General features: G+C 41.0%; 45 protein-coding genes, 1 pseudogene and 1 other annotated feature (2 of these 47 running past the window's edge). Of the genes and pseudogenes, 6 read left to right on the forward strand and 40 right to left on the reverse strand.

Features of this window, described 5'->3' with window-relative positions:
- The 12 genes from O3617_RS03080 to O3617_RS03135 form a co-directional block, all read right to left on the reverse strand.
- A protein-coding gene (locus O3617_RS03080) for a hypothetical protein (protein WP_371442209.1) crosses the window boundary here: on the reverse strand, positions 1 to 63 show its start. Its footprint begins 354 nt before the window's first position; only the first 63 of its 417 coding nucleotides appear in the window; its start codon is at positions 61 to 63; the stop codon falls past the left edge of the window.
- A gap of 541 nt (positions 64 to 604) precedes the next feature.
- Complete coding sequence (locus O3617_RS03085) at positions 605 to 1,402, reverse strand: hypothetical protein (protein ID WP_371442208.1); 798 nt, start codon at positions 1,400 to 1,402, stop codon at positions 605 to 607.
- Between the two features lie 350 nt (positions 1,403 to 1,752).
- Positions 1,753 to 3,819, reverse strand: a complete 2,067-nt coding sequence (gene brxL, locus O3617_RS03090) for a protease Lon-related BREX system protein BrxL (RefSeq protein WP_371442207.1) — start codon at positions 3,817 to 3,819, stop codon at positions 1,753 to 1,755.
- A 23-nt stretch (positions 3,820 to 3,842) separates the two neighbouring features.
- Complete coding sequence (pglZ, locus tag O3617_RS03095) at positions 3,843 to 6,449, reverse strand: BREX-1 system phosphatase PglZ type A (RefSeq protein ID WP_371442206.1); 2,607 nt, start codon at positions 6,447 to 6,449, stop codon at positions 3,843 to 3,845.
- A 12-nt stretch (positions 6,450 to 6,461) separates the two neighbouring features.
- Entirely contained in the window at positions 6,462 to 9,968 is a 3,507-nt protein-coding gene (gene pglX, locus O3617_RS03100) for a BREX-1 system adenine-specific DNA-methyltransferase PglX (protein WP_371442205.1), read from the reverse strand.
- Positions 9,969 to 9,978: 10 nt separating this feature from the next.
- Positions 9,979 to 13,533, reverse strand: coding sequence for a BREX system P-loop protein BrxC (gene brxC / locus O3617_RS03105; RefSeq protein WP_371442204.1), 3,555 nt, complete (start codon positions 13,531 to 13,533; stop codon positions 9,979 to 9,981).
- 12 nt (positions 13,534 to 13,545) lie between these two features.
- Positions 13,546 to 14,103 (reverse strand): DUF1788 domain-containing protein, encoded by a 558-nt coding sequence (locus O3617_RS03110; RefSeq protein ID WP_371442203.1) that lies wholly within the window; start codon positions 14,101 to 14,103, stop codon positions 13,546 to 13,548.
- 14 nt (positions 14,104 to 14,117) lie between these two features.
- Positions 14,118 to 14,747, reverse strand: coding sequence for a DUF1819 family protein (locus O3617_RS03115; protein ID WP_371442202.1), 630 nt, complete (start codon positions 14,745 to 14,747; stop codon positions 14,118 to 14,120).
- 20 nt (positions 14,748 to 14,767) lie between these two features.
- Complete coding sequence (locus O3617_RS03120; RefSeq protein ID WP_156717823.1) at positions 14,768 to 14,995, reverse strand: helix-turn-helix transcriptional regulator; 228 nt, start codon at positions 14,993 to 14,995, stop codon at positions 14,768 to 14,770.
- Positions 14,996 to 15,610: 615 nt separating this feature from the next.
- Positions 15,611 to 17,146: a glutamine-hydrolyzing GMP synthase gene (gene guaA, locus O3617_RS03125; protein WP_164733443.1), complete on the reverse strand. Its 1,536-nt coding sequence runs from the start codon at positions 17,144 to 17,146 to the stop codon at positions 15,611 to 15,613.
- Positions 17,147 to 17,321: 175 nt separating this feature from the next.
- Entirely contained in the window at positions 17,322 to 17,513 is a 192-nt protein-coding gene (locus O3617_RS03130; protein ID WP_371448601.1) for a 4Fe-4S binding protein, read from the reverse strand.
- A gap of 60 nt (positions 17,514 to 17,573) precedes the next feature.
- The gene (locus tag O3617_RS03135) at positions 17,574 to 18,518 is read right to left on the reverse strand and encodes a Cof-type HAD-IIB family hydrolase (RefSeq protein ID WP_371448602.1); all 945 of its coding nucleotides are present in this window, start codon (positions 18,516 to 18,518) and stop codon (positions 17,574 to 17,576) included.
- A 94-nt stretch (positions 18,519 to 18,612) separates the two neighbouring features.
- Here O3617_RS03135 and O3617_RS03140 point away from each other — a divergent pair, with 94 nt between their 5' ends.
- Positions 18,613 to 18,957 carry a hypothetical protein gene (locus tag O3617_RS03140; RefSeq protein ID WP_371448603.1) on the forward strand — a complete coding sequence of 115 codons (345 nt, stop codon included), beginning with the start codon at positions 18,613 to 18,615 and terminating at the stop codon, positions 18,955 to 18,957.
- A 2-nt stretch (positions 18,958 to 18,959) separates the two neighbouring features.
- On the opposite strand, the gene O3617_RS03145 is transcribed toward O3617_RS03140, so the two are convergent.
- Entirely contained in the window at positions 18,960 to 20,141 is a 1,182-nt protein-coding gene (locus O3617_RS03145; protein WP_371448604.1) for an amidohydrolase, read from the reverse strand.
- A 171-nt stretch (positions 20,142 to 20,312) separates the two neighbouring features.
- On the opposite strand from O3617_RS03145, the gene O3617_RS03150 reads away from it, so the two are divergent.
- Together O3617_RS03150 and O3617_RS03155 are read left to right on the forward strand one after the other, a co-directional pair.
- On the forward strand, positions 20,313 to 21,095 hold the full coding sequence (locus tag O3617_RS03150) for a basic amino acid ABC transporter substrate-binding protein (protein ID WP_371448605.1): 783 nt from the start codon (positions 20,313 to 20,315) through the stop codon (positions 21,093 to 21,095).
- Positions 21,096 to 21,897: 802 nt separating this feature from the next.
- The gene (locus tag O3617_RS03155; protein ID WP_371448606.1) at positions 21,898 to 24,267 is read left to right on the forward strand and encodes a tetratricopeptide repeat protein; all 2,370 of its coding nucleotides are present in this window, start codon (positions 21,898 to 21,900) and stop codon (positions 24,265 to 24,267) included.
- 72 nt (positions 24,268 to 24,339) lie between these two features.
- Here O3617_RS03155 and O3617_RS03160 read toward each other — a convergent pair whose 3' ends face one another.
- The 6 genes from O3617_RS03160 to ileS all read right to left on the reverse strand — a co-directional run bounded on the left by O3617_RS03160 (position 24,340) and on the right by ileS (position 34,026).
- Positions 24,340 to 25,458, reverse strand: a complete 1,119-nt coding sequence (locus O3617_RS03160) for an inverse autotransporter beta domain-containing protein (protein WP_371448607.1) — start codon at positions 25,456 to 25,458, stop codon at positions 24,340 to 24,342.
- A gap of 82 nt (positions 25,459 to 25,540) precedes the next feature.
- Positions 25,541 to 26,791: an inverse autotransporter beta domain-containing protein gene (locus tag O3617_RS03165; RefSeq protein WP_371448608.1), complete on the reverse strand. Its 1,251-nt coding sequence runs from the start codon at positions 26,789 to 26,791 to the stop codon at positions 25,541 to 25,543.
- Positions 26,792 to 26,840: 49 nt separating this feature from the next.
- Entirely contained in the window at positions 26,841 to 28,076 is a 1,236-nt protein-coding gene (locus O3617_RS03170) for an inverse autotransporter beta domain-containing protein (protein WP_371448609.1), read from the reverse strand.
- Positions 28,077 to 28,119: 43 nt separating this feature from the next.
- Positions 28,120 to 29,250, reverse strand: a complete 1,131-nt coding sequence (locus O3617_RS03175; RefSeq protein WP_371448610.1) for an inverse autotransporter beta domain-containing protein — start codon at positions 29,248 to 29,250, stop codon at positions 28,120 to 28,122.
- A gap of 510 nt (positions 29,251 to 29,760) precedes the next feature.
- Entirely contained in the window at positions 29,761 to 30,903 is a 1,143-nt protein-coding gene (locus tag O3617_RS03180) for a protein kinase (protein ID WP_371448611.1), read from the reverse strand.
- Positions 30,904 to 31,191: 288 nt separating this feature from the next.
- Positions 31,192 to 34,026, reverse strand: coding sequence for an isoleucine--tRNA ligase (gene ileS / locus O3617_RS03185; protein ID WP_371448612.1), 2,835 nt, complete (start codon positions 34,024 to 34,026; stop codon positions 31,192 to 31,194).
- Positions 34,027 to 34,600: 574 nt separating this feature from the next.
- Here ileS and O3617_RS03190 point away from each other — a divergent pair.
- Together O3617_RS03190 and O3617_RS03195 are read left to right on the forward strand one after the other, a co-directional pair.
- Positions 34,601 to 34,675, forward strand: a complete 75-nt coding sequence (locus O3617_RS03190) for a hypothetical protein (RefSeq protein WP_369075466.1) — start codon at positions 34,601 to 34,603, stop codon at positions 34,673 to 34,675.
- A gap of 1,308 nt (positions 34,676 to 35,983) precedes the next feature.
- Entirely contained in the window at positions 35,984 to 36,979 is a 996-nt protein-coding gene (locus O3617_RS03195) for an STAS-like domain-containing protein (RefSeq protein ID WP_287504023.1), read from the forward strand.
- Positions 36,980 to 37,062: 83 nt separating this feature from the next.
- On the opposite strand, the gene O3617_RS03200 is transcribed toward O3617_RS03195, so the two are convergent.
- The 9 genes and pseudogenes from O3617_RS03200 to O3617_RS03240 all read right to left on the reverse strand — a co-directional run bounded on the left by O3617_RS03200 (position 37,063) and on the right by O3617_RS03240 (position 46,400).
- A complete protein-coding gene (locus O3617_RS03200; RefSeq protein WP_371448614.1) occupies positions 37,063 to 38,250 on the reverse strand; it encodes an MBL fold metallo-hydrolase in 1,188 nt (395 codons plus the stop codon).
- A 322-nt stretch (positions 38,251 to 38,572) separates the two neighbouring features.
- Positions 38,573 to 39,115 (reverse strand): annotated as a pseudogene (locus O3617_RS03205) (hypothetical protein).
- A 94-nt stretch (positions 39,116 to 39,209) separates the two neighbouring features.
- Complete coding sequence (locus tag O3617_RS03210; protein ID WP_129823518.1) at positions 39,210 to 39,539, reverse strand: multidrug efflux SMR transporter; 330 nt, start codon at positions 39,537 to 39,539, stop codon at positions 39,210 to 39,212.
- A gap of 73 nt (positions 39,540 to 39,612) precedes the next feature.
- A complete protein-coding gene (leuB, locus tag O3617_RS03215; RefSeq protein WP_227068783.1) occupies positions 39,613 to 40,683 on the reverse strand; it encodes a 3-isopropylmalate dehydrogenase in 1,071 nt (356 codons plus the stop codon).
- Between the two features lie 331 nt (positions 40,684 to 41,014).
- Positions 41,015 to 41,506 (reverse strand): 3-isopropylmalate dehydratase small subunit, encoded by a 492-nt coding sequence (locus tag O3617_RS03220; RefSeq protein WP_371448616.1) that lies wholly within the window; start codon positions 41,504 to 41,506, stop codon positions 41,015 to 41,017.
- A 1-nt stretch (position 41,507) separates the two neighbouring features.
- Entirely contained in the window at positions 41,508 to 42,767 is a 1,260-nt protein-coding gene (leuC, locus tag O3617_RS03225) for a 3-isopropylmalate dehydratase large subunit (protein ID WP_371448618.1), read from the reverse strand.
- Between the two features lie 4 nt (positions 42,768 to 42,771).
- Positions 42,772 to 44,310 carry a 2-isopropylmalate synthase gene (locus tag O3617_RS03230; protein WP_371448619.1) on the reverse strand — a complete coding sequence of 513 codons (1,539 nt, stop codon included), beginning with the start codon at positions 44,308 to 44,310 and terminating at the stop codon, positions 42,772 to 42,774.
- Between the two features lie 283 nt (positions 44,311 to 44,593).
- Positions 44,594 to 44,797: a binding site (T-box leader), on the reverse strand.
- Between the two features lie 216 nt (positions 44,798 to 45,013).
- Positions 45,014 to 45,421 carry a hypothetical protein gene (locus tag O3617_RS03235; RefSeq protein WP_371448620.1) on the reverse strand — a complete coding sequence of 136 codons (408 nt, stop codon included), beginning with the start codon at positions 45,419 to 45,421 and terminating at the stop codon, positions 45,014 to 45,016.
- A gap of 346 nt (positions 45,422 to 45,767) precedes the next feature.
- Entirely contained in the window at positions 45,768 to 46,400 is a 633-nt protein-coding gene (locus O3617_RS03240) for a hypothetical protein (protein WP_371448622.1), read from the reverse strand.
- A gap of 233 nt (positions 46,401 to 46,633) precedes the next feature.
- Here O3617_RS03240 and O3617_RS03245 point away from each other — a divergent pair, with 233 nt between their 5' ends.
- Positions 46,634 to 46,981, forward strand: a complete 348-nt coding sequence (locus O3617_RS03245; protein WP_371448624.1) for a hypothetical protein — start codon at positions 46,634 to 46,636, stop codon at positions 46,979 to 46,981.
- Positions 46,982 to 47,128: 147 nt separating this feature from the next.
- On the opposite strand, the gene O3617_RS03250 is transcribed toward O3617_RS03245, so the two are convergent.
- The 12 genes from O3617_RS03250 to O3617_RS03305 all read right to left on the reverse strand — a co-directional run.
- Positions 47,129 to 47,869, reverse strand: coding sequence for an ABC transporter ATP-binding protein (locus O3617_RS03250; protein WP_371448625.1), 741 nt, complete (start codon positions 47,867 to 47,869; stop codon positions 47,129 to 47,131).
- Between the two features lies 1 nt (position 47,870).
- Positions 47,871 to 48,638 carry an ABC transporter ATP-binding protein gene (locus O3617_RS03255; RefSeq protein WP_371448626.1) on the reverse strand — a complete coding sequence of 256 codons (768 nt, stop codon included), beginning with the start codon at positions 48,636 to 48,638 and terminating at the stop codon, positions 47,871 to 47,873.
- The gene (locus O3617_RS03260) at positions 48,631 to 50,145 is read right to left on the reverse strand and encodes an ABC transporter substrate-binding protein (RefSeq protein WP_371448628.1); all 1,515 of its coding nucleotides are present in this window, start codon (positions 50,143 to 50,145) and stop codon (positions 48,631 to 48,633) included. Before O3617_RS03260 ends, O3617_RS03255 begins: the two co-directional genes overlap by 8 nt.
- A 65-nt stretch (positions 50,146 to 50,210) precedes the next feature.
- Entirely contained in the window at positions 50,211 to 51,020 is an 810-nt protein-coding gene (locus tag O3617_RS03265) for an ABC transporter permease (protein ID WP_371448630.1), read from the reverse strand.
- Positions 51,013 to 51,963, reverse strand: a complete 951-nt coding sequence (locus O3617_RS03270; RefSeq protein WP_371448631.1) for an ABC transporter permease — start codon at positions 51,961 to 51,963, stop codon at positions 51,013 to 51,015. The genes O3617_RS03265 and O3617_RS03270 overlap by 8 nt, the downstream gene beginning before the upstream one ends.
- Positions 51,964 to 52,141: 178 nt before the next feature.
- Positions 52,142 to 52,726 carry a hypothetical protein gene (locus O3617_RS03275; RefSeq protein ID WP_371448633.1) on the reverse strand — a complete coding sequence of 195 codons (585 nt, stop codon included), beginning with the start codon at positions 52,724 to 52,726 and terminating at the stop codon, positions 52,142 to 52,144.
- A 46-nt stretch (positions 52,727 to 52,772) separates the two neighbouring features.
- Positions 52,773 to 53,372, reverse strand: coding sequence for a hypothetical protein (locus O3617_RS03280; RefSeq protein WP_371448635.1), 600 nt, complete (start codon positions 53,370 to 53,372; stop codon positions 52,773 to 52,775).
- A 136-nt stretch (positions 53,373 to 53,508) separates the two neighbouring features.
- Positions 53,509 to 54,267 (reverse strand): SDR family NAD(P)-dependent oxidoreductase, encoded by a 759-nt coding sequence (locus tag O3617_RS03285; RefSeq protein ID WP_371448636.1) that lies wholly within the window; start codon positions 54,265 to 54,267, stop codon positions 53,509 to 53,511.
- A gap of 197 nt (positions 54,268 to 54,464) precedes the next feature.
- Complete coding sequence (locus O3617_RS03290) at positions 54,465 to 55,241, reverse strand: Fic family protein (RefSeq protein WP_371448638.1); 777 nt, start codon at positions 55,239 to 55,241, stop codon at positions 54,465 to 54,467.
- A gap of 370 nt (positions 55,242 to 55,611) precedes the next feature.
- Complete coding sequence (locus tag O3617_RS03295; RefSeq protein ID WP_371448640.1) at positions 55,612 to 56,607, reverse strand: electron transfer flavoprotein subunit alpha/FixB family protein; 996 nt, start codon at positions 56,605 to 56,607, stop codon at positions 55,612 to 55,614.
- Positions 56,607 to 57,611 carry an electron transfer flavoprotein subunit beta/FixA family protein gene (locus tag O3617_RS03300; protein ID WP_371448641.1) on the reverse strand — a complete coding sequence of 335 codons (1,005 nt, stop codon included), beginning with the start codon at positions 57,609 to 57,611 and terminating at the stop codon, positions 56,607 to 56,609. The genes O3617_RS03295 and O3617_RS03300 overlap by 1 nt, the downstream gene beginning before the upstream one ends.
- Positions 57,612 to 57,615: 4 nt before the next feature.
- On the reverse strand, positions 57,616 to 57,671 hold the final stretch of the coding sequence (locus tag O3617_RS03305) for a ferredoxin family protein (RefSeq protein ID WP_118354208.1). Its footprint extends 223 nt past the window's final position; the window shows 56 of its 279 coding nt (coding positions 224-279); its start codon lies beyond the right edge, outside the window — the gene reads right to left on this strand; it ends in the stop codon at positions 57,616 to 57,618.

Here is a 57,671-nt window from a genome sequence, read left to right on the forward strand (position 1 = left end):
CTGTACCCTTGCATCGTGGAGAGAATATTTGGGATACTCGCCAAAAGACCTTATTATATTCATAGCCCTCTATTTTCAAACAACTGTTTAAACAAAAATCTATAACTTAAAATCAGTATACCAATTTTTGTACAAAATACAAAAGCCTCCCATCAAAAGATAGGAGGCCTATTTAGGTTAGAAATAACTAAAGTTATTTGTTATTCTTATTCCCTCTCAATATTGATGTCTACCAATAACTCACCATTGGGTGCCATATATTTTTCAGCTACATCTGCTAATTCCTTATCTTAATCCTGAAAGAATAAATCTCGACCAAGCTATTACGTATACACTTGAATTAATGATTTTACCTAATCTAAATACGTTTTTCCATCAACAATAGTAATCATAACCCCTCCGTATTAATTACTATTTAAGTGCTTTGAACCTCTCATTCACAAAGTACATTTTACCTTTGTAAGTAGGACAAATTTCATGAGTATTAAACAACTCATAATTGGTACCCTCTAGCAAAGAGGAGCTACAATTGATACATATAATTTATAGCCCATAATTAGTCTTCAATCTTTAAATAATCATTTAAAGATTGAACAAATTTTGACTAAGACTCAAGGTAAACTTTATCTACAAATACACTTTTATTGAATTTGGAAACTAAATCCTCATTATTACCGCCTAATTCATTTAGAGTCTTTACTATTTGATCAAAAAGCTTTTGAATTTCTTGCTTATTTCTTTCATTTCTGACAGCAAAGTTCAATGTATTAAAGTAATGTGGTAAATAATTAGAGTCTACCGCCATTCTGATAAACTTTTTAAGATTATCATCGTTAAATAAAAAGTCTATATCAATATATTTAAACCAATAATATTCTTTATTTTTCTGTTTTAAACTAGATATATTAGACAGTAAAATTAAATCTATATTAATACTTTTATCATGACTCTTATTATGCTTAAAAAGATCTTCTTTTACATCCTTAGAAATAGTAACCCCTATTGCTTTTACAAAACCCTCTTGATTCAAAGCATTAACATATGCATCACCAACAATTAATCCTTTTTCTAGATTGTTAAGTTCACTTGCTGGCACTTTATCAAAATGACCTTTAGTTAGTCCTCCCCTAATTAAAATGTTTTCTTTAAACGCAGCTCTACATATATTATTAATTAAACTGATTAAGCTCATTAAAGATTCAAATTCACTATTCGTTGAATATAAAATCACTGAATCACTAACAATATATCCCTTTATACTATTCGTTTCTTTTAACTTTTTAAATTCCTTATATACAATACTAGAAAATTTGCTAATATAATTTATCGCCTGATTGTGTGTTTTAAATGTATTCAGTTTCTTCTTAAATCCTAATATATCTAAAAAAGCAACATATTTCATTCTAACCTCTATTTCAAATGAGCCAAAAAAATCTACAGTTTCATATTATAGATACCATAACTCCTTTAAAGTATATATTCATCGCATTATAAACTGGCTTTCCCTCAATTAATAACAGAACTTGTAATACAATATGACAACTCCTTTTGTAATACTTCCATTATTAACCACTCAATTAACTTATATATATTTTTCTTAGAATACATCAAGCTCAAATTAAATCAAACTCAAATCGTCTATTTCTTTCGAATTGGAAATCATAATATCCCGATACAGAAACAAATTATTAGCCTTTGTTTATATATCACATATCATTTTTCTTTATTAAACAAACGTATTTCTATAGTACTTTACTCTACACCAAGTGCTTTAAAAACAGCATCCTCAGCACTATTATAGAAAATCAAATTAAAGCTTCCAATCAGATCTGACGGTACTGCACCCAACTCTACTGCCGATGTAATAGGTAAGAGCACTCTCTTTGCTCCACTATCCAAACATACCTGCAGAGAATTTGCCAACTCGTCCACCTTCATCATGGTTCCACTTATGCTGATTTCACCAAGTACAGCAAGACTACTAAGTGTTGGTTTCCCGAGGGCAATAGAGCATATCGCAATCAATGTAGGAAGGGCCAATTTTCCAGTCATGCCTATTCCCTGTAAATCCTGGTAATTAATAATATAATCTTTTGTTGTGGTACTGATAAAAGAGCTAATACGCTTTCCATTTGCCTTTAGGAAGTTAAAAGCAATGTTTGTGGATTCCTTAGCATCACGGTCACTACCAATACCTGTTCTCTCAAACTTTCCGTTACCCGGAAGCATCTGACTCTCCAAGCGGAATACACCAAGCATGCCACTTTTCCCCTGGGAGACAGTATAAATCTGTCCCGGATTGCACATTCCTTCTGGAATGAGTTTACCGCCACCTTGCTCAGGCACAGAAACATAATACTCCTCAAACGTCTCGTTATCTATGTAAGAGAAATTAACATCATAGAACTCCATACCTCCCAGCTTCTTCAACTGCTCCTTAACACGGCGGCGCATCTCCAAAGAAATCTGAAGAACTTCTTCTACTTCTTCTTTTGTAAAACTGCCATCCGGGTACAGCAACTTCAAATATCCATCCGCCATTCTACGCACGGCGATGGTATCTCTCTGATTGAGATTCTTGCCAAGACGGAAATAATGATCTATGGTATCCCCATACTGTTCCTTACGAAGCTCACGAATAAACTCTGCAAGGTAGTCGCTGATAAATCCATAGTCATTTGTAAAATGCTCCGGACGAAACTTTGGAATCTCCCAACCAGGCAAATAACAATGAATACGGTCAAGGAATGCTGTATCAGTTCCCATTTCAGGAGGGAATGGATCAAACAGACTTGATGTCTTCAGAAGAACATCCACACTCTGATTAATATTACCTACAAATACCATAGATGCAGATGCAGCTTTTTCTTCTTTGCCTCGTGCGAAGGAGCCGGATGCCATGAAGTCCTTCATAATCTGCACGCCATCTTTATCCTTGAATTTGATACCTGCTACTTCATCAAAGGCAACACAATCCCATAATCCAACAAGGCCGACTGTCTTGCGTCCCATGTTGTAAAAAAGGTTTGCTACCGTCGTCTGTCCACCAGACACAAGGATACTATTCGGAGAAATCTCCTTGTAAAGATGAGATTTACCGGTGCTTCGAGGACCAAGTTCACAGAAATTGAAATTGTTCTCTACCAACGGAATCATACGGGTCAGAAGAAGCCACTTCTCACGATAGGATAATTCATCTGGCTCCATGCCAATCGAGCGCAGCATAACATCCAGCCACTCTTCCTTGGTAAAAGCCTGACGGCCCTGTTTCAAATCTTCTATGTCTATACGTGGCATCTGAATCGGAGTCAACTTTGTAATTCGAATCGGTGTGCCATTCTTTTTTTCTTCTTCAATGTACTCATAACTCAGCTGAACAATACACCAAATACCACCACAAAGCAGGCGATCATATTTTTCAGGATATTCGTCAGCGATAGGTATTCCTCTGATGCCCAGATTAGAGAAGTCAGCCTGATAGATATTGTCCCTCATATTGAGATTAACCGTTATCATATCAATGACTGTGTGGCTGCCACGGCTACGAAGCCTTGACAAAATCTTCTGCGCTTCATCTGGTCTTACAAAGTTATCAGCAAGGATACGCTTTACATTCTGCACACCCTGCTCGATAACTTCATCATCGTCGGAACTGCAATATTGGCCCAACAGAAACTCAAGAACATAAACAGGTACATTAGCGCCTTCCTTGATTTTCTTGGTCAGGTCTTTACGGACAATCTTGCCATCAAAGTGCTGGCGGAGTTTGTCTTTTATGATTTCACGGGAGCTTTCGCCCGTTTCAAATACATTGTCCATTTGCAATCCTCCCATTGGCGGCATCAACTAAAGAAGTCAAATTCATCTACCGCAAATGCAATGTCAATCTGGAACTCTTCTTTTTGCGGCATCTGCAGACCTGTTTCATCTGCGATGACTAAATAGTAGCTTGCTCTATTATCATATTTCAGTGATTTCAGATTAAAGCTACAACGGAATGTTCGCTCCTGTCCGTTATCACTGGTCTTATCTGCGATAATCTTTGCTGTATCACTTATCTGTTTTCCATTAGAATCGACAAAATACAACAAATAGTTTACTGCGCTGCGGTTATCGCCAACCGCATCCTTCTGATAGAAGTTCAGTGAGAATATCATGTTACTGATTTTACGGCTTGCAGAAAGAAGTCCTACTTCTACCGGCTTCGTATCGTACTTAGCCTTGTTGCGCTGGTAAGCCTTGGAATCGTTACGAAGATAATGATATTCGATAACCGGAACCACCATCTCCTGAAGGCTGATGCCACCATGTACGAAATTGAGTCCGCCACCTTTTTTCTTAATACGGACACTTTCTCTCGGTGCGAAGGCATCGTAACCATCATCCATAAACTTCACCGGAAGCAAATAATTCGGATTTGCTCCCTTACGAGTAATCAAATAACGACGGTCAATCTCCACATCCTGCTCACTCGGTGTCGTCTTGTCCACCTTAAAATCCTCAGACAGCGGACTGTATGTGTAAAGGAATCCGTGGTCGGCAGTAATATACACACGAGTACCTCTGAACTCATTTCGGATGATTCTCACAATATTTTTGATTTCTTCGATTGCATCATCGCATGCCGGGAATACCATGCTATCAGAAGTATGGCTTGCTTCATCCACCTTATCGTGATAGATGTAAACAACATCCATGCCCTTAACTAACGTACTTCTTTCTGCACGTTTCATCGGTGCAATATCTTTATATTTCAGTGCTACGCTATTGCTGTTTGCAGCCTTGAGAACTTTATCTCGATTGCCTGCATCCGTAGACATTCCGTCTGCCAGAATCTGCAGGTCACCGTTACTGCGCTCATTAATGGATAACTGCTTATGCGGAAGCAATGCGGCCATACCAAACTTTGTAACGGTTGGGAAAATACCCTCGCAAGAACCTAACGCAACCTTACTCTGTGTCTCACGGCGGAGCCGCTCTGCCAAAGATGCCGCCACCTCATAGCGGAGTGCATCAGAGATAATGACAAATACACGATTGTCCTCGCCCTTCACCTTCTGATTATAGAAGTCTTCCTGCTGAGGAACTTCTATGATGCGTCCATATTTCTCCAACTCTTCTGCGCATGCATCAGACCAATTGTTACCCAGTTCACCGAGGAACCAGTGTGTATAAAGACCTTCCACCTTATCAGTTACCTGCTTGAAAAGGTCATCCAGATGGTCGTTGCCCACTGTCAGGCTCTTTCCGAATGCCAAGTGATACTGGCGATAATAGGTATCCATATGATAGTAATCTTCTGTGTACTCTTTCCAGACATTTCTTGCCTCTACGGTATGGAAACCTGTAGAGTGCTCCAAGAAGAATGCCTGCATCTTCGCCACCTGAAGAATACCCTCGTAGTAGCATTCCACATCCTCATACCATGCCAAAGTTCGACGTTTTTCGACCGTATTCGTAATCACATCAACATTGATAATATGATTACTGATTTCAGTCATGAGCTGTGTCAGGATGCATTCGTTAACGCACGGGAACACCTCGGTGCCTACCAAGTCATCCAATGGTACCTGTTTGAATCTTTTTCTGAGAACAAGCTCTTCTTCCACATTTCGCAGAATTTCGATAAGTTCCTGTCTATTATCTCCTGCAATCCACTCAGATACGAAATCATAGCACCACGCCTGATGTGGTGTGGAAATAAAGCTATCGAGTCCTGACAGATATTCCATACGGAGCGTTCTGGTCGTTGCTGTAAGAAGGATGTGCGTCACCAATTTCTCGATGGTAGAATCTTCTCCTTCAAAGTATCCGGTCGCCTGTTTTACAAGTGCCCAGAAAGGTGCCTCGGCCTCATAGTTCACAAGGCTCCGGAATACCTCGTTGAACTCCATATCGATTCCACCTGCGATGACAGCTTTTACAATGCTATTAGGCTGAGCATCATCGGTTCCACAGATAGCAGCCATAACGGTAAGATGCATCTGTGATGGTGTACTGATTCCTTTATTGAGCTTTGCGAACGCTGCTCTTCTGGTCTGTGCCCCGAAGAACTTCTTATAGACCTTTACCAGTCTACGGAAGTCCGGAGTGGCCGGAAGGTCAATATCATTCATCCAGATAGAAACCAAGTCGGCCCTGAACTCTTCACTGTAAATTTCAATATTCAAAAGCCAGTTGTCTTCCTGTGATTCATAGGATATTGGGCTATAAACCAGATAATTGCTGGTGGTATCATCTACATTTAACAGCTTCTTAGCTGTAAAGTTGTTAGTACCAGTAAGCACCAGTAGCTTTGCATTATCCACCTGAATATCATCCAGCTTCTCCTCAAACTCTCTATCCTCGTCATACCAGAAGATGATACGACGTTTATAAAACTCCGGCAGCGGTGCAGCAAACCGCTTATTCAAATCTCGGATTATTGTATCTAAATCCATACTGGCCATGCTGCCACCTCCTTATTTAATCTTTGCCAAGACATCCTTGAATATCTCGTAATTCTTCTTCACACCATCATCAAGATCGATGGAAATCATCTGGTCCGCCAAGTGGTGGATTTTCTCTTCATACGCATGAATTTCAGTCGCTTGATCATTCAGTGTTTTGAGTTGTTTGTTCAACTTCACTCGCTCACTGGTTGATGAGTTTGCAATACGTGTCTCCAAGTCAGCAATCGCTGTACGGTAACGAGCCTGCTGCTCATGAACATAATCAGTACGAATACGTGCAATGGTATCCGGCTGATAACGATGCATGTAAATCAGGCATTTGAAGCCATTCTTTTTGCCTGAATCGAACAGCCAGTAAATTGGACGCTTCTGATACATCTTGCAATGGTCTGCATAGAAGTCGTTCATAAAGTAGTTTCTGATAACTTCCTTCGGCTGTCCTTTACCACCAAGCACATCAGCAATGAATTTCAAATTCTCTTGCAGTGTATCTTTACCGTATACTACTTCCACGAACTTCACAAAGCGACCAACAATATCATCTTCAAAATACTCATCGTCGCTGATAGGAATAATGTTATCCTTATCTGCTGCAAACGAAGAATACTTGGAAGCATCCCATTCTCCACCTGCATATACAAGTCCATCGACATCAAGAGAATATCGACCAAACATACAACCAACCACATAAGAAATGAAGGACTTAATATCTCTTTCCAAATTAGCCTTACGAACGGTAACATCCTTATCCTCAATTTCTGGTATAAGCTCATGATGAAGCCCATAAATATCAATAAAGATTCGATTGAGTTCTTCTTCATTCTCTTTTAGTAACTCGAATTGAGCTGTCGCATTGCTTTCCCATGTCTGGTATGCATCAGCAATTCGATACTGCCACTTATCCATAGGAACATCAGCATATCCTGATCCGCTGCGATATGTAATCAGCGGATGGGTAACAAAATCCCATGATATTTCGAACGAATCCCAGTCTTTCTTGCAAAGTTCAATATTTGCCCTTGCTATTTTCATAACGCTTTCTTTTTTTTCTGGGTTTTGAATAATCGGTATCTTTTTCAAATACCCCGACTCAAACCCTAATGTTGGTGAAAGAATATTAAGTAAATACTCTGTCACCTTAGAATTAAGTATTCCGATAATATACTCCAATTCTTCATCACTATCGGGTACAACACACTGCCCACCGTTGCTAAATAAGAATCCATTTCCATACCACCTAAATGATGGATATGAGCAAATAACACTCCATGTAATACCGGGTTTGAAGTAGTATGCTATGTTAGTAATAGTACGTGTGATGCTGTTATACTTCCTGATAGCATTGGCTTTCATTTCAGCGCCATCATTATACCAATTCACGACAGTATAATTGTTGCCGTAATACTTGCGGTATTCTCCTCCGTGATTAATAGGAAACCATTTACATCCTGTCGATTTTGCTTGCTCAGCATCTATTGCAGTAAACATAATCTTATCAAGAGAAACTTCATGCCAAAAATGTATGTAGTAATTATTATCAAGTGTCTTCATTCCCTGTCGAGGATTTGCCACTTGTTCAAGCGATTTCCCCTGAATAAACACTTTCGGATTACCTAGCCAGTACGCAAATGCCTGTCCTGGAATGTTCTCAAACTGTGTTTGACCCACATCATATCTAGGCGCTTCTCCATTTACATACATCTTCTCCTTCTCGTTCTGACTGTCATAACTTACTAATCTAACATAAGAGCCCTTTAGTCCTTTTACATGTGATTTTCTTGATACCCAAGTTGTTGTCTGAACAACCTCTCCACTTATTTCCTCAAAAGCTCTTGGCCCTAAGTGACACATGTTTATAAGGTTTGTATTAAGAAAATCTTTTCTGAGCGCTTCAAAACTTGATAAAAACATCCATGAATGTTGAGTTATCATACCTGTATAGCCCTTATTTTTAGTCATCATGCTGGTCTTTAAAATAAATGCAGAGAACAAATCAGATTTTCCAGACGGAAATTCCTTAACAATCTTATTAAGGAGTTTTCCATTCATATTTCGTCCTCCCATGTAAGGAGGATTAGTAATAACTACCCAATAACGATTAGACAGAACTTCTGCAACTCTAACAATCTCACGCAATTTTAATGCCGCATCCGAGTAGATAGACATCACACTTTCATTCTGAATTTCATCAAAACGAGCATATAGTGCATCCCAATCCTGATTGCTAACAGTAATGATCGAGCCATACTCCTTAGCATCATGAAGTTCTGCAATAATAGTATCCATTGCATCTTTCAGCTTAGCATCCCCATTACAGAAGTATTCACCTACATATTTGTCAACATGATTACTTTCCACAATGGCGTATACATGCGGCTGTACCTTACGGCGAAGGAATCTCTTGTCATACTGGCAGGCCTTCATCATAACGGAAAAGTATGCCAGCTGCGCTGCACGGTCATCGATATCTAAACCATAGATGTTGTTTTCTACGATACTTGCAACTGCCGTTCTGGTATCGACACCATAAGCCTCATAAATCTGAACGAGCACGTCAAACATATAGGCCAGAATGTGCCCGCTGCCGGAGCAAGGGTCGATGCACAGAATGTCTTCTGGCTTCAGGGCTTTATACTCTTCACGAATAGACGCAAGCTGAGCCTTCACCTCTGGTTCTTGCTTTGCCTCTTCCAGATAGTACTTCCACTGAGATTTCAGTTCATCATTCGGATGACCTTCTACCCACAAACGGCCCAAGGAGTTCTCAACCATGTAGCGGACAATCCAGTCCGGTGTGAACAGCTGAGTTGCTGCCGGAATATTTTCCTTCGTGATTTTTACATTCTTCTTGAGGGCGGCAAATACGTCGTCCTTCTTCTCACTGTTATAGTACTGATACAACCATCCAATAATCTGAACGGCATCCTTCCAATCATCCTCATCAATCAGCTCAATCATCTGCTGAACGACGCTGCCTTCACGAAGAAGGTTGTCCGGGAACAGAAGCTCTGTGTAATCAGCAATCTTCTGGAACATACCCGGAAGTACGCTATTCAGTGCATTACACTGGGTAATCAGAAGATACTTATACAGTTCATCATTATCGTTGGCATCCTTATAAGCATAGACTTTCTCCATATCGAGGCCGTCCAGCTCCATGTGGATTGCCTCTGTCAGAATCTGAGGCTTGAAGGCATTGTTCTCATCAGTGAAAACACGCACTCTAGTAGGGAGGTAGCCATTAACTTCCATGAAACGTAGCGCAGAGAAACGGTTAAACCATGTGTAGGCAACTTCTTCTATAACCTGCTCGTATCCTTTTTCTTTAATCTGCCCAATCAGAGCAGCTCTTTGCTTCTTCTCAGTAGAAGAAAGCAGGTGCCCATTGACGCTATCGTCATTTGGATTTCCGACCGCTTTATCGGAAATACCATATTTCAACGCCCTCTGGCCCACACGAGAGATTAACGCCCTACGAGCTTCAATGGCGAATTTTTTTATCGCATTCTTGTTCATAACGGTCTCCTTAGCTTAATTTGATTCCGTCGCAATCCTTAATCATCGCCATTAGGGATGCTCTCATTCTTTCAACGTAGACATCGATATCCTCCTGACTCTCTAAAGTCTTAGAAGGGAATACTACCTGACGGTATACATTCTTAATGACTTTTTTCGGAGCCGGAGGAGTCTCAACTCCACCTTCTTTCTCTTTGACCTGAGGTGCAACTGGAGTCTTCAAATGAATGATTCTATCGATTTTATCGACCATCTCATCCTTATATACACACAGCTGCGGTACCAGACCATCAAGAAGTTGCAAACTTTTGAACTCTGCTACTCTTACTTTCTGCTGCTCAAAGAACTTATCAGCACGCTCAGAGAGTATTCTAGCTTCATAGACATCACCAGCAAGAGTATGAATCTCAGCCAAACATTGACGAATAATTTCAAGAATCTCAACACGCTTTGCTTCGAGAAGTCTTCCGTGGCCCTCACAAACTGTTTCCATCAATTCGTTCAGTTCAGGAATTCTCTTATAAACACTACTTTGTCCAGCTTCTACTACAGTTATCTTATGAATCTGATTCAGGGCCTGATTTGCTTCCTCTTCCTTCTGAAGATAAGAGAGGTCGTTTCTCAGCTCTACTTCCATGCGAACAGCTGCATCAAATACCTGTACCTGATTCTTAAAGAATCCCTCTACGCTCTGCATGTCATCCTTATTATCGAGAAGGTTGTCTTCCTCTTTCAGAAGTCTGTCAATCAGAGCTGTATTATCCTTGCGCTGAGAAAGCACGCTTTCCATTAGGCTGAGAGCTTTCATCACAAGATGGTGATCTGGATATTTGTGACCATCGTAGCGTTCATTCAGCTTCTCATAATGAGACTTTTGCTCTTCAAACTTCTCAACAATATATCTAACGAGTCCGTCTTCATCATCCGGAACATCCATTACATCGAAGTATTCACGAAGCAGGTCCTTGACCGCACGCATCTTAGCCGGCGTAATAACCTGACGCTTAGAAATGCTTGTCTTTCCGATTTCACTCTTTTTACGGAGCATATCCGGCAGTTTCGGATTACCCGGCTGGATAGTTTCTCCACCATATTTGATGGTAACCTTCTGGTCATAAATCAGCATCGCAGCGATGGCTGCAATATCGATTTCTTTCCAGCCATACGGAATTGCCTGATAACGGTTCTGTACATCTGCCATCGAAGTAGGAAGTTTCTTGGCATCCTGCATTTCAAGATACTCTTCCATTTTCACAGCTGCATCATGGTTTTCTTCAAGATCAGCCATGACACCATTCAAATGTTCACCCTGCAGAACTGCAAGGACATCTGCATCCGTATCGGCATTCTTGGTAATGAGGCCAAGTTCGCTATAAACATGCGTTACCAGATACTCCAGCGCTTGGTCCAACTTGCTCTTGGCATCGCCGCCCTTAATCTCGATATGCTCGCCGTCCACATAAAACTCAGCACCGATGATAGCCTTCTTCAAATCTTCTTCTGCAGAGGACTCATACTTGGTAGCCTCATCCTGATGATTGCGGATGATGTCCTGTACGGATTTCGGAAGCTGCGCCACGTTACGCTGCTTCACATATTTACGCACCTTCATTGCTCTTTCCAGAGACTCGTAGTAAGGAGTTTCGGAAAGCACAACGATTGCCTGATTCTTAGACTCTGTCATAAGACGAAGTTCGCTCTTTTCGACAGTGTCCGTTGCTACCGTCATGATGCGAAGTCTCATACCTCCGGTTATGGCACCAATGCTAGTGGTGTCTACCATCTGGTCAAATGGGAAGTCGTACTTTCCGTGACGGTATTTCTTTGTTGTATAAATATCAGCAAAAATCATCTGACCGATACGCTCCACGATTGCAGATGTATCAACCTGAGTATTTTTGTAAATATCTCTTTGAATATCCTGCTCTTCATCAGTCAGGAAATTATAAGTGTCACCGGTTCTTCCGATATAGTTCTGGCTAAGCAGCCGGTCCAGACTGCCTCGTACCTTTTCACGCATTGTAATCTTATCCAAACGGATATCATCCGCCATAAGGATAACAATGTTATCGAGGTTTGCCGGAATATCATCGACATAACGGATAAGATACAGGAGCTTTAAAACGTCCACATCCTGCTGCTCAATGCCATTTCCGTTATCTGCTGCCCTCTGGCAACGCTCAATAACACGACGAATAGAGCTGTCAAGGAATGTATGTACGGTATCGTAGAACAGATAGAACGGTGCTAATGCATACTCGTCCTTATCCTGAATCTTCTGTGCTGCCTCTTGGAAGCCAGAAAGCATCGAACGTTCACCACCGGAAAGGTGCTTACCGGAGTTACCATGCTTACGAATTTCAGCAAATACCTTCTGCATGATAATGAACTGGTAAGGTACAAACGGGAAGTTTCTGGTAAAGTCCTGCGGACCGGTGTATCCCTTAATATCCAGCATGGCATCGGTAAAGCTGAACAGGTTACGGAGAACGGAATCGTTCTGGTTATATACCTGCGTGAGTGCCGGTTCCACTTCAGTCTTTTTCTTCAAAATACGTTTCTGGATAACTTCGTCTGCGGAAGAAGAAGTCAGAGAAAGTCTAGTCTTGAAACGGGCCTGAATACGAGAGAACTCATTTTCACGCGCCTTGATGATTTCATCGATAGCTTCCTGACCGGTACAAACAACCCAAATCTTACCGCCGCACTCACTGCCGATTTTCTCAACAAGAGACTGCAGGTTGATAAGAAGGTCTGTGTCGCCACCTACATACTGGCCAACCTCATCGATCATAAATAGCAAACGGAAGTCATCCGGTTGATTATCCACATAGTCTTTCATCTCAGAAACAAGCTGTGCGATGCTGGTCTCTACGGTCTCGGTTCCATTGAACCAGTTTCGTGCAGCATCCTCGCTCATACCGAGGACTTCTTTCAATGTATCAACAACATCGTCTTCAAAGAAAGCGAAGGCATCTCTAGACTCAAGCCAAGGACCACCATTTTTTTCCTCAAATACACGACGGAACTCTGCGGTCTTTCCACGCTTTTCGATGAACTGCTCCAGCTTTGCCACCTTAAGATTCTCTCCATAGAAACCAAGATAGTTATAGAACATCTTTGCAAAAACACGAAGAACAGCAGTCTTGTCCTTATTGATAGAACCTTCGATATCGATATTGAAAAGAATGGTGTCTGTATGGCCCTTGGTAACAGAATCAATCAGCATGAATGTTGCCGGGTCATCCTCAAACTTTTTACGGAATCTTTCTACGGTACGAATGCCCTGAACCTCCTGATTGGCAAGCAGGTATGAGAGCATTTTCAGGAAGTGGGATTTACCACTTCCAAAGAAACCGGAAATCCAAACTCCGATATCTGCAGTGCCTTCTCGGAAGGACTCACCATAATTATTAAAGAAGGTAATGAAATGCTTCTTCAAATCTCTGGTAATGACATACTCGTCCAATTCCTGAACAAGAACATCTGTGGCATCTTGGTCTACTTTAACGACGCCATTAATTTTACGATTAATATCATCTTGGAATAATTGTCCAATAACCATTGCTGTTCCTCCTTAGATCACATTGAAAGCTCGGTAGTAAGGATTTTTCTTCAGGCGATTAAATAGCTGTACATCACGTCCATCATAATTGCCCGGATAGAGCACCAGAATCGGAACATCTGGAAATTCTGGTTGCATCGCATTTAACAGGTCATGGACTCTGATAAACGGAAATGCATCTCCCACTCCTGTGATGACGAGTACGTCACCAGCTTCATGCGGTTCGTATTTCATCTTATTTACAAACGCCGTATTATTGGCCATACGGCTCATTTGGTCTCGAATAAATTCTTTACCTTTTTTCTCTTCCATTGCAGATATTGTTTTTGCGATACGCTTATCTTCACAGATGGAAAGGAACACTTCATATAAATTGTGTTCTATTAGATGACAGCTCATTGAGTGATCTGTCATAATCTGTTCGATAAAGTGTCTGACCATCATCTCATTGGATGGGTCATAACAGAAGATTCGTATATTTACCTCATTACTCAATCCTTTACCTTCAAGAAACTCTGGCTCCTGCATTAAGGCTCTAAGGTTATCTAGTCTTTCTTTTAATTCGCTCACCGGGACCTACCTCCTTACGAAAAGCAATTGAATGCAGGAAGTGCAATCTCATCACCATTTTCACGGATTGCATTCTCAAGTATTGGCTGAAGCCATACCGGATTGAGCTTTGTGAACTTGATATTATCGATGTATTCATTTTCAACTAACATCTTTATGATTACCTGTTTCAGCTTAGAAACCGTGGAATCGCTCCATGTTGCCACCCAGTCATCTTGCTCCTGCAAACGCAGAAAATAGCTATTCAAATCTATCTTACCAAAAGTAGTATCCGATAATCTGTACTTCTCACCGATGACGGTAATCATAAAATCCCAAACCAATCGGTACTGTTTCATCATAGCATACAGACATATCTGCTTTGCTACATTAGATGGCTGTGTTGCGATTGCCATCACTAAAGAATTATCACCAAGTGCCCCCAGTCTTCTCAGGCAGGCAAGTGCTATCCTGCGCACTGATTTTTCTGTCGGGTACTGAAATAAATTATCTGAAATAATACGCTCTACTACTTCTTCTAAGCTGCATCCTTCGTGCAGTAACTTTGCGGTAGTTCTTACCTCATAAAATAAAAATTGTTCTCTTGTTATAGCAGCATTATATGGGCTCGCTGCCTGCAGAGTCACTTTTGTTGTATCTGACATATTCATCCTCCACCGGAGAATTAAACTTCTTTTTCTTCCGGTTCTTCATCAGGTATTATCTGCATAATATCTGCAAAATCACAATCAAGGCCTTCACATATTCTTAGCAAAACATCTGTTGTAATATTGTCGCCTCTCGTAAGCTTTGCAACAGATGCTGAACTAATACGACATTGCTTCATTAGATCTTTTTTCTTTAAGCTTTTATCTATAAGAAGTTTCCATAATCTATTATAACTAATTCTCATTCTATACCTCCGCCATTGCAGTTATAAATGAAATTCAGTATTAATATATACTTACAAAAAATAGTATCATCTGAATAAATTTCTATTTATCATTTATTATCGGCTCACAAACAATAATATCCATTAGACTTAAGATAAAATTGTACTATATCACATTACAACTTATGCCTATATTACGAGTCAAGTAAACAGCATTACCAAATTTCAGCATAACCCTCTGATATTTTACAGATGCAATTTTATTTATTATGATATGATTTTAGTTATAAGCAACTATAATATATTCATACTAACTTCATAATTTAAATTATATCAGAAATATATTAAAAGGAAACAATAACTTTACGATGGCAAAATAATAAAGTATATTTTTAAATTTTTTTGTTTACTTTCTATAAACATACCAATTAATCCATTCGTACATCAGTAACCCTAATATTAACAATCCATTATATTGATATGTCTCCTCAGTAAGCAAAACAACTAGATATATGATATAGGATTACTTCTGTTTATCACACTACAATATACGATTACCGCAATATTTACAAAAGCCTCCTATCAAAAGATAGGAGGCTTATTTAGCTTAGAAATAACTAAAGTTATTTGTTATTCTTATTCCCACTCAATAGTTGCAGGTGGTTTAGATGTAATATCGTACACGATACGGTTGATGTGTTGTACTTCGTTTACGATACGACGAGAGATTGTGTCCAATACGTCGTAAGGGATGCGTGCCCAGTCAGCAGTCATAAAGTCTGTTGTTGTTACGCCACGCAATGCCAATGTGTAATCGTATGTACGGAAGTCGCCCATAACGCCTACAGTACGTGTAGATGTTAATACTGCAAAGTATTGGTTGATGCTGCGATCAAGACCAGCTTTTGCAATTTCGTCACGGAATATGTAGTCCGCATCACGCAAGATGTCGAGTTTGTCTTTAGTGATTTCGCCCATTACACGGATAGCAAGACCAGGACCTGGGAATGGTTGACGCCATACGAGGTAATCAGCCAAACCTAATTCAGAACCAAGTTCACGCACTTCGTCTTTGAAGAGGTTACGCAATGGTTCGATAAGACCTTTAAAGTCTACAACGGCAGGCAAGCCACCTACGTTGTGGTGAGATTTGATAACTTCAGCTTCGCCAGTACCGGACTCGATAACGTCAGGGTAGATTGTACCTTGTGCCAAGAAGTCAACGGAACCGATTTTACGGCCTTCGTCTTCGAATACGCGGATGAATTCTTCACCGATAGCTTTACGTTTCGCTTCTGGATCTTCAAGGCCAGCCAATTTATCCAAGAAACGTTTTTCTGCATCGACGCGGATGAAATGCATGCCAGAATCTTTGAAAGCTGCTTCAACTTCGTCGCCTTCGTTTTTACGCATTAAACCATGGTCAACGAAGATACAAGTCAATTGGTCGCCAACAGCTTTAGAGATAAGAGCTGCTGCAACGGAACTATCTACACCGCCAGACAATGCCAACAACACTTTACCATCGCCCACAGTGTTGCGGATTTCTTCAATAGCAGTTTTTGCATAGTTTGCCATTGTCCATGTGCCTGTGAAACCACATACTTCGTACAAGAAGTTGTGAAGCATTTCTTTACCATGTTCAGTGTGCAATACTTCTGCATGATATTGCATAGCGTATAATTTGCGTTCTTTATTTTGCATAGATGCAACAGGGCAGTCTTTTGTATGCGCAACGATTTCGAAACCTTCAGGTACTTTCGCTACATAGTCAACGTGGGACATCCACACAACTTGGTCTTCGTCCAAACCTTTAAACAATGGGGATGTAGTGTCCACTTTAGTAGGTGTTTTACCAAACTCACGGTTGTCCGCAGATTTAACTTCGCCACCCAATGTATGCGCCATAAATTGCATACCATAGCACATGCCAAGAACTGGAATGCCAAGTTCAAAGATTTCCTTTTCAATTTTAGGGGAATTCTCTTCGTACACGCTGTTAGGGCCACCAGTAAAGATGATACCTTGCGGCTTCAATTCCTTAATTTTTTCTAATGCTTTGTTGTATGGATATACTTCGCAGTATACATGATTTTCACGAACGCGGCGTGCAATCAACTGATTATATTGGCCGCCGAAATCGACAACAATAACAAATTCCTTGTTTTCCATAATTCCTCCGTATGCATCTATTTGTGAAAGTATATTCACCAATTTATAATGTCCATACATTCCTGTACTGGGGGGTGCGTCTTACAAACAAAACGCCAATTTTTTATTACAGTCTATTATACCATAGGAACCATATGCACTCCATATATTCCGTATGAAAGTTACAAATTACTTTTTAACGTTCGGATTTTTTATGCATTTGCACGGCTCCAACGGGACAGATTGAATAGCAATCACCACAACTGATGCAGCCGCTACCAATAATAAATTTTGTGGTTTCTTCGGTGATGCATTGTACAGGGCAATCTTCAGCACAGGCTCCGCATTTAACGCAGGTATCGTCAATATCAAATTTTAGATTGCCCATACTACATCACCTCTCTATCAATTATGGGGATTATCATCAACTCGCTATCAAATTTTATTTCTATTTAGTTTCTAATTTACGATTATGTGCAATGGCCGAATAGAGTGCACGAGCTACACCATAATTGTTATTATCCATTGTCGCATAACGTGCAGCAGCTTTCACATTCTCTCGTGCATTACCCATAGCCACGCTAGCGCCAGCAAAACGGATCATGGAGAGATCATTTTCGCTGTCGCCGATGGTCATCACTTCGTCAGGCGTATAGCCCCAATGGTTTGCCAAGGCCTCTACGGCCGTGCCTTTTGTCGTATGAGGCAATACAAATTCTAAATTACCTTCGCTAGATTCAAGAACATCATAAAACCGTTCTCGGCCTTTTCCATCTGTGGCAGCCCCCTGAAATTCATCACGCAAATCGTCCAGGATGCGCTCGCGTATACGTTCGTCGCCATAAAAGATTTGAATTTTCTCCGGCCCTTCTGGCAAGGATTCTAGATGAGCCAATAAATCAAGTACCATTGTGCGCGTCTTTAAAATGAACGGTCTAATATTAGGTCTAAAGAAATGCTCTGCTTGTGAAGTTTCATCGCCAACCACAGGATATTGTCCGAAAATTTCGGCTTTCACATAAGCCTCTACAAACACACCGTAGGTCATTAGTTTTCGTACTAAATCTATGGCACGCATTTTACCAAAGGAAATGTGAACGAGTTCCTTTTGTTCTTCTTTATCCATAACATAGGCGCCATTGGTGCACACAAAGTAGCGCAGGCACGGCATGGCGTCGATAACATCGTCCATCTCATGCCACGCACGGCCCGATGCGATGGCCACGCGAATGCCGCTTTCACGAGCAGCACGAACAGCAGATACCACCTCAAGGTCCACGGATTTCGCGTCATTCACCAATGTGCCATCCACGTCGGACGCAATGAATCGAATCGGTGTATCGCCAGTAAGACCTATATAATTTTTAATATCTAATGGTTCAGATGAGGACATAAAACCTCCTTTAATACAATATAATTTTTACTTGATGTACAATAAAGATAGCATATATTTTATAGAATTATCAGTTCAAAGGATGTGAATTCATATGTATATAATAATCGATCGTGATGCCGTTTGTGCGGCTGATGATATGAGTCATCATCGTGAAGAATTTACCGTACCTGATGATATAACCATAGCCGGTTTATTTGAATTTCTTGAATTTAAGTACATCCCAGTCATCGCTGGAAATGACGTAGTATGGGGGCTCTATCACCACGACGTTGAGGTGGGCGCCTATTTTACACAAAATCGTAGCTTTATAAATGGCAATGTTCCATTATCATCTATTATCAACAATTCTGAAGAAGGCAACGAATTCTACCTACGATATTATAGCTCTCCCCACAGATATAGAATGCACTTTATTAGCATTGCAAATTCCCATTAAAATTACTTACTACGGTTAAACTCAGCCACAATTTCTTCTAAGACATTTGGATTTTCTACTAATCGCAACAATGTACGCCCAATAATATTGGCCCCGTCTACAATGGTTTGTTCAATGGTTGGTTCCAGCATGGCGTCTGCAAATTCCTTGGCATGGCACACCTTATCTGGGCCAGCCAAGCGTAATTTAGGATGGAACGCCGCACATTGATAGCTTACATTGCCGATATCAGAACTGCCCCCAATATCCGCTGGACCCGGTTCAAAATCGAGGCCCATGTCGGCCATCACGTCTTCGATGAGGTGTGTGCCGCGATGATTTTGGTTCATATCGTCATAAGGGTTGCCGTAGAATTCAACATTTACGGTCGTACCGGTACAAAGGGCAGCGCCTTCAAAAATCCTTTTAATTTGCGCGGATAGACCGTTCAAATACTCCCGTTCTGTATGGCGCACGGTGACCTCTAACTCACCATATGCAGGAATGACGTTGGACGCGGTACCGCCGTTAATGATCCACGTGCCGATGCGAGATTCTGGTCGCACTTGTTGGCGCAACATATCCATGGCATGGATGGCGAGCTGCACGCCGTTTACCGCATTGATGCCATTCCAAGGCTCGCCAGCCGCATGGGCCGATTTACCGTGGTACTTAGCGCGGAAACAATCGAGGGCCAAGAATTGTGAATTCGGCCGCGTTTCTTCGCCGTCGAGATGCACCATAATAGCAAAATCATAATCCTTAAATACGCCAGCATTACACATATCCACCTTGCAGCCCATCGCTTCCTCATCAGGGGTACCGATGATGTCGATATCCATGTTGAAAGCTACGCCGTCTTGCTGCATCTTATGTAATGCAAGGGCTGCTAAGGTACTCATAGAACCACTGGCACAATGGCCACACGCATGCCCCACATCTGGCAACGCATCATATTCACACAAAATAGCCAGACGTCCTTTAGTATAATCTACTTTCACAGCAGATGCCTTAAAAGCAGTCGGCAAATTGCAAAACTCATAGGTCACAGGAATACCATATTTTTCAAGGATAGCGCCGATTGTCTTAACAGACTTAAATTCATGACTAGACAGTTCAGGATTCTTCGCCAATGTATAATTAATGGTGAAAGCCTCCTTAGCGAAGCTTTCACAAGCACTGGAAAATTGTTCAGTAAGAGACATAGGTCCTCCTAAATGTGTGTATAAATAACCGACCTTATTTAATAAAAGGTATATTTCGTGTGCATAATTTGTTTTCGTACCTTTAATTATACAATGTTATTGCCTATTGGTTCAAAATTCCGTACAATAGAAACAGATTAATATGTTTGTATCATGTTTGAGGAGGATACTATGTTTAAATTCAAAAAATTGACAGCCATCGCGCTCGTAGCTGTTGCTGCTATGGGTTTATTGGCTGGTTGTGGCAGTGAAAAAAGCAAAATGACACAAGAGGCTGGTGTGTTACGTGTAGGTTCTGAAACTACCTTCCCACCATTCGAATTTACTGAAGGCGATAAATACGTTGGTTTCGACGTTGATTTGTCCGAAGCAATTGCTAAAAAATTAGGTCTAAAAATGGAATTCAAATCCATGGGCTTTGACGCTTTGATTCCAGCAGTTCAATCTGGCGATATCGATATGATCGCAGCCGGTATCAACTCAACACCAGAACGTGAAAAAGCATTGGACTTCTCCGATGTATACTTTGACCAAGGCGGTTTCATCACAGTTGTTCGTAAAGACAACTCCACAATCCATAACATGGATGAACTTGCTGGCAAAACTGTAGGCGTTCAAATCGGTACCGTTCCTGCAGATATGGCTAAAAAAATTCCTAACACAACAGTAAAAGAAATGGACTCCAACTCCAATATCTTTATGGAACTAAAAGCTGGCACAATTGATGGTGCAATCATCGATAACGCAGTTGCTATGTACTACCTAAAACAAGGTGCTGACAAAGACCTTAAACTCGTAGGCGAACCTACTAAGGCCCCAGGCACAGTACTTGGTGTTAAAAAAGGCAACAAAGAATTGCAAGACGCTGTTAACAAAGCACTTAAAGAACTTAAAGAAGACGGCACATACCAAAAAATCTATGATAAATGGTTTGGTGACTATAACAAAAAATAATTTCTATTACGTATCATACGTTTAGAAAAAAGAACCGGTCCTGAAAGCCGACACGCTACTGCGCTACGCGGATCCCGAAGTCGTTTTCAGAACCGGTTCTTTTTTTACTATCCTATAACCGTAAGTAGAAATTATTTTTGTCTCTATAGGGGCAGGGCCGACGCAGGGTGTGAGCTAACAGAGGAGCATAGCGACGCATGGGAGCCACACATCGCTAATCCAGAGGCGTAAGATTTTCCAAAGGAAAATCCACAGCATCTGGAAAAGTCGTTTTTTCACAGGGTGTCTTTTTCATATGCACTCTAACCTGACTTAGAAATTATTTCTTTGTTATACAGAGGAGAAAGAGGCCATAGGCCCTCCTTTCTCTGTCCAGCGGCTGGGTGGGCAATAACGGATTTTATCAATTTCACTACTATTATATACCGCGTGTCGGCTATGGATTGAGAGATAGAACCGATGGGCCCAAAAATCCGACTTTGGCCCTGTGAGCCCGTAGGGCGAATCAGACCCGGCCGATGGAAGTTCTTAGGACACACCGCCGTATGGGCCGTAGGCCCTCCTTTCTCTGTCTATCGGTTGGGTTGGCAATAACGGATTTTATCAATTTCACTACTATTATATACCGAATTAACATAGAACGAGATAGTTGAAGGTGATGGGGTCTCTGAAAACGACTTCGGGCTCCGCGAAGCGCAGTAGCGTGTCGACTTTCAGAGGCCCCATCACCTTTCCTACCTTTCACGAGCTGTGTATTCGGTATATAATAATAGTGTATTGTATAAAAACGAAAGGAGGGCCTATGGCTCAATATTTCACAGACCGCCTCCAACGGGTCTTCCACTTAATTTTTATATCTTATGATCCGCAGTCCGCTCAAGAGGGTCTGCGCATGTTAGAGTCGATTGTAAATAATCAATCGAATGTGACAAAGCCAATTCAACATGAGTTGCGCAACACGGCTACATCGCAAGGCAGTACGGGAGAATCAGATGCTGAAGAAGTTTACAAAAAGGCTCTATCTCCAGAGGAACGTGAGTTGGGTGATGCATACGCCCTATTAGCACGCGTGTATGCAGGGCCTCGATTTACGTGGGCTGAGTCGGGCTTTCCAGAGGACAATATGCGGACGTATCAATGTTTACATGATAGTATCCGCCGGCATAGTCCAATTGGTACATTACAGGCGCTACGCATAGCCGGGTCGATTACACCAACGGTGAGGCGAGATATGCAGCTGTCCTTTGACGACGCATTCCGCATCATCTATGATTACGCAAAGCAAGGCGATGCATACTGCCAGTATATTATAGGCAATGTATTCTTTTGGGGCGATTACCATATTATTAACCAAGCCAAACAGCTATTAGGTCCAGAAAAGGCAAGTTTGAGTCGACGATTACAACAAGCGACGTATAGCAAGAGTTTACGCGAAGGTATCGCGACCTTACGCGGTATGGTAGACGAAGAAACGTTACATAAAAAATCCTGTGAGCATGCAAAATACTGGTTTAACAAAGCCCTTGATCAAGGGCTAGCCATGTTTCAAGGAAACTTGCGCAATATTTATATCGACGAAGGTGATTACGATAATGCACGCCACGTTGCACGTAAGGCCGCCGAACTAGGAAATCCAACCATGATGCTCTATACGGGTCTCGACCATCATGAAAAAGGCGAATTTACAGAGGCTTTCACATGGTTTACAAAGGGTGCCGACCTAGGCCAACCAGAATGTATCGCGGAACTTGCGGACTATTACTATCATTTTTACGAGCAACCTGCGTTGCGTGCAGCCATTCCGTACGATCCAATCAAGGCCACCGAACTATATCAACAGGCGACCACAAAGGACTTTAATGATGCCGGTTATGCCGCGTTACAGGCTGCATTTAACTATATCTTTCACATTGGCGGCCTTTCTCTCGACTGGGGCCTCATCGCCGATTTGACACATATGGCGGCGACGAAGGATAGATTTTTGTTCTCCTTGCCGTATATCAGTTACATGCGTATGCACGGCATCGGCGTGACCAAGAACATTCGATTTGCCGTTCAGTCATTGACTCGCGTGTTAGAGGAGGAGAAACGGGCGCTTCAAGAGGAGGACCGCGTGCTCTTCTACGACATCACCCGTGCGCTTACACGAGTTACCTTGGGCTATGCCTATGAAAAAGGATATGTGACGGGAACGCCTGACCTCGACAGTGCGGTTCATTATTATGAAAGCTCCCATCAGTACATCGTGTCACACCTCGCCAATCGTAGCGAAGAGATTAAAGATATTCCGGTAGATGACGAAGCAGCGGAGCGGTTAAAAGCCTTCGAAAAGATAGATGGTCATTGGCATTATAAAGAGGGTATTACCGAATCCTCTACAACCGTGCGCCCGGCCCCTACCACTTGGCCTCACAATGCAGCCCGATTATCCGTCAATATGAATGGCTTTCAGTGGGATACTACCTTATATGACCTAGAAACCATCGATAAGGCCCTATCTACACAAGAGACGATAGTGCTTAGTTTTTACAATCATTTCCTAACCATTCCAGACAAATTGCGGAATATTTATAAGCTAGAGACTAAACGTATGCCGCGCAACACCTATCAGGTGCGGTTATACGGATACGACCCAGCTGAAGGGCATGAGATTATCTATAAATCGCTACTCAATGCAGAGGACGCCCATAATTTGTGGCATGATTTTTATGAAAGCCACCGTTTACCGGAGCTTTCAGATGCATGGGCCATCGAAACAGACGAGAAAAAACCGACGTGGCACTATGTACTCGACGTGGACCAAGAACCATTCTTACTCGAAGAATATGACGACGCCAACGCCATGATTCAAGCATCCTTGGAAGGGCTCAAGAGCAATCGCTACGAGCAAATCAACGTTCGTACCCACGATTTTATTGGGCCATCCTATTTCATATTCAAAGGCAAGCGGTCCACCCCATTTAGGGTGCAACTGTACCTCAAGGAATCGATGCGCCACATCGTCGACGAACACGGCAAGCAAAAGGACATTCCCGGTAATACATACCTATTTGAGCAGTACTTTGGCAACGAAGTATCCTTGAACTACTGGATACAACGGACCATTACGACCTTAGACATTCCAGAACTAGATAACTGGAAACCGCTCAGCGTGCCTAAGGATTTGCAATAATAAACAAAGATACAAAAGGAGCTAGTACACAGCGTACTAGCTCCTTTGTTATAACCTAAAGATAAGCTACATTTAGTCTAGAGAATCATGAGGGTAATGAACGTGGAAATCTCCGTTTAGATTGAGCGCCTGCATATCTTGACGTTCAATCTTATCAAGCATTTTAGAACGAGCAGTTGTCATGCTACTATCGCTATGCTTTCCACCGAAGAAAGCAAACTTAGATTTACCAAGCGTATACATAGTTTGTACATAAAACTCTCCGGAGTGACCAAACGGTTTATCATAGCCTAGACCTACAGAAATATGAGGGGTCACATTCACATTGACACCTGTCTTAAGACCATTACTATAGATACCATTTACAGGAAATGCGATATTATAGTTATATATATCAGGATTAGACCATTCTAGGTCTCTAATCTCTCCATTCATACGATTCCAGTGGTACCGGTCAATATAGGCTCGCAAATAACGGGCATTTTTGAAGGTTCGTGCATATCCGATATCATATCCAGAGGCAACACGTTTTTCATGACTTTCACCAACAGAAACGTTGATGTCCGGCGTATTGAATGGGGCTGGAATCATTTCATCGCGCTTAAATATACGATAGGATGACGTACCATTCCCTAGTGATTTATAGAAATTAGCATAGAATTCATTCTCACCGGTTACATATTCTACACCCAAACTGGTACGCTTATAATGTTCTTTAAATGCATAATCATAAAAGCCATTAATACCTACGTAGCTATGCTCCCCTTTACTTAGTCGTCGATAGCCAAGTCCTATACTGCCAGTTGTGCCTATAGATTGCGTAGATTGATTAAAGTCATATTCATATACAATTCCGCCCGCATTACGAGTTACATGATTCGCATATCCATTGGCAATTTGACTTACACCGCCATGAGAACTGACTTTGCCTTGTACAAACACTACGCTTTTAGAGTTATTATCATAATGCCCAATAGGTTGTAACGTCTCTAAGCTATATATTGGTTTGTGATTGGTCTGAAACTTCGCAGACATGTCGGTTCTATCAGCCCAATTGTGATGAATACCTGCATCCACTTGTGTAGCATTCCCATTATCAGCACTATCCGCTAATGCAATAGACCAACACATCGTACAAGCTGCTACACAGAGTAGCAGTCGTATATTAAACTTTGTTTTACAATTCATCATATATAATATAATCCTTCACTTACATAATTATTGCCGAAGCATCAAAATTACCAATCTCTTAGTAATTTTAATGGGGTACAGATTATAAACCAACATCGACAACGCCGTGATCATAATCTTCTTGGACTATATCAAGAACAACCATATCACTGCGATGTACCTTATCAAGCATCTTAGAACGAGCCGTTGTAATTACACTTTCACTATGTTTACCACCATGCCAAGCAAACTTGGATGTGCCGATGGTATATTTCAAGGTTGCATAAGGGCCACTCAAATGATGAGATGCTGTTTGATAACCTGCATCAAGAGTAAGATGTGGTGTAATATGGAATTCTGCGCCTACTTTAAAAGCTTTTATGGCATCACGTTTATGTAATTTATAATAGCCAACTCTCACAGGGGATCTACCACGCCAATTATAATAGTCCGCATAGACACGAGCCCAGCGAGCATTTTTGAAGGTCCGTGAGTACCCTACATCAAATCCACTGGCCGCAACCTTTTCTGATAACATCCAATGATTTTCGTAATCAACTATAGCATAATCATAAAGACTAGTATCATCATCTCTACCATATGGATACAATCCTGTAGGATCCCCCAATACAATACTTCGTCCATGGAGTCCTATATATTTTCTACCATCAGACCCCACATTCCGATACAGATTAGCATGGATTTCATTAAGACCTGCTACATATTCTACACCGCCACTAACGCGCTTATAACCACCTTTAAATACATAGTCATAGAATGCATTAACACCAACATAAGCATGTTCACCCTTGCTAAGACGACGATAACCAACACCAATATTTGCATTCGTTCCTAAGGATTCTTCCTTATCTATTTGCCTGTTATGTACTGTAAACGTCCCTGCAGGTCTGGCTGGAAGCCAATAATTATTTAATTTATAAGATGAAATCTTTTCTCCACTGCGGCCAATACGACCTTGTACAAAGACAACGCTTTTAGCGTTTTCATCATAATGGGTTATAGGTTGTAATGTCTCAATATACAATTTATTGATTTCAGTAGATTTTAAACTTTTCGAAGTTACAGTAATCGGCTGATTATCCAATGATGTAAAGTTATGGAATTGCTCGGTTTCCTTTTCTCTCGAGTCTTTCATACCAACGCCAACTACCACATCTGTGCGGTCCATCCAGCTAGAACGAACGGCCTCTTTCCTAGCCGCATCGAATGCAATTATTTGTGGTGCAGAATCTAGTCCATTTGCATCTTGAACCTCTGCTGCCATTCCTATTGTATATATGCTGAAAGCCATAGTCCCTAAAACCATAGCTTTCAATAATAATTTACCTGACATTATATATAGTCCCTCTCATAACAATGATAAAACTAACATTTTCTCCATATTATAAATGATCGATAGGTGCTAAATAAAAATATTCAATGTCATCAAAGGATTCTACAATCATGTCTTGACGACGTACCTTATCTAGCATTTTAGAACGAGCTGTAGTAATCGTATCATCACTATGCTTACCACCCCAGAAGGCAAATTTAGATGTACCTAATGTATATTTCACTGTACCATACATGCCTTTCGACATATTGTTTGCATTGTTATCCCCAATATCTAAGGATATATGTGGTGTTAACTGTAATTCAGCACCGATTTTAATGCCCTTATAGTGGTTTGCATCCCTCACAGAAAACCATGGTACGGACCAATGGCCTGGGCGCCCATAATTATATTCTTGACTATGACCGAATCCATGGCCCTTCCAACGATATCCATTTACATAAGCACGGGCCCAACGAGCATTTTTAAAGGATCTAGCATAACCGATTTCATAGCCGCCTAGTGCTCTATCGCCTTTGTAGGTATAATAATTCTCTGACGGAATAACACCATATGGGAATGAATCTGGATAACCATTAGGATACAAGCGTTTTGGATATGGATTACCACCACCACCTTTTACAAGGTCCTTATCCCCAAGCCCCCTGTACACATTAGCATATACCTCGTTGAGTCCATTTACATACTCTACACCACCGCTAATACGATTGTAATTGCCTGTGAAAGCTCGATCAACAAATGCATTAACACCTACATAGGCATGTTCATTTCGGCTAAGACGTCGATAGCCAATACCAACAGTACCAACAATTCCTAACGTTTCTGATGATTTTTCATCCGTATTTATTTTGGTGTAACTAGGTTGCCCATTCCGATTAATTGTTAATTCAGGGAGAAGGTAGCCACGCAACTCTTTCGACGCTATTTTCTCACCGCCACGTCCAATACGCCCCTGTACAAACAGAACACTTTTACTGTTCTCATCATAATGAGAAATAGGCTGCAATGTTTCTATATAGGCTTTCGTTAGATTGCCGTAATCAGATTGTTTATTATAAATAGTATTCTGGTCATCCGTTAGAAAATGTCCTTTATCTAATTTGGATTTGCCTCCAGTCTGTACACCTACAGCAATATCCGTGCGGTCCATCCAATTAGATTGCACTGCATCATGTTTTGCTGTATCACTCACTTGTAGCGCCACATCGACTGCTCCCACTACGGCACTTGTGCTACACACTATGGCCCCCAAGACCATAGATGTTAATACTAACTTATATTTCATTACGAAACTTCTCTCCTTTTAGTTTTATAAATTATCATCAATTTTATAAATGATCATTAGGATCTACATACCAATCTTCTTCATATGTACGGCCTATTGTTATAGGGCTACGGTCTACCTTATCTAACATTCTAGCGCGAGCATTCGTAATCGTATCATCACTATGTTTACCACCATGCCATGCAAACTTAGAGGTACCTAATGTGTACTTAACAACTCCATAAGCACCACTAGTATACTTACTATCCGATGTATAGCCTACATCTAGCGATACATGAGGCGCTACTTGTAATGTAGTTCCTACTTTCCATCCATGACTGTTACCAACTTCCAGTGTTTTCAATAATGCGTCGCTATGATTTGGCACACTAAGACCATTCCAATGATATACGGTTGCGTGTACACGGGCCCAACGAGCATTTTTAAATGTACGAGCATAACTTACATCGTATCCAGATAATACCTTTTGAGACGTATGTGGCATATAGTAAGCAGCGCCCCCATCCAAATCAAATGTGAAGTACGATTGTGGTAAATGTATCATATCAGATTGCGATTTCACACTCCCTAAACCTCTATATACATTGGCACGAACTTCGTTAAGACCGGATACATATTCTAGGCCCCCACTCACACGATTAGCATTCTCGGAAAAGGCGCGATCAACAAAGGCATTAACACCCACATACGCATGCTCATGCTTACTAAGCTGACGATATCCTAAGCCTACATTAGCGACAGTGCCTAATGATTTCGTATGTTCATATTTTTCTGCCATATATCGTTGGTCACCTTTACCAGTCGCAGGGTTATAAGGATACCAAATCTCATTATATCCGTGATAGTAACTAGCAGAATGTTCTTGGCCACCTCTGCCAATACCGCCTTGTACAAACAATACGGACTTGGAGTTCTCATCGTAATGAGTTAATGGTTGCAATGTTTCTACAGATACTTGCGTACCCATCTTAGATTGTGTGCCAACCTTAATATCTGTGCGGTCCATCCAATTGGATTGCACTGCCTCATGTTGTTCCGTACCTTGTTTATTTTGTTGCATATTGGTTGCATCTTGTATATGTGTAGACTCTACCCCCGCTGCAAATCCAATAGCACTAATTGAACAAGCTATGGTTCCAAGAACCATAGCTTTTAAGACTAATATTCTTTTCATATCGCCAATTCTCCCTCTATATATTATTCCAAAGATATATTCATCTTTATTTCATTTTTCATTATATGTATATATTTAGATGTAGTCAATAAAAGCCCCTACATTTAAATAAAAGATAAATATCACTTAAACCTACATTTTATTCATTTTTCTATATAATTATATAGATAATTAGACATAAAGAAAAACCCTCAAAGCTGAGTATATATACTCTAGCCTTGAGGGTTCATGAGGGTTTTTGGGGCTTTATTATTTAAATAAAGGCAATAATGCGTTTACCAAACCAGTAAGAGCAGTCATAACAGCTTTAATAATTGTTACTACCATTGCATATTCCTCCTTCTCATACACTTATTTACTAAACTAACTATAAATATCGTAAACTATCATTTTAATGTTAATGTGAAATGAGTAGATTTTTACACATAAAGCTTTCATGAGGAAAATTGGGCGATAACAATTATCATCATATATTCGAGGAGAATGGTAGTATACAATGAATTCATAAATCTAAAAAGTTTTTAATTTTTTGGCTCGTTCTTGTATCAATTGACCAATCATATGTGCACGGTCCATGCCAAATTCTGGTTCCACCAATTGATTGTATCTATGTTCCACAATCTCCATACAACGATTTATAATGCCATCCCAATCTACTTTCACAACAGAGGACACATGTTTCAATTCCAGCGTATGAGTCTTGTTAAAAGCTATGGACACATCAGCATTACGGTTACGCATAACAGATGCCGCTTTATACCCCAAGGAGTTTCCGTTATCAAAAATAGGCGCAAGACCGATAAATTCTAGACTTTCACTATCACGAAGAGCACCCAAATTGCCCCAATGCCGATCTTCATTAGCAATGAGCGCATCAAGCACAATCATTTGCTCTAACTGACTCGTCACATTAGTAAGACCAAATGAATGCAACTGATTCACGTAATGCGCGTACTCACTCACATCGTTAGGTTTCGTATTAACCGTCAATTGCCATGCAGGAATATATTCTACATTGCGATTCGTAAAACAGTCACAGACCGATACATTCTCAGCTTCATCCGACATATAATCCAAATAGTACGCGATATAAGGCACATCAAAGTACGCCAATACATCACTGACGACAGCCTCATTAAATGGTTCCTGTTTAAACGTCAATTCGCCTGCTTTTGAAAGCAAAATTTCATCTCCGCGGTGCAACCAAATCTGACGCAATGTCCCATTATTCAATGTATTCGGTGTCCGACGCCATGGATCATATTGATGTAATGTATCAATAGCCCCTATTAATACTTGATCATCGGGAATGGGATTATCATAAAAATTTACATCAGACCAAGTCATCGAACTATCACAAGGTTTAACCCAGTAATGGTCAGAAATACTCACCATGTACGATCGCATGGACAATTCAAACGCATCTTTTGCCTTATACAATGCCTTAATAACATCATAATTAGAACGACTTTGAGGAATAAATCGATGATCAATAAATTCATTTAAAGCACGTTCCCTATTATGAGGCTGCACAAGCATATTAACAGGTACATGAGCCGCATTCAATACATCAACAATACGGGCCCAATTTCTATCATCAAAAACAGCAAACTGTAAGACAGGTACATCCCTATGCATTAACATAAATTGCATGATATTCCCTCCCTCTACTAGCAGCTAATATTTCCATCATTGTAACACAAAACAAAAACACCAGAAAAGCACTCTAATAGCGAACGCAGTTTTTAGACTAATAAAAATATCCCCTCCGAGAAGCGACTATCGCTCCTCACCTAGTGCTATAATCCCACAAATCGAGTGAAATACAAAAAATAGCCCCTTTAGAAGGCGACTTTTGGCCCTGTTCCGAAGGAACAGACCCGGCCGATGGAGCCTTCTGAAGGGGCTATTTTGACAACTGTATTTAAATCGATTGTGGAATTATAGCGCTTTCACTACCTCTGCACAACGTTGGCAAAGTGTAGGATGTTTGCTATCTTGACCTACTGTATCGCGGTGGATCCAGCAGCGTTCACATTTTTCAAGTTCAGATGGAGCAACTACTGTCGCTACGCCTGTTTCTTCGTCTTTTACAGCCTCTGCTGGCGCAGCGCCATTTACGATGTGAGCTTCAGATACGATAACGAGTTTAGCCAAACCTTCTTCGCCAAGAGCGTTCAATGCGTCGAATGCAGCGCCTTCAGCATATACTGTAACGGATGCATCTAGTGGGTGACCGATTGTTTTGTTTTGACGAGCAAGTTCCAATGCTTTTTGTACGGATGTACGCAAGTCTAACAATTGGTTCCATTTATCAGCCAATTCTTGATTGAAGTGTTCAGGATGACCTTGTGGCCAATCTTGAAGCATAACGGATTCAGGCATGCCTTCTTCTTTAGGCATGTACTTCCACACTTCTTCTGCTGTAAAGGAAAGTACAGGAGATACCATTGCTACCAATGTTTTCAAGATTTCGTACATTGCTGTTTGCGCAGAACGACGAGCTACGTTGTTTTTGCTTTCAGCATACATAGTATCTTTCATTACATCAAGGTAGATGGAGCTCAAGTCTACTGTACAGAAGTTATGAATTGCATGGTACAACATGTGGAATTCATAGTTTTCGTATGCATCAGTAACCTTTTGACGTACTTCTTCTAAGCGCAACAATGCCCATTTATCGAATTCGGACATATCTGCGTAAGCCACTTTATCAGTGTTTGGATTGAAGTCATCCAAGTTGCCAAGCAAGAAACGGAATGTATTACGAATCTTACGATATACTTCGGATAATTGTTTTACGATGTCTTTGGACAAACGTACGTCCGCTTGGTAATCAGCGGAAGATACCCACAAACGCATAACGTCAGCGCCATATACGTCGATGATATCGCTAGGTGCTACTGTATTACCTACAGATTTAGACATTTTGCGACCTTCGCCGTCCACAACGAAGCCGTGAGTCAATACGGAGTTATATGGTGCTTTGCCTGTTGTTGCTACGGCAGTCAATAAGGAGGAGTTAAACCAACCACGATGTTGGTCGGAACCTTCAAGGTACATAGCACATGGTACGTCTAAGCCATTAACTTCGAGTACGCCAGACCAAGAGGAACCAGAGTCGAACCATACGTCCATGATGTCTGTTTCTTTTTTGAACTCATCATGACCGCAATGAGGACATTTGAAACCTTCTGGTAACAATTCTTTTGCACTGTGAGCCCACCAAGCATCGGAGCCTTCTACGGCTACTTTTTCTTGTAATGCTTTGATAGTATCATCGTTGATGATATGCTCGCCGCAGCTTTCACAATAGTAAATAGGAATTGGCACACCCCAAATACGTTGACGGGAAATTACCCAGTCACCACGATCGCGAACCATGTTGAAGATACGATCATGGCCCCATTTAGGAATCCATTGTACTTGATTATCGATAGCATCAAGCGCTTGTTGACGGTACCCATCTACAGAGGAGAACCATTGTTCTGTAGCGCGGTAGATAACAGGGTTTTTACAACGCCAGCAGTGAGCGTATTGGTGACGCAAGCTAGATTTGTGAAGCAATGCATTGTTGTGCGCCAAGATTTTGATTACAGGCACTTCTGCATCGTGAATCTCTACACCAGCCAATGGGAATTCAGTATCACCATAACGGTTGTCGTCCACTTGTTTAGTGTAGTTACCAGTTTCATTAACAAGAGATACGATAGGAAGTTCAGTTTTGCCTTCCTTGTTATAACGCATAACGATGTTAAAGTCATCTTCACCGTGTGCAGGAGCTGTATGTACGCAACCAGTACCTGCTTCGAGTGTTACATGGTCACCACACAATACTGTAGCATTACGTTCAACAAATGGATGTTTGAATTCAGCCAATTCTAAATCTGCACCAGAGAAGCGATTTACGATTTCGTAGTCTTCGATACCGATATCTTTCATAGCCGCATCAACGAGTTCAGTAGCCATCAAGTAGTATTCGTCGCCTACTTTTACCCAACCATATTCAAGCTCTGGGTTAACAGAGATTGCTACGTTGGCAGGCATTGTCCAAGGAGTAGTTGTCCAAATAACGGAGTATGCTTGTTTTGGATCTACGCCAGCTGGCAATGTTACCTTTTTCTCGGATACGTAAGGGAATTTTACGTAAATGGAGAAAGATTTTTTCTCAGCGTATTCGATTTCTGCTTCTGCCAATGCAGTTTCGCAGTGTGTACACCAGTATACAGTTTTAAGGCCTTTATAGATGTGGCCGCGTTTTGCCATTTCGCCGAAGATACCAAGTTGTTTAACTTCAAACTCAGGGCGCAATGTCAAATAAGGGCGTTCCCATTCGCCTAATACACCAAAGCGAATGAAGTCTTGTTTTTGGTTTTCTACGCATTCTAATGCATATTCCTTACATTTATTGCGCAAATCAAGAGGCGCCATTTCATGACGGTTAAGACCAGTGTTTTTAATAACCGCATGCTCAATTGGCAAACCGTGCGTATCCCAACCAGGAATGTAGCGAGTATAATGACCAGTCATTGTTTTGTATTTCATGATGATGTCCTTCAACGTTTTGTTGAGGGCATGACCGATGTGCAATTTACCATTTGCGTATGGAGGGCCATCATGCAAGATGAATGGTTTTGCGTCTTTACGCAATTCCAAACGTTTTTGATAAATTTTGTTGTCTTCCCAGAACTTTAAAATTTCTGGTTCGCGCTTAGGCAAATTGCCGCGCATTGGGAATTCTGTTTCAGGCAAATGTAACGTCTTACCGTAATCCATGATGTGCTCCTTTTACATAAAAAAATCGCCCGCCCCCGAAGGGACGGACGTAATATCCGTGGTACCACCCTACTGACCTTCTGTGAAAGCTAGAACATTCCGAGCATACGAAATAACTAGGCTTCATGTTGTGAAAGCCACTTAGACATATAACGGTGTTCACCGGCAGGGTTCCTGCTTGCTCCAAAGTGATCCGCACATCTCTAGATTTCCAAACCTTTCAGCCCATGAGTTTGGTCTCTACTAAATCCGTCTGAGACATGCCGTCTTTTTCAACGCAATATTCATATAATAGATAATTATAGGGCTCATAAGGGTAGGTTGTCAAATATATTCTACCCGAAATTTATATCATGTTTAACATATACCATTTCATATTATAACTCTTGCGGTACATACGGCTTCTGCACAGAATCTAATAATGCAAAATTCATTGGACTACTTACCATTTCATTATATTGCTCAACCACGGCTTCTTCCGTTTCACTACGAGGATCAGCAATAAAATCCTCAATCGCTTTATCAAGATGTTTCTTTTGCTCTAAACGATTCTGAGCCTCGGCAGCAGTAATCTTTGCCCCAATCCCATCGGCGGCTTCTTTCTGTGCTTTCACCCATTGGAAATCACTATCGGATTTATGCTCCATAATATGATCTACTATATCGCTATAAATAATCATCATTTCCAACATATTAGCACCATTAGTTTGTCCATTATTACGCATGAGCTTAACAAAACGTTCGCCCTCTTGCTTATAATATGTTTTAACAATAGTATCTAATGCATCATATTTTGGTTCAAATACATCCATTAATGATGAAAGTTTCTCCAACTGCGTGTGAGCAAATGCATAATTATCTGATTCATAGCGCTTTTCTTTATAATACGTATCTAGCTCTTTTACAGCCACCACAATGTCATGCAATACCGGTAATAAAGCATCCGTAGCGGCTTCCAAGTCACTATGCGTATGCCCCGCATCTCGCGCAGCAAGGAGTTCTTGCTCAAGACGTTCATAATCCCGCTCTTTAAACTCAGCTAACGGTATATTTTGTCGTGCTTGCTGCACCGTTTCCATATGTTGATGACTATATTTTACACTCGTGAAATTAAACTCATTTGTGGCGGCCAAATAAAACTTAAAAACACGCCAGATTTCCTTCTCACTATCGCTTTGCGTAGCTTTCACCTGACTGCTATTCCTTAAATTATCCATATTAAACTCACAGCCGCTTACAAAGCCTACACTCACTACGATGCACACAACTAAACCTATGCGGCGCCACCAGTTCTGACCAACCATCTATCTCTCCTAAATACTCTACATCCCGATAACTTAATATTACAGATATTGTATAAAATTAATACATCCAATTCAAGATGAGGAAATAGCTGGACATACAGAAGAATGAAACTACTTCGGAACGGTATGATAAAACTGCAAAAATCATGAAATAATAGTAGATATGTATCAATAAATCATAATAGCTATATTTCTCTTGTTTTTACAAACATTAGTTCTATAATATAGGTATAAGAAAACCCCATACACAGTATGGGGTCAACTGAGACAACCGAGAGACGAACATTCCGTCCTATCTAGGTCTCTAAACGTTATCTTATGTGTTAAGTATAACAAGTGCCCTAACTCATGTCAATTAAAGGAGAGAGAAAATGAGACAGACACATCGCACACTAACCAATGTTCCTATCTTAACATTACCAAATGATTTTACATTTAAAGCAAAGGGAGTTATTGATTTTAACAATGTACTTAGTATATTTGATTGGTCTGCCAAGTCAAAACATATAATTATAGATGCAAGATTTTGCCAAAGTATTGAGTACCAAACACTGACATTACTCATACTCTATATATGGCAATTAAAGAGAAAAAAGATTCATATAAATTTACAATATTCTAAGCATTCTTTATTTGGAAAAATGTGGCAAAGAATGAATGGAACCTCATGCTTTAAAATTCTTAATAACACACAAGACAATTTTCACTACGTTTACAACAAGCCCATCTTCGCCATTAAATACAAAGATCATAATATTACACAAATGCTAAATACAATTCGTGATTACGCTATGGACTTACCTACAGATTTAATTAGAGGATATGAGGATGCAGTTCGTTATATCATATCCGAACTAACATATAATGCATTAGAACACGGTTTTAATCCTCAGATTCCATCATTATTACAATTTAACTGGTATCGAGATAAAAACCAACTATCATTTATTCTTGCTGATCTTGGTGTAGGTATTAAAACACATTTAGAGCAAACCTATGCACCTTTCACAAACAATACTGATGCCATCGCTATGGCACTAGAGCCTGAAATCTCTGGTACATTTGGCGTCAACGTAGGACCTTATAAACAGCAAAACAATGCTGGCATGGGCCTTTACTTATCTAGTAATCTTGGCAAAACATTAGAAGCAGATATGTATATCGTATCGGGCGATGGGGTCGCACATATTTCTCCATTAGATGTAACCTACACAACACTAAACAACTCTTGGCCCGGCACATTTATATACATGACCATTGGTTTTGATAGATTAAAAACATATGACCTTCATAAACACCTAGAGGATTTTAGAAAACACGCTACCGAAACTGTAGCTAAACGAAATAATATAGTCCGTGCTCCCGAATTGTATATTGATATGTACAACTATTGTGGAGAACGATGTGAAGTCAAATTAGAGGCCATTAATCTTAGAGAGCGAAAAATTATTCCGGCTATACAAAAAGGAGAAACCGTAGTCCTTGATTTCTCTCACGCTATAACAGCTACACACAGCTTCTTAACAGCTTTATTGGCAGATCCAATTAAAATTCTAGGCCTCAAATCGTATAAACAAATCAAGATTATAGGGGCTAATGAAACCATTCGGACAATTATAGATTTTGTGTTTGATACATATACTAACTAGAAGCTACTACATAAAAAAGGTGTACCAACACGTTGATTTGTGTTGGTACACCTTTTTTAATGCCCTACCATATGCTTAATATATTATGCTAGTAAGGCTTTTACAAGTTCTTCTGCTTTACTAAAATCATCTGCATCTGGGTTCCAGTTACATTTAATTTCAGGTTCTACCACGGAGAAACCATATTTAGTTAATTCTTCACGAAGTACCTTTGTAGATTCACCGGACCATCCATAGGTACCAAATACGGCAGCCTTTTTATTTTTGAACTTCAATTCACGCAAAAAGTCTAGCCAACCAGCTACAGAAGAGATAACACTATTCCCTACTGTTGGAGAACCAACGGCAATCGCTTTTGATTTGAATACTTCTGTCATGATGTCGTTTTTATTTGTTTTACTGATGTTAAAGATCTTAACCCGTGTATCAGGAGATTGTTTAGCAATCTCATCAGCAATTTTATGGGCTAATTTCTTTGTACCATCCCACATAGTGTCATATACGACTGTAATTTGGTCTTCTTGGTATGCTTGAGACCACTCATAGTATTTCTCTACGATTTGCAATGGGTTTTCACGCCAAATTGCACCATGGCTAGTAGCGATAATATCAATTGGCAAGTTGAGCTTTTGAATTTCTTCAACCTTAGCTTTTACCAATGGAGAGAATGGATTCAAAATATTAGCGTAATATTTCATCGCCTCTGCCCATAGACGACATTGATCAGCCTTATCGGCCCACAATTCTTCTACGGCAAAATGTTGTCCGAACGCATCGTTAGAGAACAAAATATTGTCGCCAGTCATATAGGTTGCCATAGAGTCAGGCCAATGGAGCATGCGCATTTCTACGAATACCAAAGATTTACCGTTACCGATATCTACAGAATCACCGGTCTTCACAGTTTTAAAATTCCATTCTGGATGATGATATTGACCAACCAAGGACTTAACGGCATTTTCTGTGCAGTAAATCGGCGTATTAGGGATTTTTTCCATCAACGCTGGCAAGGAACCGCTGTGATCGACTTCGCCGTGATTACATACGATAAAATCAATCTTGTTTAGATCAATTTCAGATTCCAAATTATCTATAAACTCTGAAGAATGAGGTTTCCATACGGTATCGATGAGGACGGTTTTTTCCTCTTCAATCAAGTACGCGTTTTGACTAGACCCATTATTAATGCTGTAATCAGAGCCGTGGAATTCTTGTAATTCCCAATCAATTTTACCAACCCAAGATACGTTATTTTTTATATGCTTTCTCATAATAACCTCCATAATTCTTGTGAAAGTCTTTCACAATTAACAATATGTATGGCCTATGTGGTATCTGTGTATATGTACCTATCTATATACCTATGCATATATCACAACTCGGTCATTAACTATGGTTTTATTATACCCATATTGCATAGTTAAGTCTATATCTGCAGGTACAGATTTGATAATTATTCTAAAAAACCACTCATAGATAATCAAATTCTATACATTAGCGTACAATAGATTTCCTATGAGTGGTTACGAGCATATGTAGTTTTAATAGCGGGTTGTTTATTATCTAGCTTAAATAAGCTAGGATAAGGTCCGATTATTTATTCTCAGGCTTAGATGATAATCCTGGGATAGCTTTATAGATATATAACGCAATATATCCATCAACTAGACTATGAACAATAGTACCGGCACCAACAAGTACGAACACAACGTAGATAAGATCAATATTAGGCATCGTAGTTGTTGTATAGAACAAGAGGCAGGCTAGTACTTCTCAAATGGCGTGAACGATGGCACATACAAGGTTGAACGTAGCAAAGGATAGAGCCCCAGTCAATACGCCTGGATGATGTTTAATATAGTAAGCCCCCATCAAGGCAAAGATGATATGAGATGCAGCGCGCATAACGATAACGATAGGGAAGCCAGCTACAAAGAAACCTAGCGTAGAACCTATTACGACACAAGCAGCCATCTTACGAGACAAGAACATAGCCAGGAATATAGGTACATGACTAGCCAATGTATACGAAGCCGGTGGAATGACAACTTTCAAAGGCATCATAATAGGAATCATGATAGCTAATGCCATCAACAACGCAGTAATAGTTAAATTTCGATACATAGAAGAATTCATAATGGCCTCCTTGGAAATATTTTGCCCACTGATTACATCTACAATATTCTAATGCATAAATTTTTAATATATTAAATACGGACTATAAATATCTTTAATTTCCTACACTACCCCACAAGTTTAGGATTACCACACCCACTACAATAAGAGCAATACCTAATATAGTGTAAATATTATAGCCCTCACTAAAGATAAAGACCGAAATGAGAGCCGTCACCACTAGACCTACGCCAGACCAGGTAGCATAAGTAACACTAAGTGGAATATATTTCAGTACATGCGTCAATGTATAGAAAGATCCTACATAACCACATACGCAGGCAATAGTCTGTAACGGCCGCGTAAAACCATCAGAAGCTTTCAACATGGTCGTAGCAAATAACTCAAGCCCTATAGATAAGGCAAGTAAAAAATAAGATAACATAACCCCTCCTACAAAAAAGAGAGGGCCTTACAACCCTCTCTTCAATACATAAGTACGCACTCAATCGCACCCATTATAAGCGTTCGATAACAGCTTGTGCCATTTCTGTGGTACCTACGCGTTTCAAGCCTTCGCGGTAGATATCGCCTGTGCGGTAACCATCAACGAGCACTTGTTCAACAGCTTTTTCAATAGCGTCAGCCACTTGAGGCAAATCAAGGGAGTGACGGCACATCATAGCTGCGGACAAGATTGTGCCTAATGGGTTCGCCAAGTTTTGGCCCATAATATCTGGTGCAGAACCGTGGATTGGCTCGTACAATGCTGTGCCAGTACCCATGGATGCAGATGGTAAAAGCCCGATAGAACCAGAGATAACAGCACCTTCGTCAGACAAAATATCGCCGAACAAGTTTGTTGTAACGATAACGTCAAACTGTGCAGGATTTACAACAAGTTGCATCGCTGTATTATCTACGTAGAAGTAATCTGTTGCGATATCTGGATTAGCTGAAGCTTTCTCTTGAGCGATTTTACGCCACAAACGAGAAGAAGCCAATACATTTGCTTTATCTACGGATACAACCTTTTTGTTACGTTTGCGAGCTGTTTCCATAGCAATGTCCATGATGCGCTCTACTTCGTAACGGCTGTAAGTTTCTTTATCCCAAGCAAACTCGTTAGCACCTTCGCCTTGTGCCTCTTCGCGTTCACCGAAGTAAATACCGCCAGTCAACTCACGAACGATAACGAAATCTACATCTTGTACGAGTTCCTTTTTAAGAGGGGAATACTCTTGCAAGGATGGATAGATTTTTACAGGACGCAAGTTACAGAACAAACCAAGCTCCTTGCGAAGACCAAGGATTGCTTTCTCAGGACGAATAGAAGGATCTACATTATCCCATTTAGGGCCGCCTACAGCACCAAGCAATACAGCATCAGCAGCTTTACAAGCCTCAATAGTATCCTCAGTCAAAGGCACACCGTATGCATCAATAGACGCACCGCCCGCTTTTTTATCAATCCAATTAACCTTTACATTAGCTTTCTCAAAAGCCACATCGCACACAGCCTTCGCTGCAGCAATAATCTCAGTACCGATACCATCACCAGGAATCAATACGATATTTTTTTCGCTCATTCTTATTTCCTCATATACTACATTCATCCGAGGCAAGGTAAAGCCCTAAAGCTCCAGCTAGCTTACGGCCTTCGCCCAAGGGGCTCGACCTACTAAAGTCGCTTGAGGGCTTCACCTTGCCTCTACATCATCAATACATTGCGGAACTCCGCAAGACCGAAAAACACATCCACCCTCAGAACAAGGGATTGCAACTTTGCGAAATACCGCAAAGTTGTAGAGTGTAGGGATGGAATGCTTTGTTTTAACCGACTTTGCTAGGTCGAACCCCTCGGGTGAAGACCGCTAAGGCAACTGGAGGGAAAAACAAACATTCCATCCCGGATATGTACTACTTGCGATGTTTCGCAAAGTTCACAAGACCTCCTGCTGCCGCAATATCTTGAATGAATTGTGGCAATTCAGTGCCTTGGTATTGTTCGTTTTTAGTCAAGTTGTACACGATACCTTTAGATAAATCTACGCCGATTGCATCGCCAGCATCGATACGATTGACTTGTTCGCCGATTTCAATTACTGGTAAACCAATGTTGATAGCATTACGGAAGAAGATACGAGCAAAGGAGTGTGCAATGATAACAGGCACGCCTTTTGCTTTGATAACGCCTGGTGCGTGTTCACGGGAGGAACCACAACCAAAGTTTTTACCAGCTACCATGATTTCGCCAGCTTTTACATTTGGCGCGAATGTAGTATCAATGTCCTCCATCGCATGTTCCGCCAATTCGTTCCAGTCAGCAATCGCCAAGTAACGAGCTGGAATGATTACGTCTGTATCTACATCGTCGCCGTAGCGCCAGAATTTTTTGCTTTCAAAATCCATATTAAACCTCCTCAGGGCCTGCAATGCGGCCTAATACAGCACTTGCTGCCGCCACGTAAGGGCTTGCCAAATATACTTCAGAATCAACGTGACCCATACGACCACGGAAGTTACGGTTTGTAGTGGAAACGGTTCTTTCACCAGCTGCCATGATTCCCATGTAACCACCTAGGCAAGGACCACATGTTGGCGTGGACACTGCGCAGTCAGCTTGAATGAAGATGTCCAATAAACCATCTTTCATAGCTTGATCGTATACATCTTGGGAACCAGGAATTACGATACAACGAACGAATGGAGCTACTTTGCGACCTTTGAAGATTTCTGCAGCTGCCACCAAGTCTTCGTAACGGCCATTTGTACAGGAACCGATGATAACTTGGTCGATTTTAATATCTTTGTCAATCTCGTTGATGTAATGTGTGTTGGATGGCAAATGAGGGAATGCTACAACTGGTTGCAATTTAGATAAATCGATAGTCACAGTTTGAGCATATACTGCATCAGGATCAGGATTAATTGGTTCTACAGGACGATTTACGCGGCCTTTAATGTATGCTTCAGTGATTTCATCATATGGGAATACGCCACATTTACCGCCAGCTTCGATAGCCATGTTACAAATTGTAAGGCGGTCAGCCATAGTCATATGTTGTACGCCTTCACCAGCGAATTCAAGGGCCATGTAACGAGCACCGTCTACACCGATTTTGCCGATTAGGTCAAGGATTACGTCCTTACCAGTTACCCATTTGTTAGGTTTACCGATAAGCTCAACCTTAATGGTTTCAGGCACTTTGAACCAAGTCTTACCTTCTGCCATCGCAACGCCCGCATCCGTAGAGCCAACGCCGGTGGAGAATGCATTTACTGCACCATATGTACAAGTGTGGGAGTCAGCACCAATCATCATTTCGCCAGGACCAATAAGACCTTTTTCTGGCAAAATAACGTGCTCAATACCCATGCGGCCTACTTCAAAGTAGTTTGTAATGCCATGTTCGCGTACGAAATCGCGCATGACTTTCGCTTGTGTAGCGGATTGAATATCTTTATTTGGTGTGAAATGGTCAGGCACCAAGTAGATTTTATGACGGTCGAATACAGGTTTCTCAATCTTTTTAAATTCGCGAAGCGCTGGTGGGAATGTGATGTCGTTCATCAACACAGCATCCAAATTACACTCGATGATTTGGCCTGGTTTTACCACATCAAGACCTGCGTGGCGGGCCATATTCTTTTCAGTAATGGTCATACCCATAATATTATTCTTCCTCCTGTTGTTCTAGCTCCATAGCTAGGAAAATAGAATTAACTGCATTAATATATGCGTTCACACTTGATTTAACGATATCGGTGCTAATACCACGACCATGGTACAAGCGACCGTTATATTCTACCTTAAGGGTTGCTTCCCCAAGGGCATCTTTACCTGCTGTGATGGCGCGGATTTGGTAGTCTTTTAAGCTAATTGGCAAGCCAACCACACGTTCAACTGCTTTAAGGGATGCGTCTACTGGACCGTCACCTACAGCAGCATCTGCTTTCTCCCCTTCTGGAGTCATGAGACGAACGTCAGCATAAGCATAACCTTTTTCACCTAATTTGTAGTATTGAGCCACAAGCTCGAATGCTTTTTTATGATGTAAGTTATCTACTACAAGAGCGATAATGTCATCATCGTATACTTGTTTTTTACGGTCCGCCAATTCTTTAAATTTAGCGAAGAGATCGTTGATTTTCTCTTCTGCGAAAGATTGGAAACCAAGTTTTGCCAAATGATCAGCAAAGGCATGACGACCAGAGTGTTTGCCCAATACGAGGTCTGTTTTTTCAGCCCCTACGGACTCAGGAGTCATGATTTCATATGTTTCAGGATTGCTCATCATACCATGTTGATGGATACCAGACTCATGAGCAAAAGCGTTAGAACCTACGATTGGTTTGTTTGGTGGAACTACGACACCTGTTAAACGACTTACTAGTTTAGAAACTTTCGTAAATTGTTTTGTATCAATGTTCACTTGAAGGTCGCCGAAGTAATCATGGCGTGTTTTAAGAGACATCACAACTTCTTCAATACCCACGTTACCAGCGCGTTCACCAAGACCGTTTACCGTACATTCTACTTGACGAGCACCGGCTTCGATAGCCGCCAAGGAGTTAGCGTTTGCAAGGCCAAGGTCATCATGACAGTGAACAGAAATGATGGCATTTTCAATACCAGGTGTATGTTCTTTGATGTAACGAATCTTAGACGCGAACTCTTGTGGCATCATGTAGCCCACTGTATCTGGTACATTAAGGATGGTAGCACCGCCAGCGATAGCTACGCCGAATACTTCACACAAGAAATCTAAATCTGTACGAGATGCATCTTCGCCAGAGAATTCGATTTCATCGAACTTGCCCTTAGCAAATTCCAAAATGGATTTTACCTTTTCAAGCACTTGTTCCCGTGTCATTTTCAATTTGTATTTCATGTGGATTTCGGATGTAGCAATGAACACATGTAAACGGCTGTGATCTGCATCTTTCAATGCTTCTGCTACCTTTTGTACATCCTTTTCATTAGCACGTGCCAAACCACAAATCGTAACGCCCTTTACTTCACGAGCGATAGTTTGCACCGCTTCAAAATCCCCAGGAGACGCTGCAGGGAAACCTGCTTCAATAACATCAATACCAAGGCGTACGAGACCTTTCGCAATCTCTACCTTTTCTGGTGTGCGAAGTGCAACGCCCGGTGTTTGTTCCCCATCACGAAGGGTTGTATCAAAGAAATATACGCGATTTTGATCCATAATTTCCACCTTTTCCTATCATTAATTAACAACTCATTGTAGCGATTTATTGTGAAAGTTTAGTAAACAAGACGTAGAATTAAAGTGCGTGCTCGCAAGCGACTTTAGTAGGTCGAGGCCCTAAGCCGAAGACCGTTATCGTCCTGAATACATATTCTCAAATACTGGTCGCAGCCGACTTTGGCCCTGCGAAGGCCGTAGGCCGAAGTCAGACCCGGCCGGTGGAGGCTCCGACCAGTATTTGAGAGTATAAAAAAAGCCCCTCAGAACAACTGTCGTTGCTCAAAGGGGCGTTATATACATAACACGGTACCACCCTAATTGGGACTCGTTTCGGTTATAACGGCACCACCGTCGATGACTACTGCTGTATTCGCCATCAAAGCTCACGGGAGAGTGTCAGCGTACAACCTCTATTGCCTCGCACCAACCGGCAACTCTCTGAAAGCAGGATTTGTAAACCTTTATACCCATTCATAGCTTGTATTTAAGATATAAAGACATTGTACTTTATTCTATAGAGTTATGTCAATTAGGATATGATGAAGATTTACTGAGTCAATATAACACAATAAAAATAGCAGGGTGCCCGCCCTGCTATTTTTTCGTTCATATGAGACTATGTCACATATTGACATCCCTTGTCATATATAGAATAACACTTCACTATAGTATAGTCAATGTGCCCTCTACGCAATCAATCTTAAAAGCTCATCCACTCTAAATTCTCAAAATCATTTAGAATTCTTTTATCCATTTTTACCACTTGATTAGATAGCTCTATTTGATTATTAATAAATGAAATATCTGTATACCATTCCTTTAAACCCGCATACACTTCATTCTCTAAATCAATAATGATGGTTTCTATGGGATCCCAAGTTTTACATTGTACAGATTCAACCATAACCATGTTATTACCTATGAAAGTAACATCTCTACCATATATCCAAAACGGCATTACTTTTTCCTTTATAGTAATGGAATATATAGCATCCCCATGAGGTGGTTCCGTTTCATATTGTGCTTTTATATTGTACTTTTCCATTATCTTGTTGCTAGCATTTTCTATATATGACAACGTTGAAACTTTATAATTATCTGCGTTCATAAGAAACTCCATTATTTTTAGTATCAATTTTTGCTATACTAATTAAGAAGAGAGTCGATTGACGTGAGTTAGGTTCATCTCCGCGAGGAGGTGATACTATGACAAATCATGAAGTTACCTATGTAATTATCATAATTCTGTTATCAGTAGTCACTATCATTGCACTAGTTAAGTAGTACAACGATAAACGCCTAACGTATAGAGGAGTGCAGTCCTCTAACACGTTAGGCGCCATCATAATTTTGTTCAGTTTTAGATGAGCCTAACGCCCTAATCACGTTAATGGGCTCTCTTTATAGGTATATTATAAGCTAATCATGCTCAAAAAGATAGTGCAGCAATAAACTTAATTTGTACCTACACTGTTAATCATTTCTCTAGCCCGTTCAATAGAAATAGGCTCATTAAATAAGAACACATGGTTCTGACCCTCATGTTCCCATGATACTAGGTATACGGAGTCATCCACTATTCGATAAGTCACGATTATGCCATTTACAATCTCTGTTTTCTGAGGCACGTAATCCTTATAATCACCTGCAATATTACCAGATAAAGTAGATACGCGATATTTGATATACTTTGGCATATCATCTACACGGTCAAAGTATTTTCCTTTTAAAAGCTCATGATAGGCATACACAACTTGTAGTACGTCATGATCCACAATAGATACATGTACAGGGCGGAGTCCCTCTACTCCAATTGGTAACTGCGGTTTAAAGTTCAAATGTTGCTTAGCCTCATATACAGTGTCAAAAACCTCTATCGCTTGACCTTTGCGAGTGCTTCTATAATCCTCATCAGTCATGCTGCAACTTCCAAGTCTATCTGGACAAGGAAACTCATTTCGGTCACCATAAGGCTGGTCATAAATAGAATTACCATTGAGACGAAACCGAATCAAGTCATCTGCGTCGACACTATTGATAGAACCTATGAAAACTAATGCAGCCAGTGCACATACTACCTTTTTCATAATTTACTCCCATATAAACAAACTACATGTATTAAATAAATTATATCATTAAAATTTGAAGCAGCTAACACCACAAATCTATCTGATTTGATAGTATCTATCTAAAATCATTCTACTATTCAAAATTATTGTAAGTGCTATAATGAACTCATCAAAAGGAATAGGTGCTCATATGATACTAGTTACAGCACGGTTCCTAGCCTATAGTTAATAGTTTATAAAAGGAGATCATCATGACACATACACAATTAACACAACTCGTACAAGCTTTATTGGACGCACCAACAAGCAATGAAACAGTAAAGAAATTCGCTCAATCTTGGATTAATGCAGAAGGCAAACCTGAACAAGCTGAACTTACCAAACAACTTGTATCTGTAGCAGAACAAAACATTGCACTTATTGACGAAACAATCGGCTTTGCTGGTTCTGAACTAGCTACACAAATCCTTGGTGCAGAAGGTGCAGCTAATCTATTACAACACGCTAAAGACATTAAAGCACAAGGTGCAGAGTTCTGTGATTGCCCTGGCTGCGTGGCTGCTAAAAACATTATTGATTTGAAAGCAGAGATTGCATAATCATATAAACTACATATTTGCTATTAAGTGGTTACCTACACATTGTAGATAACCACTTTTTCATAAAAAAGCCCCTGTCTGACATTGATATGTACCACCTTTACTGGTTCTCCAGTAAGAATAGCATATCCAAACAGGGGCATTTCTTTATAAACTTGCTTCCACAAGTGCTTTTGTATATGGGTGTACCGCTTCTTTAAGTCGTTTTGATTCGATAGTTTCTACGATTTGCCCATCTTTCATAACGATGATTCGGTCTGTTACGGCTTGTAAAAGTCCAATATCATGGCTGACGAATACGTAGCCAAAGGGTTGTTCCCTGTGAAGTTTTTGTAATAAATCTAGTACCAGCTTTTGATTCACCGCATCAAGGGCTGATGTAGGCTCATCAAAAAGTACTAATTTAGGCTGCATCAACATGATTCTCGCCAGTACAACACGTTGTAGCTGACCTCCACTCACTTCGTGAGGGTATTTTTGAACAATCGATTCCGGTAAATCTACGTGTTGAATCCATTTTCTGATATCGTCCTTTGCTATAGCCATATCCATAAGATCATAGTTGATATATGGCTCTAGCAGAAATGCTTCTAAGTTCATCCGTGGCGGAATGATGGCCAAAGGATTTTGAAACATCATCTGCATGGATTGATAGATATCTCTATGGTTTTGGATGGATGTAACATCCTCTCTAAATAGTTTTAAGGTGCCAGAAGTAGGTTTTTCTAGCATCGCAATTAATTTGAGAAGTGTACTTTTACCAGATCCACTACCTCCAGCAATGCCTACACGCTCATTTGGAGCCACAGAGAAGGATACGTCATGTACGGCACGAATCGTATGATGGTGGTTCGTATATTGTTTACTTATATGCTCGACTTGAATCATATTACACCACTTTCATTACGGAGTCTAACAGTACACGGGTATACTCATCTTTTGGATGCTTTATAACCGCTTCGGTAGGTCCTACCTCAACAAGCTGACCTTTATTCATGACGCCAATGCTATTTGCAATGCGTGCAGCAGCCTTGATGTTATGGGTTACGATAATGACCGTTGCACCAAGGGCTTGTGTAACCTCTTTCATAAGGTCTAACACAGAGGCTTGCACGAGTATATCTAAGGCGCTAGTCGGTTCATCGGCAAAGACGATGGTAGGTCTCAAAATAAGGCTCAATGCTATGGCTAACCGTTGTTGCATCCCCCCACTCAGCTGGAATGGGTAAGATGCTAATAAACGGTCGCCCCCATCAAGATGGACTAGGTTCAGCATATCGATGACGCGGTTAGCATCATAGCTTTCACCATGGGCACGAAACAAATCCTTAAAGTGATTGTCTACGGTCCGATTTGGATTGAGATAAGCACTAGGGTTTTGAAAGATCATAGAAATCTTTGTGCCCCGTAATTGTCGCCAATCGCCATCGCTCAAGGTAGAAATATCGATACCATTTAACAAAATTTGACCTGTTATAGTAGCTTGTTTCAACATGCCAAAGGCGGCACGGACTAGCGTAGATTTACCAGATCCGCTTTCACCAACGATGGCAAAGACCTCGCTACGAGGCACGGAGAAGGATACATGGCGTACCGCCTCTTCCGTACCATATGCAATTGTTACATCATCAAATACAATGCAATCCGATTTATTCAATAGTAGAATCCTTTGTTAATAAGTAGTAGTCGATTGGATGTACTGGTACATTTTTAACTTTAGATGTGGATACCACAGTTGCACTAGGATACAATAAATAAATATCTGCCACATCATCAACCAAGATTTGTTGTGCTTGTTTTGCAATGTTAGAGCGTTCGTTTTGATCAAATGTTACGGATAATTGGTCGATTAACGCATCGACTTGAGGATTAGTATAACCACCAACATTTGCTTTTGCGCCAGATTTGTAGAACAAGCTGAGGAACCAGTAAGGGTCATTTGTAGACATAGTAATAACGTTGCGTTCTACCAAGTCAAAACCATCTGTACCAAGTGTATCCACTTCATCAGGGCTTTGTAATTTCTTAAGCGTTACATTGATACCCGCTTGTTTCAATTCTTGTTGAATTTCTTCGTACATGCTTGTGTCCTTACCCCAAACAGCTAGTGTTAGAGATAATTCCTTACCATCTTTGGCATACACGCCATTTGCATTTTTAGCATAACCAGCTTGTGTTAAGATTTGGTCTGCTTTTGCTACATCTGTTGTCGCTTTATTAGCAATTGTATCGTAGCCTAAGTTAGCAGATGGTGGGAATGGTGCTGCACCTGGTGTAGAACCGTTACCGATAATTTTTGCCATAGAATCGTAGTTAATGATATGAGCTACTGCATTACGTACAGCTTTGTCATGTAATGGAGATGCTGCAGTTTGGTTTATTTTTAACATAAAAACACGTACGCCAGCGATGTCTTGAATATTGAAACCATCCTTGAACAAGCTGCGGTTAGCAGAATCTATTTTTTGGATAACGTCAACGTCTTTAGATTGCAATGCCATCGCGCGTTTATTGTTATCTTCGATATCTTTGACTGTTACAGAATCAAGACCTGGTTTGCCGCCCCAGTAATCTGCAAAGGCTTCTAGTTCAATGGATTCACCCTTTGTGAAAGATTTAATTTTGTAAGGGCCTGTAAGAACTGGTTTAGTAGCCACGTCCTTAAGATCTGCTGTGTCCATGATGACAAATGCAGGTTCAGTTAAGCTAGATAACAAGGAACCATTAGGTTCTGTCGTTTTAATAATCAAGTTTTGACCATCTACAGTGATAGACTCAATCTTAACAGCTTTTGCAGAACGAGCACTTTGTTTCATTGTGTACTCGATGGACTCTTTTACCTTTTGTGGCGTCATAGGTGTGCCGTTTTGGAATTTTACATTTTCACGAATGTGGAATTTCCAAGTTGTAGGGTCCACGTTTTCCCAAGAATCTGCTAATTGTGGGGCAAATTTCATGTCTGGAGTTACAGTTGCCAATGTTTCACCAGCACCGATACGCGTCAATGTCCATGCATCCCATTCGTGGGTTGGATCTAATGTTTCACCAAACCAATACAGACCAACATTCATGTGTTTTCCTTGCTTAGCCGTATCACTGCCACAACCCGTCAAGAGGGCTACCATAGACAGCATAGCTAAACATACTAATAACCAACGTTTCATAATTTCTCCTTCAAAAATACATCGCCTGTTAAGGCTTTCACCATATAAATCTATACACAGCACGGTTAACGAGACACATCGAGAGCATCTCGCAACGCATCGCCAATATAGTTAAATAAAACAACGGTAATAAAAATAGCGAACCCTGGATAAATAAGTAGCCACGGTGCCGTTTGTAGGAAATCTCGGGAACTTAGTAAAATTGTGCCCCACTCTGGATCTGGCGGTTGTACGCCGATGCCGATAAGCGAGAAACTTGCTACTAAGATAATAACGTCTCCGAGATGTTGAATGATTACAATCAATAGGGGTGGCAGCACATTTGGCAAAATGTATCGCCACAGGATGCGCAGATTTGATGCGCCCGACATGCGAGCGAAGGTAATGTACTCCGCGTGGCATTCAATCTGTACAAGACCACGTGTAATGCGCGCATATTCTGCCCATTTTGTAATACACAAGGAAATAATGACATTCGGAATGCTAGGTCCCATGATACCGATGAACGCGATGGCAATCACCATATTCGGAAACCCTAACACCAAATCAATCAAGCGAGATAGCCAGCGGTCAATACAAGGCGTAGAAAATCCTGCCAAGCCACCGATGACAATACCGATGGCACCGCTAATACCAATGATGATGAAAGCAATTCCTAATGATACTTTACCGCCATATAAGATGCGAGACCACACATCACGGCCAAGCTGATCAGTGCCTAATAAGTGCGTGCTACTAATATCTTGCAACCGGTCTGCCACATTCGTAGCCTCTGGATTAAATGGAGCTATGTATGGAGCACAGAGGAATAGTAAAATCCATAAAGCTGCTAAGACTAACATAATGTATAAGGTGTACGGCTTTTGTCTATTCATAAGAGCCTCCTTGTATAGCGGCCCTTCGTTTAGGGTTTAGCCAATAACTCAATGCATCAATGATGATATTGATAATAATGAACACCAATGTAATCCAAATGATATAGCCTTGCATCAATACAAAGTCTCGCGCCATAATGCCTTGTACCATCATGTACCCAATACCCTTGATGGCGAATACTGTTTCAATAACAGCAGAGCCACCAAGCATAGCGCCCATCGTTACGCCCATCATAGGCAATAACATCAGTGCTACATGAGGGAATATATATCGAGTAAATACCATCCACTCTGGTAAACCTAATGCACGCGCCCCTTGTACGAAGGGACGCCTGGATATCTCTAAAATAGCATTACGCAAGCGACGGATATATAGTCCACATAGCCATAGAGCTAATGTAACAGCTGGCAATATATAAGCAGAAAAACCATTTGTGTTCGTTACTGATACAATCTGTAATTTAACACCAAATAAGTAGAGCAACAATAGGCCCACCCAGAAGCTAGGAATCGCTAAGGCTAGAAACGTCAATAATCGTACACCATGATCCACCCATGAATCCTGATACTTGGCGGACAGCATCCCTAGTGGAATAGTCACTACAATTCCCATGACAAGTGCTAGTGATACGAGGCCCAATGTATTAGGCAAGGCCCCCGATAACAATGTGATTACCGGCATTGAATACAGGATCGATTCCCCAAAATCCCCCCGTACTATTTGTCCAAGCCAACGCACATACTGTTGCCACCACGGATCATTGAGGCCTAATTGTTCTCTTAATTGAGCCACCAACACCGGATCAGGCGTGGCACCCACGAGATTAAATTTCATTGCCACCGGGTCGATAGGCGATAATTTAATCAATACAAATGTACCAATCGTGACGACCAATAAAATACCAACTATACTCACCAAACGTTGTAATAGTAATCGATACAATCCATCACCCACCTCCTTTATCACTAGGAAACTATACACTTTTATTGTAGCAATAATATGCACATCCATGTATACCCATACAGGTATATTACAACCATTCTCATTATGAAAGTTTCACATAACGAAAAAACAGCCCCTCATAAAAGGAGCTGTTTATATGTATACATTTTAAGTTATATTATTGCATATGCATTTTTGGTGCCACGGTGTTAGCAATGATTGCCTTCGCCATATCGCGATTGACAGGACGTTCAAAGTACAAGGAATGGTTTTGACCATCTTTTACCCATGTTGCAAGGTATACCATATAATTACCGCCTTTGAAAGTAACCTTTGTACCGTTTACTTTTTCAGTAGCCGTAACTTTATAATTGTTGTAATCGCCGCTGATATCACCTTTTGTAGTACCTACGCGATATACAATACGTTTGCCTGCTGCTTGATTGCGAGTAGAATCTTCACCAGCTTGGTATACATATACTACTTGTAATACATCTTTTTTGATAGTACTTACAGACTTAACATTATAGCCTATAGGCAATACCTTAGGCAATTGAGGTGTAATATTCATGTATTTAGCAGCTTCATCAATAGTGCTAAACTCATGAATAGGACTTGGCATACCAACCATTGGCGCTGCCTGTTCTGCAACTACAGGTTTAGCTGGATCTGGTTTTACATCAAAAGTACCTTGCGCACCAGCAACAGTGTAAGAACCTACACAAGCACACGCAACTGCCATTAATACAAATTTTTTAACCATGAGTATAATCTCCCTTCGCGTAACATAAAAATTATTAAAAACACATTTATTTTGTATGTGATTTTTCCTCAACAATATTACGGATAATAGCCTTCGCCATATCTCGTGTAACGGGGCGATAAAAATCTAAAGAATGATTTTGTCCATCTTTCATCCACGATGCAAGATAAACCATTTTGTCACTGCCTTTGAAAGTAACCTTCGTACCATCTACACTTTCAGTTTCTATAACCTTATGAATTTTATGGTCACCACTGATATCACCAGTTAACTTAGATGAACGATATATAATATATGCGCCTCCATCTTGATTATAACATGGATCCGCACCAGATTTGTAGACATACATAACTTGTAATATATCTTTCTCTAAAGTGATGACAGATTGAATATTAAAGCCTACAGGTAACAACTTTGGCATCTGTGGTGTAATATTCATATACTCCGCCGCTTCTTTAACTGTGGTGAAAACATGTATAGGACTCGGCATAATAAAATTTGGTTCCGTAGGTTCAACTGAAATTCCACCAGTCATAGGCACAGAACGATCCCCATCAGATGGCTCGTGAGCACTAGTAATATTATAGAAACCAATAGCTGCACATGCTAAAGAAGCCACTAGTAATGGCTTTATCTTTGTTGTCATAACAACAATCTCCAAAAACAAATTTTATAAAATTATATTTATCAAAATATACTTAACAAATATATCCTAAATGATGTAGGATTTAAAGTAATAAATGCTACCTATATCATTTTAACAAGTTTAGTATAATAGTCTGTTATTTCTTATGAACCATAAAGCCTGCCGCTTGTTGGTTCGCCATGATAGTTACATCTGTAATTTGCATGCGTTTTGGTTGGTTTGTTACGTAAAGCACAACGTCAGCTACATCTTGAGGCTGTACCGCGTCAATACCAGCATATACAGATGCAGCACGCTCTGCATCCCCATGGAATCGTACTTCACTAAATGGAGTTTCTACGATGCCTGGTTGAATCGTTGTAACCTTAATATCTGTAGCAATAGTATCCATACGAATACCATCAGCTAGCATCTTAACAGCCGCCTTTGTTGCACAGTAAACGGCACCACCTGGATATGCATAAATCCCTGCTGTAGAGCCCATATTCACAATATGACCTTCATTTTTATCAATCATGAAAGGAAGTACTGCCTTTGTTACATAAAGAAGTCCTAATACATTCGTATTAATCATTGTGACTGCATCTTCTACGGTACTATCTTGGAATGGATCGAGCCCTTGTGCAAGACCTGCATTATTTACAAGCACATCAACACCACCGAACGCTTCAATAGCAGGTTTAACCTTGGACTCTACATCTTCGCGTTTGCTCACATCGAGAACAAGCGTATCAACACGAATACCATATTGCTGCTCAAAATCCTCCTTAATCGCAGCCAAACGGTCTGCACGACGACCAGCAAGTAATAAATTATCGCCATCCTTGGCGAATGCACGGGCACACTCGAGGCCGATACCAGAAGTAGCACCTGTAACGAAAATTTTGCGGTTCATAAGTATTCCTCCTTTAAAAGACGGTTCTGAAGGGCTCCCAAAACCTCCACCGGCCGGGTCTGACTACGCCCTACGGGCTTCGCAGGGCCAAAGTCGGTTTTGGAAACCCTTCAGAACCTGTTTAAAAAACGTTATCCTTATTTCCCGCAAAGATTTTCGTTACGAGAAAAGGGAAAGAAAGTAATTCAGGGCCTCAATTATAATTTATGTTTTGTGGATCCTTCTTTTGGATTTGTATCGATTGTTTTACCAAGTTCGGATTTACTTACATCTTGGATTTCATAGCCCCAGCGTTTTAGCATGGTTTGTTGTTCTTGTTTTAGAAAATCGAAGAATTGAATGCGATGTTGCTCAGGGCTTTCATAATATCCAATTAAAGCAGTCCGATATTCTACTTCGCGAGATTTTGTTATCGTAATTGGGCATAATCCATTCTGAATAAGGTTTCCATTCATCATGAGCAGAGCAGTTCGTTTATTACCATCGCCAAAGAACTGGTTACGAGCCATCTCGGCATATAATAGAAGCGATTGTTCCAACGGATTATCCTCTAGCTCTTGGCACCTAGCTATTAATTCGTCCCAACAGGAATTTAAATCCAAAGGATTTGGCGGTGTGTAACTTGTACCACCTATAGCTACTGGTGCATTGCGAAAACTACCAAATCCTAGGCGGTTCTCACTTTCAGAAACCAACTTATTATATTCGATAGCCACTAACTTATTAATCTGAAATCGTTTTAAGCGCAAATCCTCTATCAAGGCTTGCCAGCCACGATTAATATTATCTATCTGTCGAGTTTCACTCACACTGAGCCCCGCCACAGAAGTACCACACACAATCGTCTCAACCTGCGGATACGTTGCCGTGTTTCCCTCCATCTGTGCCATATCAAACACAAACTGAGCCCGCAACTTCTCAGCGATAAACAATGCCAAATCAAAACCTACATAACCATTACTATCAGCGGTCACAACATCACCTCCCTACATCCATTCAAATATCATATTTATAACATCATTTTACCATATTTCTACTTGTATTATTCCAACAAATATGTTGGCGCTAAAATAGACTAATCTAGAACGCAAAGAACCGATAGGGTTCTGAAAACGACTTTGGCCCTTTCCCTACTAACGAATATGTAGGCGTTAATTTAAAGGGAAACATAAAAAGATTGGGCCTACGGCTGTATTGACTGTAGAAGAAAGAAAGGCCCCCTTCTGAAAAACGACTTTGGCCCTGCGGAGGCCGCAGGCCGGAGTCAGACCCGGCCGGTGGAGTTTTTCGGAAGGGGGCCTTTCTACTACAGCAATTAAGCTAAGGGCCCAATCTTTTTATGTTCTATTTTAAATGCGCCAACATATCGTTGAGAACCTCTATACAATCCCCAACAATCCCATAGTTCGCGTGTTGGAATATTTCCGCCTTCGGATCGTTGTTAATGGCCACGATTGTATCGGCCCCGGAGATGCCGCTCACGTGTTGGATAGCGCCAGAGATACCAAATGCCAAGTAGAGTTTAGGGCTTACGGTTTTACCAGTTTGGCCCACTTGGTATGGCAGTTCAATCCATCCCTTTTCAACGAGTGGACGTGTAGCACCTACGACGCCACCGATGGCATCGGCAAGTTCGTAGAGTTTATCAAAGTTTTCCTTTGAGCCCATGCCACGACCGCCAGCTACGATAATATCCGCTTCTTGGATGTTATAGCCAGATTTGCTAAACGGAATGAAATCTAACCGTTTTGTACGAATGTCTTCCGGCTCGAGGTCAAATTGTTCAAGTTGAATACGGCCCCAGCTATCCGCGATGCGGTCTGGTTTCTTAAATACATTAGGTCGTACAGAGCCCATTTGTGGACGGTGGTTTGGAGAGATGATTTCCGCCAAGATATTGCCACCTAAAGCAGGACGGGTCCATTCTACGAGACCCTCCTCTGTGTCTACCGTTAGGATAGTGCAATCTGCTACAACGCCGTTTTGCATGCGGCCAGACATGCGCGGTGCCAAGTCACGGCCATTGTTGGTAGCACCAATTAAAAGGATATTCGGCTTATGGTCTTCAAAGAAGTCCGTCAATACCTTGGTATAGCCATCCGTAGTGTAATATTTCAAGAGCGGACTTTCAAAAACGTGAACAATATCGGCGCCATGAGCCACGAGTTCCTCCGCCTCAGCTTGTACGTTTTCGCCGAGAAGCATCACTTGCACGAGTTGGCCCAATTCCTTGGCGATGCGGCGGGCTTGACCGATAAGTTCATACGTAACTGGATGCACTACGTCATCAATGGTATCAGCTACGACGAAAACGTCTCTGTATTCATCAAAATTTGTCATTATCGGTCACCTCCTTTTGAAACAGCATCAGCCTTAGCAGCCTCTGCAGCGAATGTATTTGGATCTACTGCCTTAGGTTCGCTAGGCACTACGCTTTCAACGGATGCGGCCCGCTGTACAGGGTCGTTTACGTCGATGCCCTCATCGTCTTGCGCCTCTACAACCGGTGCATCATTTGGCACTAAGAGGTGTGCGAACTTTTCAGGCTTGATGTGGTATGCCAATTCGAGTATCTTTTTGGCCCCTTCGTCGATAGATGAAAGCATTTCTACCTTGCCACGAAGCGGTGGTTGGTACACCTTGCGCACCCGTGTTGGGGAACCGGTAAGGCCAATGCGGCTTTCATCAATATGAGGCATATCCCGCAAGGTAATATGATTAATCGTATATCGTTTTGCGTAAATAGAGCTCCAAAGGCCAGGTTGACGAGGCTCATTGAGTTCAGCCGTCGTCGTCACAAGCAATGGCAACGGCGCCTCAATCACTTCGTAACCATTCTCATGTTCTCGCTTTACAATCGCCTTTTGAGCAGCTTGATCTACGGAAAATTCACAAGCATAGGTGGCTTGCGCCATGCCGAGTTCCTCTGCAATTTGAGGGCCTACTTGTGCTGTATCGCCATCAATGGCTTGTTTACCGCAGAAAATGATTTGGAATTGACGATTCATGGTTCGTTGAATATGACGGATAGCGGATGCAATCGTATAGCTGGTAGCCAATGTATCGGCACCACCAAAGGCACGGTCCGTTACGAGCACCGCATCATCAGCGCCTAGCGCCAAGCATTGACGCAACGCCTCTTCCGCTTGTGGAGGGCCCATGGTCACAACCGTAACGCGGCTGCCCTCAATTTGGTCTTTCACAGTCAAAGCCGCCTCAAGCGCGTGCATATCATAAGGGTTTACAATGCTTGGCAGGCCTGTGCGGATGAGATTATTTGTTTCCGGATCCAGTTTAATTTCCGACGTATCCGGTACTTGTTTTATACAGACTAATAATTCCATGCACTCACCCCTGTCTAAACTCTACGCCCTTGGCGTTTCGAGGATATTTCCAAGATTTAA

The organism is Veillonella sp. 27098_8_77, from assembly GCF_041431535.1.
GTDB lineage: Bacteria > Bacillota > Negativicutes > Veillonellales > Veillonellaceae > Veillonella.

Coding starts and splice junctions, on each gene's coding strand:
- O3617_RS03085 (WP_371442208.1), bottom strand. CDS start 1,402: ATGAAATATGTTGCTTTTTTAGATATATTAGGATTTAAGAAGAAACTG.
- brxL (WP_371442207.1), bottom strand. CDS start 3,819: ATGGACAATGTATTTGAAACGGGCGAAAGCTCCCGTGAAATCATAAAA.
- pglZ (WP_371442206.1), bottom strand. CDS start 6,449: ATGGCCAGTATGGATTTAGATACAATAATCCGAGATTTGAATAAGCGG.
- pglX (WP_371442205.1), bottom strand. CDS start 9,968: ATGAACAAGAATGCGATAAAAAAATTCGCCATTGAAGCTCGTAGGGCG.
- brxC (WP_371442204.1), bottom strand. CDS start 13,533: ATGGTTATTGGACAATTATTCCAAGATGATATTAATCGTAAAATTAAT.
- O3617_RS03115 (WP_371442202.1), bottom strand. CDS start 14,747: ATGTCAGATACAACAAAAGTGACTCTGCAGGCAGCGAGCCCATATAAT.
- O3617_RS03120 (WP_156717823.1), bottom strand. CDS start 14,995: ATGAGAATTAGTTATAATAGATTATGGAAACTTCTTATAGATAAAAGC.
- guaA (WP_164733443.1), bottom strand. CDS start 17,146: ATGGAAAACAAGGAATTTGTTATTGTTGTCGATTTCGGCGGCCAATAT.
- O3617_RS03130 (WP_371448601.1), bottom strand. CDS start 17,513: ATGGGCAATCTAAAATTTGATATTGACGATACCTGCGTTAAATGCGGA.
- O3617_RS03135 (WP_371448602.1), bottom strand. CDS start 18,518: ATGTCCTCATCTGAACCATTAGATATTAAAAATTATATAGGTCTTACT.
- O3617_RS03140 (WP_371448603.1), top strand. CDS start 18,613: ATGTATATAATAATCGATCGTGATGCCGTTTGTGCGGCTGATGATATG.
- O3617_RS03145 (WP_371448604.1), bottom strand. CDS start 20,141: ATGTCTCTTACTGAACAATTTTCCAGTGCTTGTGAAAGCTTCGCTAAG.
- O3617_RS03150 (WP_371448605.1), top strand. CDS start 20,313: ATGTTTAAATTCAAAAAATTGACAGCCATCGCGCTCGTAGCTGTTGCT.
- O3617_RS03155 (WP_371448606.1), top strand. CDS start 21,898: ATGGCTCAATATTTCACAGACCGCCTCCAACGGGTCTTCCACTTAATT.
- O3617_RS03160 (WP_371448607.1), bottom strand. CDS start 25,458: ATGATGAATTGTAAAACAAAGTTTAATATACGACTGCTACTCTGTGTA.
- O3617_RS03165 (WP_371448608.1), bottom strand. CDS start 26,791: ATGTCAGGTAAATTATTATTGAAAGCTATGGTTTTAGGGACTATGGCT.
- O3617_RS03170 (WP_371448609.1), bottom strand. CDS start 28,076: ATGAAATATAAGTTAGTATTAACATCTATGGTCTTGGGGGCCATAGTG.
- O3617_RS03175 (WP_371448610.1), bottom strand. CDS start 29,250: ATGAAAAGAATATTAGTCTTAAAAGCTATGGTTCTTGGAACCATAGCT.
- O3617_RS03180 (WP_371448611.1), bottom strand. CDS start 30,903: ATGCAATTTATGTTAATGCATAGGGATGTACCTGTCTTACAGTTTGCT.
- ileS (WP_371448612.1), bottom strand. CDS start 34,026: ATGGATTACGGTAAGACGTTACATTTGCCTGAAACAGAATTCCCAATG.
- O3617_RS03195 (WP_287504023.1), top strand. CDS start 35,984: ATGAATGGAACCTCATGCTTTAAAATTCTTAATAACACACAAGACAAT.
- O3617_RS03200 (WP_371448614.1), bottom strand. CDS start 38,250: ATGAGAAAGCATATAAAAAATAACGTATCTTGGGTTGGTAAAATTGAT.
- O3617_RS03210 (WP_129823518.1), bottom strand. CDS start 39,539: ATGTTATCTTATTTTTTACTTGCCTTATCTATAGGGCTTGAGTTATTT.
- leuB (WP_227068783.1), bottom strand. CDS start 40,683: ATGAGCGAAAAAAATATCGTATTGATTCCTGGTGATGGTATCGGTACT.
- O3617_RS03220 (WP_371448616.1), bottom strand. CDS start 41,506: ATGGATTTTGAAAGCAAAAAATTCTGGCGCTACGGCGACGATGTAGAT.
- leuC (WP_371448618.1), bottom strand. CDS start 42,767: ATGGGTATGACCATTACTGAAAAGAATATGGCCCGCCACGCAGGTCTT.
- O3617_RS03230 (WP_371448619.1), bottom strand. CDS start 44,310: ATGGATCAAAATCGCGTATATTTCTTTGATACAACCCTTCGTGATGGG.
- O3617_RS03235 (WP_371448620.1), bottom strand. CDS start 45,421: ATGAACGCAGATAATTATAAAGTTTCAACGTTGTCATATATAGAAAAT.
- O3617_RS03240 (WP_371448622.1), bottom strand. CDS start 46,400: ATGAAAAAGGTAGTATGTGCACTGGCTGCATTAGTTTTCATAGGTTCT.
- O3617_RS03245 (WP_371448624.1), top strand. CDS start 46,634: ATGACACATACACAATTAACACAACTCGTACAAGCTTTATTGGACGCA.
- O3617_RS03250 (WP_371448625.1), bottom strand. CDS start 47,869: ATGATTCAAGTCGAGCATATAAGTAAACAATATACGAACCACCATCAT.
- O3617_RS03260 (WP_371448628.1), bottom strand. CDS start 50,145: ATGAAACGTTGGTTATTAGTATGTTTAGCTATGCTGTCTATGGTAGCC.
- O3617_RS03265 (WP_371448630.1), bottom strand. CDS start 51,020: ATGAATAGACAAAAGCCGTACACCTTATACATTATGTTAGTCTTAGCA.
- O3617_RS03275 (WP_371448633.1), bottom strand. CDS start 52,726: ATGGTTAAAAAATTTGTATTAATGGCAGTTGCGTGTGCTTGTGTAGGT.
- O3617_RS03280 (WP_371448635.1), bottom strand. CDS start 53,372: ATGACAACAAAGATAAAGCCATTACTAGTGGCTTCTTTAGCATGTGCA.
- O3617_RS03285 (WP_371448636.1), bottom strand. CDS start 54,267: ATGAACCGCAAAATTTTCGTTACAGGTGCTACTTCTGGTATCGGCCTC.
- O3617_RS03295 (WP_371448640.1), bottom strand. CDS start 56,607: ATGACAAATTTTGATGAATACAGAGACGTTTTCGTCGTAGCTGATACC.
- O3617_RS03300 (WP_371448641.1), bottom strand. CDS start 57,611: ATGGAATTATTAGTCTGTATAAAACAAGTACCGGATACGTCGGAAATT.